This is a genomic window from Vreelandella profundi, from assembly GCF_019722725.1.
In the GTDB taxonomy this organism is placed as follows: domain Bacteria; phylum Pseudomonadota; class Gammaproteobacteria; order Pseudomonadales; family Halomonadaceae; genus Vreelandella; species Vreelandella profundi.
Map to the genome: position 1 here is coordinate 859,682 of NZ_CP077941.1, position 56,745 is coordinate 916,426.

The 56,745-nt window shown below is 52.7% G+C and carries 56 protein-coding genes, 1 pseudogene and 1 riboswitch (2 of these 58 only partly in view); of the genes and pseudogenes, 35 read left to right on the plus strand and 22 right to left on the minus strand.

Annotation, left to right across the window (positions count from 1 at the left end; all coding sequences use genetic code 11):
* The 5 genes from KUO20_RS03975 to KUO20_RS03995 all read right to left on the minus strand — a co-directional run.
* Positions 1-618, minus strand: partial view of a phosphopentomutase gene (locus KUO20_RS03975; RefSeq protein ID WP_235041616.1) — the 5' portion only. Its footprint begins 633 nt before the window's first position; the window shows 618 of its 1,251 coding nt (coding positions 1-618); it begins with the start codon at positions 616-618; the stop codon falls past the left edge of the window.
* On the minus strand, positions 615-1,970 hold the full coding sequence (gene deoA / locus KUO20_RS03980; protein ID WP_235041617.1) for a thymidine phosphorylase: 1,356 nt from the start codon (positions 1,968-1,970) through the stop codon (positions 615-617). Before deoA ends, KUO20_RS03975 begins: the two co-directional genes overlap by 4 nt.
* Positions 1,970-2,764, minus strand: coding sequence for a deoxyribose-phosphate aldolase (deoC, locus tag KUO20_RS03985; protein WP_235041618.1), 795 nt, complete (start codon positions 2,762-2,764; stop codon positions 1,970-1,972). Before deoC ends, deoA begins: the two co-directional genes overlap by 1 nt.
* Positions 2,765-2,850: 86 nt before the next feature.
* On the minus strand, positions 2,851-4,134 hold the full coding sequence (locus tag KUO20_RS03990) for a NupC/NupG family nucleoside CNT transporter (protein ID WP_235041619.1): 1,284 nt from the start codon (positions 4,132-4,134) through the stop codon (positions 2,851-2,853).
* Positions 4,135-4,182: 48 nt separating this feature from the next.
* Positions 4,183-5,043: an outer membrane protein OmpK gene (locus tag KUO20_RS03995; RefSeq protein WP_235041620.1), complete on the minus strand. Its 861-nt coding sequence runs from the start codon at positions 5,041-5,043 to the stop codon at positions 4,183-4,185.
* Between the two features lie 321 nt (positions 5,044-5,364).
* Between KUO20_RS03995 and KUO20_RS04000 the strand changes: the two genes are divergently transcribed.
* The 11 genes from KUO20_RS04000 to KUO20_RS04050 all read left to right on the plus strand — a co-directional run bounded on the left by KUO20_RS04000 (position 5,365) and on the right by KUO20_RS04050 (position 15,720).
* On the plus strand, positions 5,365-6,132 hold the full coding sequence (locus tag KUO20_RS04000) for a DeoR/GlpR family DNA-binding transcription regulator (protein WP_235042413.1): 768 nt from the start codon (positions 5,365-5,367) through the stop codon (positions 6,130-6,132).
* A 388-nt stretch (positions 6,133-6,520) separates the two neighbouring features.
* A complete protein-coding gene (gene cyoA / locus KUO20_RS04005) occupies positions 6,521-7,462 on the plus strand; it encodes a ubiquinol oxidase subunit II (protein ID WP_235041621.1) in 942 nt (313 codons plus the stop codon).
* A 3-nt stretch (positions 7,463-7,465) separates the two neighbouring features.
* Entirely contained in the window at positions 7,466-9,442 is a 1,977-nt protein-coding gene (cyoB, locus tag KUO20_RS04010; protein ID WP_096281681.1) for a cytochrome o ubiquinol oxidase subunit I, read from the plus strand.
* Positions 9,442-10,053 carry a cytochrome o ubiquinol oxidase subunit III gene (gene cyoC, locus KUO20_RS04015; RefSeq protein ID WP_235041622.1) on the plus strand — a complete coding sequence of 204 codons (612 nt, stop codon included), beginning with the start codon at positions 9,442-9,444 and terminating at the stop codon, positions 10,051-10,053. Before cyoB ends, cyoC begins: the two co-directional genes overlap by 1 nt.
* A 1-nt stretch (position 10,054) precedes the next feature.
* On the plus strand, positions 10,055-10,378 hold the full coding sequence (gene cyoD / locus KUO20_RS04020; RefSeq protein ID WP_235041623.1) for a cytochrome o ubiquinol oxidase subunit IV: 324 nt from the start codon (positions 10,055-10,057) through the stop codon (positions 10,376-10,378).
* Positions 10,336-11,259, plus strand: coding sequence for a heme o synthase (gene cyoE / locus KUO20_RS04025; protein ID WP_096281675.1), 924 nt, complete (start codon positions 10,336-10,338; stop codon positions 11,257-11,259). Before cyoD ends, cyoE begins: the two co-directional genes overlap by 43 nt.
* 287 nt (positions 11,260-11,546) lie before the next feature.
* On the plus strand, positions 11,547-12,467 hold the full coding sequence (locus KUO20_RS04030) for an EamA family transporter (protein WP_235041624.1): 921 nt from the start codon (positions 11,547-11,549) through the stop codon (positions 12,465-12,467).
* A gap of 77 nt (positions 12,468-12,544) precedes the next feature.
* The gene (locus KUO20_RS04035) at positions 12,545-13,054 is read left to right on the plus strand and encodes a porin family protein (protein WP_235041625.1); all 510 of its coding nucleotides are present in this window, start codon (positions 12,545-12,547) and stop codon (positions 13,052-13,054) included.
* A 213-nt stretch (positions 13,055-13,267) separates the two neighbouring features.
* Complete coding sequence (locus KUO20_RS04040; RefSeq protein ID WP_235041626.1) at positions 13,268-14,329, plus strand: HlyD family secretion protein; 1,062 nt, start codon at positions 13,268-13,270, stop codon at positions 14,327-14,329.
* Complete coding sequence (locus tag KUO20_RS04045; RefSeq protein WP_235041627.1) at positions 14,319-15,413, plus strand: DUF2955 domain-containing protein; 1,095 nt, start codon at positions 14,319-14,321, stop codon at positions 15,411-15,413. The genes KUO20_RS04040 and KUO20_RS04045 overlap by 11 nt, the downstream gene beginning before the upstream one ends.
* Positions 15,414-15,534: 121 nt before the next feature.
* Positions 15,535-15,720, plus strand: coding sequence for a CsbD family protein (locus KUO20_RS04050; RefSeq protein WP_235041628.1), 186 nt, complete (start codon positions 15,535-15,537; stop codon positions 15,718-15,720).
* A 97-nt stretch (positions 15,721-15,817) separates the two neighbouring features.
* Here KUO20_RS04050 and aztD read toward each other — a convergent pair whose 3' ends face one another.
* The 5 genes from aztD to KUO20_RS04075 all read right to left on the minus strand — a co-directional run bounded on the left by aztD (position 15,818) and on the right by KUO20_RS04075 (position 21,420).
* The gene (aztD, locus tag KUO20_RS04055) at positions 15,818-17,032 is read right to left on the minus strand and encodes a zinc metallochaperone AztD (RefSeq protein WP_235041629.1); all 1,215 of its coding nucleotides are present in this window, start codon (positions 17,030-17,032) and stop codon (positions 15,818-15,820) included.
* Positions 17,033-17,160: 128 nt separating this feature from the next.
* Entirely contained in the window at positions 17,161-18,099 is a 939-nt protein-coding gene (locus KUO20_RS04060) for a metal ABC transporter solute-binding protein, Zn/Mn family (protein WP_235041630.1), read from the minus strand.
* Between the two features lie 169 nt (positions 18,100-18,268).
* Complete coding sequence (gene thiC, locus KUO20_RS04065; RefSeq protein WP_235041631.1) at positions 18,269-20,203, minus strand: phosphomethylpyrimidine synthase ThiC; 1,935 nt, start codon at positions 20,201-20,203, stop codon at positions 18,269-18,271.
* A gap of 30 nt (positions 20,204-20,233) precedes the next feature.
* On the minus strand, positions 20,234-20,917 hold the full coding sequence (tenA, locus tag KUO20_RS04070; RefSeq protein ID WP_235041632.1) for a thiaminase II: 684 nt from the start codon (positions 20,915-20,917) through the stop codon (positions 20,234-20,236).
* Between the two features lie 88 nt (positions 20,918-21,005).
* A riboswitch (TPP riboswitch) is annotated at positions 21,006-21,168 on the minus strand.
* The gene (locus KUO20_RS04075) at positions 21,145-21,420 is read right to left on the minus strand and encodes a site-specific integrase (RefSeq protein WP_337926481.1); all 276 of its coding nucleotides are present in this window, start codon (positions 21,418-21,420) and stop codon (positions 21,145-21,147) included. Its footprint overlaps the riboswitch before it by 24 nt.
* A 235-nt stretch (positions 21,421-21,655) precedes the next feature.
* Between KUO20_RS04075 and KUO20_RS04080 the strand changes: the two genes are divergently transcribed.
* From KUO20_RS04080 to KUO20_RS04090, 3 genes are all read left to right on the plus strand, one after another.
* Positions 21,656-22,549 carry a hypothetical protein gene (locus KUO20_RS04080; RefSeq protein WP_235041634.1) on the plus strand — a complete coding sequence of 298 codons (894 nt, stop codon included), beginning with the start codon at positions 21,656-21,658 and terminating at the stop codon, positions 22,547-22,549.
* A 112-nt stretch (positions 22,550-22,661) separates the two neighbouring features.
* On the plus strand, positions 22,662-23,858 hold the full coding sequence (locus KUO20_RS04085) for a hypothetical protein (RefSeq protein WP_235041635.1): 1,197 nt from the start codon (positions 22,662-22,664) through the stop codon (positions 23,856-23,858).
* Positions 23,859-23,946: 88 nt separating this feature from the next.
* The gene (locus tag KUO20_RS04090; protein ID WP_235041636.1) at positions 23,947-24,423 is read left to right on the plus strand and encodes a hypothetical protein; all 477 of its coding nucleotides are present in this window, start codon (positions 23,947-23,949) and stop codon (positions 24,421-24,423) included.
* A gap of 544 nt (positions 24,424-24,967) precedes the next feature.
* Here KUO20_RS04090 and KUO20_RS04095 read toward each other — a convergent pair.
* A protein-coding gene (locus KUO20_RS04095) for an IS3 family transposase (protein ID WP_235040485.1) occupies positions 24,968-26,535 on the minus strand; the annotation gives its coding sequence in 2 pieces (ribosomal slippage) (positions 24,968-26,070 and positions 26,070-26,535; 1,569 coding nt in all).
* Between the two features lie 309 nt (positions 26,536-26,844).
* Between KUO20_RS04095 and KUO20_RS04100 the strand changes: the two genes are divergently transcribed.
* The 6 genes from KUO20_RS04100 to KUO20_RS04125 all read left to right on the plus strand — a co-directional run bounded on the left by KUO20_RS04100 (position 26,845) and on the right by KUO20_RS04125 (position 30,438).
* The gene (locus KUO20_RS04100; protein WP_235042414.1) at positions 26,845-27,186 is read left to right on the plus strand and encodes a GFA family protein; all 342 of its coding nucleotides are present in this window, start codon (positions 26,845-26,847) and stop codon (positions 27,184-27,186) included.
* A 160-nt stretch (positions 27,187-27,346) separates the two neighbouring features.
* Positions 27,347-27,946: a pentapeptide repeat-containing protein gene (locus tag KUO20_RS04105; RefSeq protein ID WP_235041637.1), complete on the plus strand. Its 600-nt coding sequence runs from the start codon at positions 27,347-27,349 to the stop codon at positions 27,944-27,946.
* Positions 27,947-28,093: 147 nt separating this feature from the next.
* Positions 28,094-28,546, plus strand: coding sequence for a GNAT family N-acetyltransferase (locus tag KUO20_RS04110; protein ID WP_235041638.1), 453 nt, complete (start codon positions 28,094-28,096; stop codon positions 28,544-28,546).
* A 25-nt stretch (positions 28,547-28,571) separates the two neighbouring features.
* Positions 28,572-28,937, plus strand: coding sequence for a hypothetical protein (locus KUO20_RS04115; RefSeq protein ID WP_235041639.1), 366 nt, complete (start codon positions 28,572-28,574; stop codon positions 28,935-28,937).
* Between the two features lie 163 nt (positions 28,938-29,100).
* Positions 29,101-30,129, plus strand: coding sequence for an alpha/beta fold hydrolase (locus KUO20_RS04120; protein ID WP_235041640.1), 1,029 nt, complete (start codon positions 29,101-29,103; stop codon positions 30,127-30,129).
* A gap of 135 nt (positions 30,130-30,264) precedes the next feature.
* Positions 30,265-30,438 (plus strand): hypothetical protein, encoded by a 174-nt coding sequence (locus tag KUO20_RS04125; protein WP_235041641.1) that lies wholly within the window; start codon positions 30,265-30,267, stop codon positions 30,436-30,438.
* Between the two features lie 44 nt (positions 30,439-30,482).
* Here the strand turns inward: KUO20_RS04125 and modF are convergent, their stop codons facing one another.
* Positions 30,483-31,967, minus strand: a complete 1,485-nt coding sequence (gene modF / locus KUO20_RS04130; protein ID WP_235041642.1) for a molybdate ABC transporter ATP-binding protein ModF — start codon at positions 31,965-31,967, stop codon at positions 30,483-30,485.
* A 140-nt stretch (positions 31,968-32,107) separates the two neighbouring features.
* Complete coding sequence (ilvC, locus tag KUO20_RS04135) at positions 32,108-33,580, minus strand: ketol-acid reductoisomerase (RefSeq protein ID WP_235041643.1); 1,473 nt, start codon at positions 33,578-33,580, stop codon at positions 32,108-32,110.
* A 225-nt stretch (positions 33,581-33,805) separates the two neighbouring features.
* On the opposite strand from ilvC, the gene ilvY reads away from it, so the two are divergent.
* Positions 33,806-34,684, plus strand: coding sequence for an HTH-type transcriptional activator IlvY (ilvY, locus tag KUO20_RS04140; protein WP_235041644.1), 879 nt, complete (start codon positions 33,806-33,808; stop codon positions 34,682-34,684).
* 143 nt (positions 34,685-34,827) lie between these two features.
* On the opposite strand, the gene KUO20_RS04145 is transcribed toward ilvY, so the two are convergent.
* The 3 genes from KUO20_RS04145 to KUO20_RS04155 form a co-directional block, all read right to left on the minus strand.
* Complete coding sequence (locus KUO20_RS04145) at positions 34,828-34,959, minus strand: putative transporter small subunit (protein ID WP_235041645.1); 132 nt, start codon at positions 34,957-34,959, stop codon at positions 34,828-34,830.
* A 73-nt stretch (positions 34,960-35,032) separates the two neighbouring features.
* Complete coding sequence (locus tag KUO20_RS04150) at positions 35,033-36,685, minus strand: sodium:solute symporter family protein (protein ID WP_235041646.1); 1,653 nt, start codon at positions 36,683-36,685, stop codon at positions 35,033-35,035.
* 431 nt (positions 36,686-37,116) lie between these two features.
* Positions 37,117-37,677: a manganese efflux pump MntP gene (locus tag KUO20_RS04155; RefSeq protein WP_235041647.1), complete on the minus strand. Its 561-nt coding sequence runs from the start codon at positions 37,675-37,677 to the stop codon at positions 37,117-37,119.
* 602 nt (positions 37,678-38,279) lie between these two features.
* Between KUO20_RS04155 and KUO20_RS04160 the strand changes: the two genes are divergently transcribed.
* The 8 genes from KUO20_RS04160 to KUO20_RS04195 all read left to right on the plus strand — a co-directional run bounded on the left by KUO20_RS04160 (position 38,280) and on the right by KUO20_RS04195 (position 45,844).
* On the plus strand, positions 38,280-38,747 hold the full coding sequence (locus tag KUO20_RS04160; RefSeq protein WP_235041648.1) for an Lrp/AsnC family transcriptional regulator: 468 nt from the start codon (positions 38,280-38,282) through the stop codon (positions 38,745-38,747).
* A complete protein-coding gene (locus KUO20_RS04165; protein WP_235041649.1) occupies positions 38,677-40,395 on the plus strand; it encodes an aminotransferase class V-fold PLP-dependent enzyme in 1,719 nt (572 codons plus the stop codon). Before KUO20_RS04160 ends, KUO20_RS04165 begins: the two co-directional genes overlap by 71 nt.
* Entirely contained in the window at positions 40,392-41,861 is a 1,470-nt protein-coding gene (locus KUO20_RS04170; RefSeq protein WP_235041650.1) for an NAD(P)-binding domain-containing protein, read from the plus strand. Before KUO20_RS04165 ends, KUO20_RS04170 begins: the two co-directional genes overlap by 4 nt.
* 10 nt (positions 41,862-41,871) lie before the next feature.
* Positions 41,872-42,366 carry a CMD domain-containing protein gene (locus tag KUO20_RS04175; RefSeq protein WP_235041651.1) on the plus strand — a complete coding sequence of 165 codons (495 nt, stop codon included), beginning with the start codon at positions 41,872-41,874 and terminating at the stop codon, positions 42,364-42,366.
* Positions 42,363-42,941, plus strand: a complete 579-nt coding sequence (locus KUO20_RS04180; protein ID WP_235041652.1) for a peroxidase-related enzyme — start codon at positions 42,363-42,365, stop codon at positions 42,939-42,941. The genes KUO20_RS04175 and KUO20_RS04180 overlap by 4 nt, the downstream gene beginning before the upstream one ends.
* Positions 42,942-42,988: 47 nt before the next feature.
* Positions 42,989-43,972 (plus strand): TRAP transporter substrate-binding protein, encoded by a 984-nt coding sequence (locus KUO20_RS04185; RefSeq protein WP_235041653.1) that lies wholly within the window; start codon positions 42,989-42,991, stop codon positions 43,970-43,972.
* Positions 43,973-44,051: 79 nt separating this feature from the next.
* Positions 44,052-44,558 carry a TRAP transporter small permease gene (locus KUO20_RS04190; RefSeq protein ID WP_235041654.1) on the plus strand — a complete coding sequence of 169 codons (507 nt, stop codon included), beginning with the start codon at positions 44,052-44,054 and terminating at the stop codon, positions 44,556-44,558.
* Positions 44,555-45,844, plus strand: coding sequence for a TRAP transporter large permease (locus KUO20_RS04195; RefSeq protein WP_235041655.1), 1,290 nt, complete (start codon positions 44,555-44,557; stop codon positions 45,842-45,844). The genes KUO20_RS04190 and KUO20_RS04195 overlap by 4 nt, the downstream gene beginning before the upstream one ends.
* 164 nt (positions 45,845-46,008) lie before the next feature.
* Here KUO20_RS04195 and modC read toward each other — a convergent pair whose 3' ends face one another.
* From modC to KUO20_RS04215, 4 genes are all read right to left on the minus strand, one after another.
* Entirely contained in the window at positions 46,009-47,136 is a 1,128-nt protein-coding gene (gene modC, locus KUO20_RS04200; protein WP_235041656.1) for a molybdenum ABC transporter ATP-binding protein, read from the minus strand.
* Entirely contained in the window at positions 47,126-47,824 is a 699-nt protein-coding gene (modB, locus tag KUO20_RS04205) for a molybdate ABC transporter permease subunit (protein WP_237673390.1), read from the minus strand. Before modB ends, modC begins: the two co-directional genes overlap by 11 nt.
* Complete coding sequence (gene modA, locus KUO20_RS04210) at positions 47,824-48,609, minus strand: molybdate ABC transporter substrate-binding protein (protein WP_235041658.1); 786 nt, start codon at positions 48,607-48,609, stop codon at positions 47,824-47,826. The genes modB and modA overlap by 1 nt, the downstream gene beginning before the upstream one ends.
* 82 nt (positions 48,610-48,691) lie before the next feature.
* Complete coding sequence (locus KUO20_RS04215) at positions 48,692-49,069, minus strand: winged helix-turn-helix domain-containing protein (RefSeq protein ID WP_235041659.1); 378 nt, start codon at positions 49,067-49,069, stop codon at positions 48,692-48,694.
* Between the two features lie 254 nt (positions 49,070-49,323).
* Here KUO20_RS04215 and KUO20_RS04220 point away from each other — a divergent pair, with 254 nt between their 5' ends.
* Positions 49,324-49,734, plus strand: coding sequence for a DUF1090 domain-containing protein (locus tag KUO20_RS04220; RefSeq protein ID WP_235041660.1), 411 nt, complete (start codon positions 49,324-49,326; stop codon positions 49,732-49,734).
* 6 nt (positions 49,735-49,740) lie between these two features.
* Here KUO20_RS04220 and KUO20_RS04225 read toward each other — a convergent pair whose 3' ends face one another.
* A complete protein-coding gene (locus KUO20_RS04225; RefSeq protein ID WP_235041661.1) occupies positions 49,741-50,466 on the minus strand; it encodes a CDP-alcohol phosphatidyltransferase family protein in 726 nt (241 codons plus the stop codon).
* Positions 50,467-50,811: 345 nt separating this feature from the next.
* On the opposite strand from KUO20_RS04225, the gene KUO20_RS04230 reads away from it, so the two are divergent.
* The 4 genes and pseudogenes from KUO20_RS04230 to KUO20_RS04245 form a co-directional block, all read left to right on the plus strand.
* A complete protein-coding gene (locus KUO20_RS04230) occupies positions 50,812-51,792 on the plus strand; it encodes a zinc-dependent alcohol dehydrogenase (RefSeq protein WP_235041662.1) in 981 nt (326 codons plus the stop codon).
* A gap of 26 nt (positions 51,793-51,818) precedes the next feature.
* The gene (locus KUO20_RS04235; protein WP_235041663.1) at positions 51,819-52,217 is read left to right on the plus strand and encodes a 6-pyruvoyl trahydropterin synthase family protein; all 399 of its coding nucleotides are present in this window, start codon (positions 51,819-51,821) and stop codon (positions 52,215-52,217) included.
* Entirely contained in the window at positions 52,214-54,151 is a 1,938-nt protein-coding gene (locus tag KUO20_RS04240) for a glycosyltransferase (RefSeq protein WP_235041664.1), read from the plus strand. The genes KUO20_RS04235 and KUO20_RS04240 overlap by 4 nt, the downstream gene beginning before the upstream one ends.
* A 43-nt stretch (positions 54,152-54,194) precedes the next feature.
* Positions 54,195-55,016 (plus strand): annotated as a pseudogene (locus KUO20_RS04245) (lysylphosphatidylglycerol synthase transmembrane domain-containing protein); the annotation flags it as partial.
* Between the two features lie 108 nt (positions 55,017-55,124).
* On the opposite strand, the gene KUO20_RS04250 reads toward KUO20_RS04245, so the two are convergent.
* Positions 55,125-55,991, minus strand: a complete 867-nt coding sequence (locus tag KUO20_RS04250) for a RibD family protein (protein ID WP_337926486.1) — start codon at positions 55,989-55,991, stop codon at positions 55,125-55,127.
* 140 nt (positions 55,992-56,131) lie between these two features.
* Here KUO20_RS04250 and ribA point away from each other — a divergent pair, with 140 nt between their 5' ends.
* A protein-coding gene (gene ribA / locus KUO20_RS04255; protein WP_235041665.1) for a GTP cyclohydrolase II RibA crosses the window boundary here: on the plus strand, positions 56,132-56,745 show its 5' portion. 490 nt of this gene lie beyond the right edge of the window; only the first 614 of its 1,104 coding nucleotides appear in the window; it begins with the start codon at positions 56,132-56,134; its stop codon lies beyond the right edge, outside the window.

A 56,745-nucleotide genomic window follows, 5' to 3' on the forward strand; every position in this document is an offset into this window, starting at 1 on the left:
GTTGTAGGGCTCAAGCAGTGCGCGCACGTTCTCACACAGCTTATAAAGCCGTTCCAGACCAAAATACTCTTCGTGAGCAGCAATCTGGAATACCGAATCTGCCGAGGTGTAAACGATCGGCTTGTCCGTGGCGACGTGCTCTTCACCCAGGCGTGCGATGATCTCGGTGCCTGACGCGTGGCAGTTGCCAATCACGCCGGTAAGATCCGCTTCTTGAACGATGGCGTCGAGCAGTTCCAGCGGGAAGCTGTCGGTTTTATCGAGGAAGTAACCCCAGTCAAATCGCACCGGCACGCCAGCAATTTCCCAGTGCCCGGAGGGCGTGTCTTTACCGCTGGAAATTTCTTTAGCGTGGGCGTAAGCACCCTCCAGGCTTTCCGGTAGCGTTACTCCTTCGGCCACGCTGCCGGTGGCATCGCGGTGGGCATGAAACAGGCCAAGCTTGGCCATGTTGGGCAACTTGAGTGGCCCTGAACGGTGGGCGTTATCGGCCTCATTACGGTCGCAGGCGGCGGCGATGTGGCCCAGGGTGTCAGCGCCTTCGTCGCCAAAGGTGGCGGCATCCGGGGCGGCGCCAATTCCAAAAGAATCAAGGACGATTACAATCGCGCGGCTCATGAGGCTTCTCCACGGAACGTGTCTTGCAGTAGGGTGTCGGCGCTGGCCGCACCTTCGTCAATCGTAAACGCTGCGCGCAGTTGTTCAGCGGCACGCTCGGCGGCGGCGTCATCACGGGCATGAACCATGGCGATGGGGCGCTGGCTATCCACGCTATCGCCAATTTCGACGATCCCCGTGAAGCCTACGCTGTGGTCAACGCTTGCGTCGTTACGCAGGCGACCACCGCCCAGTTCTACCACGCTCATACCCACTGCGCGGGTATCAATGCGTTGTACGATGCCTGCTTGCTCGGCGTACACCGGTTTAATCACCTCGGCCTTGGCCAAGTAGTGATCAGAGCGTTCCATAAAGTCGCTGGGGCCGCCAAGCTCACGCACCATGCGGGCAAATACTTCGGCGGCAGCGCCGGAGGTCAGCGCTTTTTCAAGCTGTTTAAGCGCGTCTTCACGCGAGCCTGCGAGTTTGCCAGCAATCAGCATTTCTACCGCCAACTCACGGGTTACCTGCATCACGCGGCTATTCGGGCGCTCGCCACGCAGCAGCGCCAGCGTCTCAACGATCTCGACGGCGTTACCGGCACAGGGTGCTAGCGGCTGGCTCATATCGGTAAGCAGGGCAGTCGTGGGCGTGCCCGCCTGTGTGGCTACGTTAGCGATACTTTTGGCAAGCTCGCGAGATTTTTCCGGCGTGGGCATAAAGGCGCCGCTGCCGACTTTGACATCCATCACCAGCGCATCCAGCCCTGAGGCCAGCTTTTTACCCAGGATAGAGGCGGTAATCAGTGGAATAGATTCCACTGTGGCGGTCACATCGCGCACGCCGTAAATACGTTTATCCGCGGGGGCCAGGTCGCCCGTTTGGCCGATAATAGCAACGCCGGTGGATTTCACCACCTCACGAAAACGCTCTGGCGCAGGATAAGGGTCGTATCCCGGGATTGATTCAAGCTTATCCAGCGTGCCGCCGGTATGGCCCAGGCCACGCCCGGAAATCATTGGCACAAAGGCACCACAGGCAGCAACCCAAGGTCCCAGTACTAGCGAGACTAAATCGCCTACGCCGCCGGTAGAGTGCTTATCAACAATCGGGCCGGGCAGGCTTAGGTCGCTCCACTGCATCACATGGCCGGAGTCGCGGGTAGCGGTGGTCAGTGCGACCACTTCTTTACGGCTCATGCCGTTGAGAAACACGGCCATGGTGAAGGCGCCAATTTGGGCATCGCTAATGCGGTCATCGGCAATGCCCTGCACAAAACCTTTAATCTCTTCAGCCGGTAGCGGCTGGCCGTCGCGCTTAAGGCGAATCAGCTCTTGAGGAAGTAGGGCATGTTCGATTGCGTTGGCTGACATTAATAACCTCCGTTAATGGGGGCGGCGTTGGTGTTGCCGGTCAATGTGTCTAATAAGTTGGCTAACAGGCTAGAGGCGCCAAAGCGAAAGTGCGCGGGCGTCACCCAGGCGGGGCCCATAATGTCGCTGGCGAGGGCCAGATATTCGGCCGCATCTTCAGCGGTTTTAACGCCACCCGCCGCTTTAAAGCCAACGTCTTTACCACTGGCCTTAATCGCGTTGAGCATAATCTCAGCGGCTTCGAGCGTGGCGTTAACGGCGACTTTGCCGGTCGAGGTTTTAATGAAGTCGGCGCCGCCTTCAATGGCGAGTTCGCTGGCGCGTTTGATCAACGCAGGCTCTTTGAGTTCGCCAGACTCAATAATCACTTTGAGTAGCGCCTGGCCAGCACAGGCGGCTTTGCACATTTCAACCAGTTCAAGTCCTGTTTCTTCGTCGCCTGCCATTAACGCGCGGTAGGGAAATACCACATCCACTTCGTGCGCACCTGAGGCAACGGCATCGCGGGTTTCACGGGCAGCGCCCATGATGTCGTCACCGCCATGGGGGAAGTTGGTAACAGTGGCAATCTTGACCTGATCATTGAGCGTGTGGGCAGTGAGCGCGCGCTGAGCCGTAACAATAAACTGCGGGTAAACGCATACCGCGGCCGGATGTCCGAAAGGCGTTTTCACCTGCTGGCACAGTGCTTCGATCGTGCTGTCGGTGTCATTGTCATTCAGGCTCGTCAAATCCATCATCGTCAGTGCTTGGCGGGCGGCTTGGGCGATTTGTGGGGAGGCAGTCGCGGTCATAGAATTCTCGCAAATTGGTAAAAGAAAAAACGGACACTGCAATCAAAAACAGCAGCGTCCGTTACAGAGTGTCGTGCTTGCTGCTGTTAGCTTGCGGCACTACTCAGCGCAATAAAGAAGCCGGCAATAGTGGCCGACATTAAGTTGGAAAGCGTACCGGCCAAAACGGCTTTGACACCAAAACGAGCAATTTCTTTGCGACGGGTGGGTGCAATGCTGCCCAGGCCGCCAAGCAGAATCGCAATGGAAGACAGGTTGGCAAAGCCACATAGCGCAAAGGAGAGAATCGCCATGGTGTGCGGCGTCATTAGTTGACCCGTGGCTGCAACGACCTGTTCCCCATCAATGTAAGGCGCTAAGTTGATGTAGGCGACAAACTCATTGACCACCAGCTTTTGGCCGATGAATGAGCCTGCCAGCGTTGCTTCTTCCCAAGGCACGCCGAGCAAAAAAGCCAGCGGGGCGAACAGCCAGCCTAAGATCATTTCTAGGCTAAGGGATTCAAAGCCAACCCAGCCGCCAATGCCGCCCAGGATGCCGTTGATTAAGGCAATTAGCGCAATAAAGGCTAATAGCATAGCACCCACGTTAGCAGCCAGCATAAGGCCCGAGGTAGCACCGGAGGCGGCGGCGTCTAGCACGTTGGCAGGCTTGTCTTCTTGAGCGTCAATTTCTTCTTCCACTTTGGAGACGCTGTCGCTATCCGTGACGTCTTGCGTTTCCGGCATGATCAGCTTGGCAAACAGCAGCCCGCCGGGGGCGGCCATGAACGATGCTGCTACCAGGTATTCCATGGGAATGCCCAGCGCGGCGTACCCCGCCAGTACTGAGCCAGCCACCGAGGCTAGGCCGCCACACATCACCGCAAACAGCTGTGAAGGCGTCATGCGGGCGATAAACGGGCGTACCACAAGCGGCGCTTCCGTTTGACCAACAAAAATATTCGCGGTGGCGGAAAGAGATTCGGTGCGTGAGGTGCCAAGCGCTTTTTGTAGCGCGCCACCCAAGATGCGGATGACCCACTGCATAATGCCGATGTGGTACAGCACGGCAATCAGTGACGAGAAGAAGATAATCACCGGCAGCACTTTAATGGCAAACACAAAGCCGACGTTATCAACGTCGGCTAAGCCACCAAACAGAAAGCCAATACCGTCGTTGGCATAGACCAATATTTGGCTAACGCCACTCGATATAGCTTGCAGCACTGTCTGGCCGAAGGGCACATACAGTACAAAGGCGCCAATGCCGGCTTGAATAGCGAACGCGCCCAGTACGGTGCGCAGGCGGATAGATTTACGGTCGTAAGAAAAGATCAGAGCAATGGCCACCAGCGTGACCATGCCTACCAAGCTCATAAGGAGTGTCATAAGGGGATCCTTCGAGTACGCGAGGTTAGGCGCGCGGGTTACAGAAGCTTAGAGTAAGTTGAGCTTGACGGAGTAAATCATCGCATTTTGATAATCGTTGGGAGTACCCAGCTTATTGTCTGAATAGCGATACTGAATGCCGGTAGTGATCAAGTCACTCGGGTGCCACCAGAGGCTTAAGGCGCCGTTGGTGCCTACGCTGCCTGCGGAAGCGCCCACATAGTTCTGTTCCAAATACTCGTCATCACGGCCAAACGTTTGCTCGTGCCAGTTGGTCACGCTGAAGTTCTGATTGAGTGCAGTGAAATCATAACCCGCCACCCAGCCTGCCATGTAACCGTTCATGCCGGTGTAACCGTCGCTTTGCACGCGAGCAGCACCAATAAACGGTTTAAACCATAGACCGTTAGCAAACGTAGTGCGGTAGCCTAAACCCAACACCTGGTCCTGCTCACGGCTTTCAAAACCGTAGTCGCGAAAGTCATACAGGTGGGCGTAAATTGACAGCGGGCTGTCGCCTAAATAAATATGCGAGGTTAGCTTGCCCGCGGTGCGAAAGTTGTCTTTGCCACCGCTGGACTCATCAAGCTGGTCGTTGGTCGGGTTCTCGAAATCAAAAAAACCGTAAAACTCGCCCCAGCTAAAGCCAGCGCCGCCTTCGATTTCGAGAAACATAAAGTCGCTTTTTGCCGCGTTAGAGGCCGTGCGGGCTTCGGTGCCATTCGACCAGTCCAGGTAGTTAACGGAGACGTTAGCAAAGGACCAGAGCGGATTAAGAGAGTTAGGTTGAGCAGTGTCTGCCAATAGCGGCGTGGCAAAAGTCGCGCCTAATATTCCAGCTACGCCAGCGCCCAGCGGAATAAGAGGCAAGGTGCGAGAGGGTGTACAAGAGCGTGTACGAGTAGTCATGAAAGCCTCAATAAAAGTTATTGCGGAGCCATAAAGGTTGGCTATCCGAGGTTAGGGTCGTGCGGGCTGGCGTTAATGTTAAAATTATAACATTTAGTGTTATTTTTATAACGCGGATTTGCAAGCGTTATACTACCTGCCGTTAGTATTTCTTTTGCTTAGGACGCCGAAGCATAAAAATTCGTCGTGTTCGTGAAAATAAGCCTGTGGCGATGACGCCGATGCTCGCTCAGCATAGAATCAAAAGCCGTCAGTAAATAAAAGTGCGATAAGGATGTCGCAGTTATCATAAGAAGAGGGGATTGTAAGAGGATGCCCACTATTAATGGCCGTAGCGCGTTGCGCATCAGCAAGCTTCAAGAGGTGCTTGCCTGTGGCGGTACCCTGCATTTGCGCGATGCCGCAGAGCTGTGCGATGTCTCGGAAATGACTATTCGCCGCGACCTCACTACCCAGCCCTCTGCTATTAGTTTGCTGGGTGGGCGCCTCTTTATGGCGAACTACGCTAGCGCAACCCCTAAATATGATTTAACCGAGCAGCAGGATAGCCATTACCAAGCCAAATATCGGCTTTGCCAGCACGCGCTTACGTTTATCGAGGAGGGCGATACGCTGTTCATTGACTGCGGCTCGACGCTTATCCCGCTATTAAGTCAGTTAAGCCATTTTCAAGAACTGACGGTGGTGACCTATGCGCTTAACGTGGCCAATGCGGTTGCTGCCTTGCCCAACGTGCGCTTAGTGCTATTGGGTGGGCTCTTCTATGCGGCCTCCCAGTCATTTGGCAGCGACACGATGGCGGTAGCTATTGAACGTTTGGGTATTAACAAGGCGCTCATTTCAGCCGCGGGGGTGGACCTTGCGCGCGGGGTGAGCTGCTTTCACTTTCATGAGGTGGCACCCAAGCAGGCGGCCATTTCGACGGCGATGCAGCGCTTATTAGTGGTGGATGCCAGCAAGTTCGGCGTGATTCGACCTGCCTACTTCGCCTCGCTGGAAGACTTTGATGTCATCGTTACCGACGAGAAGGGCGCGCCGCAGTTACTAATCAATCCCGGCGGTGATGTACCCACGGTTAGCATCGCATAAGCGCTTTGGCAATAGCATCAAACAGCAACTACTTGGGGTGCGTCAAAGCGCCACTTCTTGCATGACCCAGACCAGTAGAGAATGCTACAATCTTGATCGTTTGACGAAAGAGACCCGCCGCCATTCCCATTCGACGGCGCATATTTTTCCCGGAGCAATGCTACCGATGCCGCCTGCTACGCGCCTTAGTTGCAAACGTAGCGGTTAAAGCAGCAGTTAACGTACTAATTAGCGCGGATTGACATAGCGCTTATTGACATCGTACGGCCTTTTTAAATCGCAGCGGTAGGGCGTTTTTTGAGGATAATGCTTTGGGAAAAGTATGGGGTGATAGTTAGCCTACTTTGTAGTTGGCTAGTGTTTATTGAACCTCTGATGAGATCACACCATGCAACGACACTCACTGTGGCGTAGGCGAGGCACTTTGGTGCTACTTGCGCTGTGCCTTTTTCTAGCAGGCTGTAGCTCGGCGCTGTTAGACCCAAAAGGCCAAGTTGGCGCTGAGCAGCGCACGCTGATCCTCACATCGTTTGGTCTGATGTTGATTGTGGTCATTCCAGTTATTGCAATGACGATGCTGTTCGGTTGGCGTTATCGGCGCAGTAATAGCGTCGCAAAATATACGCCTGACTGGGCGCACTCCAATTTGATTGAGGCGGTGATTTGGATCGTGCCCTGCGCGATTATCGTTGTGCTTGCCCTATTAACTTGGAAAACGTCTCACAGTCTTGATCCTCATAAGCCGCTGGAAAGCGACGTTGAGCCCATGGAAATTCAGGCCATAGCGCTGGATTGGAAATGGCTGTTCGTCTATCCAGAACAGGGCATCGCCAGCGTTAATGAATTGGCTTTCCCGGTCGATACGCCCGTGCGTTTTCGGGTGAGCTCTGGGACAGTGATGAACGCGTTTTTCATTCCCCGCCTAGGCAGCCAGATCTACGCCATGGCCGGTATGGATAACGATGTCCACTTGGTCGCCAATGAAGTCGGTGTTTATCCAGGTCGTTCGACCAACTACAGCGGTGCTGGATTTTCGGGCATGGTCTTCGACGCACACGTTACGTCAAATGAAGATTTCGATGCCTGGGTTGCTGAAGTTGCGCAATCGCCCAATACGCTAAGTTATCCAGAAGGCTACGAAGCGTTAGCGGAGCAGTCTGAGTTTAATCCCGTCGAGTACTTCTCAAGCGTTACGCCAGAGTTTTACGAGCGTCTGGTGTCGAGCTTTCATTCAGGTACCGACCCAAACCCATCACATGATGAAAATCGTGCGCCAGCCATCGATAGCCACGAAGCTCGTCAATCTTTGAGCAACGAGGCGGGAGAGTAAACCGTGTTCGGTAAACTAACCTTAGAAGCAATTCCATATCACGAACCCATTTTGTTGATATCGGGAATTATCGCGATTTTAGGTGGCGCAGCGCTATTGGGCGCGCTGACCTATTTCCGTAAATGGGGCTGGCTATGGCACGAATGGTTCACCTCCATCGACCATAAAAAGCTAGGTATCATGTACTTCATCGTGGCGTTGATCATGCTGCTGCGTGGCTTTGCCGACGCGATCATGATGCGTACACAGCTCGCTATTGCGGCCGGCGGGTCGTCGGGCATTCTGCCGCCTGATCACTACGACCAGATCTTTACCGCGCATGGCGTCATCATGATCTTCTTCGTCGCGATGCCGATGGTGATTGGTCTGATGAACCTGGTGGTGCCGCTGCAAATTGGTGCGCGCGACGTAGCGTTCCCATTCCTGAACAACCTGAGTTTCTGGCTTTTTGCCGTGTCGGCGCTGCTGGTTAACATCTCGCTGTTCGTGGGGGAATTTGCCACAACGGGGTGGTTAGCTTACGCGCCGTTATCGGGGATAGAGTTTAGCCCCGGGGTCGGGGTAGATTATTGGATATGGGCGTTGCAGATATCCGGGGTGGGTACGACGCTCACCGGTATCAACTTCTTCGTCACTATTATTAAAATGCGCACTAAAGGCATGACCATGTTCCGCCTGCCGATCTTTACTTGGACATCGCTGTGCGCCAACGTATTGATCATTGCCTCTTTCCCGATCCTAACGGCAACGATTGCGATGCTGACGTTGGATCGCTATCTGGGCATGCACTTCTTTACCAATGATTTTGGCGGCAACATGATGATGTACGTCAACCTCATTTGGGCATGGGGCCACCCAGAAGTTTACATCTTGATTCTGCCTGCCTTTGGCGTGTTCTCTGAAGTTATAGCCACCTTCGCCCGTAAACGGTTGTTTGGCTACATGACGATGGTATGGGCAACGATCGCCATTACCTTGCTATCGTTCATTGTCTGGCTGCACCACTTCTTCACCATGGGGGCGGGTGCGAACGTCAATGCTTTCTTCGGCATAATGACGATGATTATCGCCATCCCCACCGGTGTGAAAGTGTTCAACTGGCTGTTTACTATGTTCCGTGGCAGCCTGGAGCTTACTTCACCGGTACTTTGGACGCTGGGCTTTATTATTACCTTCACCATCGGTGGTATGACCGGTGTGATGCTGGCGGTACCTGCGGCCAACTTCGTACTGCATAACAGCCTGTTCGTTATTGCTCACTTCCACAACGTTATCGTTGGTGGTGTGGTGTTCGGTATGATGGCGGGTCTGACCTATTGGTTCCCGAAAGCGTTCGGCTTCACGCTGGACGAGAAGTGGGGCAAACGCTCTTTTTGGTGCTGGTTTGTCGGCTTCTATGTTGCCTTTATGCCGCTTTACGTACTGAGCTTCTTCGGTGCTGTACGCCGCATGAACTCATACCCGAATGCCGAATGGCAGCCGTGGATGATTCTTGCATGGGTGGGTGCGGTTATCATTGCGCTAGGCATTCTATGCACCATTATCCAGTTCGTTGTCAGTATTCGTGACCGTAAGAAGAATGCTGATGTCACTGGTGATCCGTGGCATGGCCGTACGCTTGAGTGGTCTACTTCATCACCTGCGCCGTTTTATAACTTTGCACGGTTACCTGAAGTCGGCGATATCGATAGCTTCTGGTCGCAAAAGCAGCGTAGCAACGAGCAGCTAGAAGAAGCGCCTTACACCGATATTCATATGCCGAAAAACACTGCCGCTGGCCCGATTATCAGCTTGTTTGCGATGATCTTCGGTTTTGCGATGGTATGGCATATCTGGTGGCTGGCAGGATTTGGTGCCATCGGCATGTTGGTTAGCTTCTTGATGCGGGTATTCAACGACGATATCGATTACTACGTACCGGCAGCAGAGGTCGAGCGGATCGAGCGTGCCCATCAACAACGTGTGGAGGCCCAAGCGTAATGGCTACTGAAACACAACATCTCGATGCCCATGCTGAAGAGCATGAGCACCACGATGCCGCTGGTACCAAAGTGTTTGGTTTCTGGGTCTACCTAATGAGCGATCTAGTGATCTTCGGGTCACTGTTCGCAGCCTACGCCGTGCTCATGAGGGGCACGGCGGGTGGGCCGACCGGCGCAGATATTTTCGAACTGCCGTTGATTCTTGGCGGTACGTTTGCGCTGTTGATCAGTAGTTTCACCTTCGGCATGGGCGTGTTGGCAATGAATGCCAACCGCGTTGGTCAGGTGAAAATGTGGCTGGTCGTCACCTTTATCCTAGGCCTCGGCTTTTTAGGTATGGAGCTTTACGAATTCCATCACCTGATTAACGAAGGCTATGGGCCAGATCGCAGTGGCTTCCTTTCTGCCTTCTTCACGCTAGTGGGCACGCATGGGCTGCACGTTACTTTCGGTATGATCTGGATTTTGGTCATGCTGGTTCAACTGTCGACCAAAGGGCTGACTGACAAAACGCGTCCACGTATCCTATGCTTGAGCTTGTTCTGGCACTTCCTGGATATCGTTTGGATCTGTGTATTTTCCTTCGTCTACTTGATGGGAGTGCTGTGATATGAGCTCTTCTAGCCAACCGTCTGATCACGGCACTGTAAAGTCATATGTAACGGGGCTCGTGCTGTCATTAGTGCTGACTATTATTCCTTTTGGCGCCATTATGTTTGGCTCGTTCAGCATGCCAATTAACGTCGGCATTATCGCTGTAACGGCCATTCTGCAAGTATTGGTTCAGCTTGTTATGTTCATGCATTTGAACTTCAAGTCTGATGACGGCTGGAGCATGCTTTCCTTCGTCTTCACAATATCGATACTTGTCCTAGTGATAGGAGGCTCGTTGTGGATCATGCAGCATCTGCATCTCAACATGATGATCGGCTGATCACAACGCCTAGCCGCTGGAGCGATCTGCTCGAGCTGACCAAGCCGGGCATTATTGGCGGCAACTTGATTGCCACCCTAGGCGGCTATTTTCTAGCCGTAGAGGGGCAGTTTGAGTGGCTTAGCCTTATCTCAGTCATGGTGGGGATTGCATTAATCATTGCTTCAGGCTGTGCGTGTAACAACGTCATTGACCGCGATATTGATGCATTGATGGCGCGCACGCGCCATCGCCCCCTGGTGAGAGGAAGCATTTCAATTACCCAGGCATTGGGCGTTTCGGCGTTGCTAGGCGTGTTGGGTGTGGTATGTCTGGCGCTGGGTACCAACGGATTAACCGTTGCTTTAGCGGTGATTGGCTGGGGTGTGTATGTAGGGCTTTATAGTCTCTATATGAAGCGTCGCTCGGAATACGGCACCTTAGTTGGTAGCCTTTCCGGAGCCATGCCGCCGGTCGTAGGTTACTGTGCGGTCACGGGGCAGTTCGACAGCGGTGCGATGATGCTGCTGGTGATCTTCTGCCTTTGGCAGATGCCGCACTCCTATGCGATTGCGATTTTTCGCTATGCTGACTACCGTCGTGCATCTATTCCGGTATTGCCGGTAGTACGCGGTATCAAAATGGCGAAACACCATATCCTTGGCTACATCGTGGCTTTTATTCCTGCGTCGCTGGCATTAGGTTTAGCCAGTCAGGCAGGCGCTGGATATTTATGTGTGGCGCTCACCATGGGTGGTTACTGGCTCTACTTAGCACTGCGTGGCTATCGTTTAGACGACGATGTCCGCTGGGCCAAGCGTGTCTTTGGTGTTTCTATTCTGACCATTACGGCAATGAGCATTGTAATGGTACTAGAAGCAATGGTGCCCATGCTGGTGTAACTAAGTTTACTACTTAGGCCACTCGCCGTCACATCGCGCCCCGAGTAGATATCTGCTCGGGGCGTTTTATTGATATCCTCTGCTCAGCCTGACCTTGCAACTCTCCAAGGATTCATTGGGCGGATTAATCAGCGCACGGAGTTAGACTTTAGTTTAGTATGCTGCGGTGCGGAAAAAAGCCACTAGATTTCGTTAGCCTTGTCCACAAAAGCGAGGCATGCTTGATGTAGATGCCCATATCTCGCTATTTCTCTTCTTACTTTTCCACTGTGAGCCGTTTCGTTCTTATGCCTGCGTCCTCCTTGCCCAGTCTATTGCCGCGTCGTTTAGCCATTCTGTTGATGGTAACAGTGGCGACAATGTTTGCCGCCAATCATGTCTCTGCACGGCTGGCATTTGATAACGGTGCGGGGCTATTGCTCGCAGTATTAACGCGCTCGGGTGTGGCGTGTCTGATCCTATTGGCGCTGGTGATTGCGCAGAAAAAACGCCTGTGGCTGCCTGCGGGTAGTTGGCCGTGGCAGCTAACCGTAGGGCTGCTAATTGCGATTCAGAGCGTTAGCCTTTACTCGGCGGTAGCAAGGCTGCCCGTGGTGATTGCACTGTTACTAGTCAATACCTTTCCCATTCAGCTGGCGCTGTTAAGCTGGGCATTTGGCGGCCCGCGACCAACGCTGCGTAGCTGCTTGATTATGGGCACTATCTTAATTGGACTCCTGGTGGTGCTGGATATTCCTTCTTGGTTAGCCAATACCGATGACATGGGGCCAGGCTGGGTCGCCGGGATTTGTTTTGGTCTCGTGGCCGCTTTTGTCTTTGCCTGTGCGCTGTGGGTGACCGAGCACCGCTTAGCTGGCGTAGGCAGTACGCTGCGCAGCCTGCTGACCATGCAGACCGTGTTTACTGCGATGGTCATTGGCGGTATCGCGGGTGTGGTGCCAGGAGGCATGAGCCTGCCGGAAAACAGCACTGGTTGGTTAGGGCTTGTGCTACTTGCCCTACTGTATGGGTCGGCGTTTTCAGTCCTGTTTATTTTTGTACCGAGGCTCGATATGGCGCGTAACGCGCCGGTAATGAACATTGAACCAGTGGCGTCGCTGGTGCTCGGTTATTTTGTTTTAGGTCAAATGCTTAGCCCTGGGCAGCTAGTCGGTGGTGCGGTTGTTGTCGGGGGGATCGTGGTGCTTAGCTTATCTAAGGGAAGGTAAATATTTGCGTTATTGATAGGAATAGACCACAATGCAGTGGAGTAAGGAAACACTGTTTTTTAACTGAGGTACAACCTATGAAGATGTCCGTATTATCACTAGCATCCGCGGCACTCCTGGTTGGCGCAGGTACGTTCGCAGCATCTGCTCAAGCACAGCAATCCTTCAACTATCCACAAGGATACGTAGGCGGTGATGCGATGTTCTGGAGCCTTGATCCAGATAAAGGGTCTTCGCGTGATTCCGTAGGCCTACGCCTTCGCGGCGGTGCGCAGTTTAACGATTACTTCGCGCTAGAAGGGCACATAGGTACCGGCGGCTCCGACGGTGGTGCTGAGCTGGATTATTTAGCGGGTGCCTATGCTAAAGGTATTTTCCCTGTCTCTCCTGACGTTCGTATTTACGGCTTAGCGGGTGTTACAGACGTAGATTTTAATAGTGATCGTGAAAGTGGCTTCTCGTATGGCGGCGGCGCAGAATTTGACGTCGCACCGAATTTAGCCGTCGGTGCTGACTATATGCGCTACCTCGATAAGTCTGCCTACACGTTCGATGCAGCCAGCGTAGGTCTACGCTATCGTTTTTAATCGTTAGTGATCTGCGTTAATCGTCAAGCCCATGGCCTTTATGCCATGGGTTTTTTGGTTTTTACGACCCGCCATTATCAACGCATATGTGCTCACTTTGCTCGCTATATTGTTAGCCAGCTAATTAATTGCTAGACTAAAGTATCTTATACAATGTGCGCCCATCAGCGGCGCTGGCCAGGACTACCCTGGCGGCTAACAAGTGAGCCCTGCATGACCCCCGATCAAACGTTTGCCCGCTGGGTGAAGGTCGCTATTGTCGCCTTCATAGTGTTATTTATTTATTTTTTAGTGGCCGACAGTTTTATGCCAATGACGCCGGAAGCGCGGGTAATGCGGCCGGTTACTCGCATTGCGCCTGAGCTTAGTGGCCCGGTAGACGAACTCTTAGTGCGCGATCATCAGCGTGTCGCAAAGGGCGATGTGCTGTTTCAGATAAAGGCGGCGCCCTTTGCGTTAGCGGTCGACCAGGCGCGCCTTAATCGTGAGCAAGCCGAGCGGGAGAATGCCCGCTTAGAGGCAGACTTAGCCTCCGCACAGGCAGATTTGGCCTCGGCAGAGGCAACGGCCAGTGAAAGCCAGAGTGAGCGTCGGCGTGCTGAAACGCTGCTGTCTCGCCAAAGCGTATCGCGTCAGCAGTACGATCAGCAGGTGGCCGCTGAACGAACGGCGCAAGCTAGCGTCGCCGCCGCCAGGGCGAAAATCGTCAGTCTTGAAGTGCAGCTAGGCGATTCAGGTAATGCAAATCTTCGCGTTCGTCAGGCAGAAAACGCGCTGTCACAGGCTCAGTTGGACCTTGCTCATACGCAGGTGCGCGCCGCCCAGTCAGGCAATGTGACTAACCTGCAGCTAGGCGTTGGCGACTACGTTCAAGCTGGCCAGCCGGCCGTCGCAGTGGTGGCTGAAGAAGTAGATATCATTGCCGACTTTCGTGAAAAAAGTTTGCGTCATGTTGTGCTGGGCGACCCGGCGAAAGTCATTTTCGATGCATGGCCGGGCCAAGTGTTTGATGCGCGAGTGATTGCCGTGGACGCCGGTGTACGTGAAGGGCAGCTAGCGGCCGACGGGCAATTAGCCGATATTCCCACATCCGATCGCTGGATTCGCGACGCCCAGCGTATGCGCGTGCACATTGCTCTCCAGCAGCCGGTTATAAGCGCGTTGCCGAGCGGTGCGCGCGCCACCGTGCAGCTCCAGCCGAGCGACTTTGTATTGGCAAAACCCTTTGGCTGGCTGCAGGCGCACCTGATTAGTTTGCTGCACTATGTATATTAAGCCGCTAAGACGATGGTGGGGTAAGCGCGGTGGTTCTAATGTGCCGCGTGCTTCTCGCCCTGGGCTAACCCAAAATGGTCTTCGCCAGTGCTTGCGGGTGGCGGGGGGCGGTACGCTGGGGTTTGTGGTCAGTCAGCTAATGGGCTGGAACTACGGAGTATTTTTTACCGTTTTCCCGATGTTCTTGCTGGGAATGGTGCCTATTCTCAATGGCAGTATTATTCGCCAGTTTTTAACCAATGTTTCCCTCAACGTGCTGGAAGTTAGCCTGGTGGTTGGGCTGCTCAAACATATGCCGGTGATAATGACGCTGGTGGTGCTGGGTATATTTTTATTTCGATTTAACTTAATGGCAAAGGGGCCGCTGTTTTTATTCGGCGCCAATGGTGTGCTCACACTCAGCATCCTGCTTCATTTTGCCAGCTACCCCGGCACCGACTTAAACGATTTATTGGCCTGTAACTTAGCCGCGAGCGGCCTAGCGGTATTTATTGCCATGCTGATGCATACCTTGTTTCCTGACGTCGAGGCTCGCAAACCACCGCCGAAAGGCGTTAAGTCGCCGGCGCAAATTCGCCATGAAACGTTGATTGGGGGAATAACCGCGACGCTTTCTTTTGTTGTGTTTCAAACCTTTGACTTAAAAGACTCGCTTTCGGCACAGATGGCGACCATTTTGATTTTATTTGCCTTGGGTTACTCCGGCGCACGTCTTTCTGCCGCGAAGCGCGCGGTAGGCACGCTGCTGGGGTGCAACTTAGCGCTTCTAATGCAGCTGTTGCTGTATACCCAAAGCCATCATTTCCTGCTGGTGTTGATTATTTATTGGCTGGGATTAATGCTTTTTGGGCGTGAACATATTCACGAAGGGGGCGGCTCAGGGATCGGTTTTGGTGGGCTAACGACCTTGGGTATTCTCTTTGGTCAGTCACTTGGGCCTAATCAAGACCTTGTTTATAGTGCACTTTATCGGTTTTCTTCCATGAGCGTGGCGCTGATGTCAACGCTGCTTGTGATGTCGTGCCTGCACTATTTATTGAATTACTGGCAGCCCACGCGCTTGCCAGAAATAAAGCGATCATAAATAAATTAGCGCAACTTTTTTAATAAAGACTACTCTGATGATATGTCGATGTGTGATTCGCAGTGCAATTCACACTTTCACATACGGCGTTTTCCCTACTAACGGATTAGAGGTGCTCGTCATGTCAACAGGTAAAGAAGATAAAGCGAAAGGTACTGCCAACAAGGCTGCTGGTAAAGTGAAAGAAGCAGCGGGTAAAGTAACCGGCAGCGACAAAACCGAAGCCAAAGGCAAAGCCCAGCAAGCGAAAGGTGAGCTGCAAAAAGGCAAAGGTGAAGCAAAGGACGCGTTGAAGAAAAAGCACTAATTCTTATTGCTGATTGTCATTGCTGGATAATAGTAATGACAGATAATAACAGGGGGCCTTCGGCCCCCTGTTTGTGTTTACGGGGTTGGCCATCACATCAATCGTGGTGAGAAACGCCGCTGCCGCCTACCGCCACAATATTGAACGGTTTCCCTTCTAATGGCATTTCATCCACTTCTTCAAAGCTATTAGCATCGACAAAATGTAGCTTTTCCGCTGCGGGGTCGGTCACCACAATGTTGTCCCCAGCGACGGCAATACGTGGTCGAGGGTCGTTCCAATGGCCGTCCATGGAGTAGGGGCCTGTTAAGCGCAGCGATTGCGTCAGCTCTCCACTGAGCACATCTACCTTATGCAGCTGGCCATCTTCGGTAAACACATAGGCAAAGCGCGGACGAATAGGATCAGTGGCAAAGTGGACGCGGCGAGTAGGCAGCTGCACTAGCTGAAAGCCTTCTTCCCCTTGGGATGGGTCGATAATCACGAGACGATCAGGGCCAAAGTTGCCAATAAAGTATTGCAGCCCTTTACCGCCGAGTAGCGTTGAAGCACTGCCTTCTGGCAGCGAAGCAGGGTAGGCCAGGTGCTCAATCTCAGGTGTGCCGTCTTGAGTTGAAATAATCAGCAGGCCGGTTTGGCACGCCAAGGCATAAAGACTGCCCGAACCCGCCGAACCATGCAGCCCTGGGCAGGCGACGTCTTCTCCAACATGATTGCCTTCAAAGTCTACTACCCGGGCACCAATGGGGCGTTGGGAAGCATCGTCAGGGTTAGCAATCGATACAACGGCGTGATGTTGATAGGGCACTGCAACGCCGTGATGGGCAGCCTCGATGTTAGCTGTACGAATCTCTGGCTGACCCTCAAGCACACTGTTTTCGGTAAAGAAACGCGCCTCATCTTCGCCATCAAACCACTGGGCGATATAGCCCTGCTGTTCCACAAAGTGGGCTGGACGCTCACCCGTTAGCTCTATATCCAGGCGCTCAGGTGCATCGACATCAATATCGGCATGGTCGCCGTGGTCATGAAACGCGATACCGGTATTGATTGCCGAGACGCGGCCTTGGGAGCCTTGAACCGCAAACACCGTCTGGCCGCTGCTGGTACGATGCAGCGCCGCCGGGCCGCTAAGCTCATACGTATCGATCAGCGCTTTTTCAGTGGCATCAATAACACTCACCGTCGGGGACGCTTGGTCCGCGACGAAAAGCCGCCACTCGGTGGCACCCTCATCGTGGGCATAAGCGCTGGTGCTGCCAATAGCGACCGCTAACGCCGCGATTGAGCGGGCCAAAATACGTTTCTTCATAACATCTCCTGAAAACAGAACGTTTGTAGTGCCTTGCTGGGTATAAGCCAAAGCAAGTAAGTGAGAGAGCAAGTAAGCAAGAGCCCCTAAGCAAGAGCCAGCCAGAGGAATTAAGAGTGTCAAAAGGATTAAGGCGGCGTAAGCGCCGACATTAGCGTGGCAACGTTGTAGCGCATCATGGCTTCATACGTTGGCGCTGGCCCCGCTGCGCCAGAAAGCGCATCAGAGTAAAGGGTGCCGCCCATTGGCAGCTCCGCTTCCGTCGCAATCTGCTCTACCAAGCGCGAGCTAGAAATGTTCTCGGCAAACACCGCCGAGACCTGCTGCGCTTGAAGGTCATCGATTAAGCCTGCGACATTCGCAGCGCTGGCTTCAGACTCCGTTGACATGCCTTGAGGGGCGAGAAAGGTGAGGCCGTATGCGTTTTCAAAGTAGCGAAAGGCGTGATGAGCGACCACCGCTGTACGCCGCGACTCAGGAAGAGCGCTTAGCTGCTCGCGGATATCGTCATCAAGTGCTGCCAGTGTGGCCGAGTAGCGCTGTTGATTGGCTTCATATGCACTGCAGCCTGCCGTATCTGCTGCGCAGAATGCCTGGGCGATATTGCTGACATACACCTGTGCGTTGCTAACCGATTGCCAAGCGTGAGGGTCTTCCGGTGCCGCGTGGAACACAGCCTTATCGCCAATAAAATGGTAGTGACCGCCCTGGGGGTCTTGCAGAATCTCAGCGTTGTCCGTCAGCGTGATTATCTCGGCATCGCTGCCGCTGGCCTCAATTAGGCGTGCTAAAAATCCCTCGAACATCAAGCCATTGATCAGCACGATATCTGCCTGTGCCACGGCCTTTACGTCAGCAGGCGTTGGCTCGTACATATGCGTATCTGAATCTGGCCCGACAATGCTGGTCAGCGCGATCCGGTCACCGCCTATTTGGTTAGCAAAATCTTCAATGATGGAAAACGAAGCTACTACCTTTAGTGCGGGTTCGTTGGCCCTAGCAGCGCCTGCGCTGAGCGCAGCCATGCTCACCAGGAGTGGCGTGAATACGGCTCTTAATAATCCCATGATGCTTATCTCAAAAACGGCTTTAATTAAAATACGTTATATCATAACAATATAGGCGTGTGGAAGATTCATTTGTGTGTAATGTCCGTTTGTATTTCAGCAGTGATTTGAAAATAAAAAGCCCTCGCTTTTGTCGCGAGGGCTAATAAACACTCAGCATCGACTGTGCTTACACCTCTTGATACAGCGCGCTGCCTTTCTGGCGAAACTTCTCCGCCTGTTCTTCCATGCCTTTCATGATGGCTTCCTGGTCGCCGTTAAGGCCGTGCTCTTCAGCATACTCGCGCACTTCATGGCTGATTTTCATGGAGCAAAACTTCGGCCCGCACATAGAACAGAAATGTGCCACCTTAGCGGAATCTTTGGGCAGGGTTTCGTCGTGGTATTCGCGGGCGGTGTCCGGGTCGAGCCCCAGGTTGAACTGGTCTTCCCAACGGAATTCAAAGCGCGCCTTGGAAAGCGCGTTATCGCGCCGCTGTGCCGCCGGGTGACCTTTGGCTAAATCTGCCGCGTGGGCGGCAATTTTGTAGGTAATGATGCCGGTTTTTACATCGTCTTTATTGGGCAGGCCCAGGTGCTCTTTGGGCGTGACGTAGCAAAGCATCGCGCAGCCAAACCAGCCAATCATCGCCGCCCCAATACCAGAGGTAATGTGGTCATAGCCAGGGGCGATGTCCGTGACTAGCGGGCCAAGCGTGTAGAAGGGCGCCTCGTCGCAGTACTCTAGCTGTTTATCCATGTTCTCTTTCACAAGATGCATGGGCACGTGGCCGGGGCCTTCAATCATTACCTGCACATCGTGCTTCCAAGCGATATGGGTCAGCTCGCCTAGGGTTTTAAGCTCGGCCATTTGCGCTTCGTCGTTGGCATCGGCGATTGAGCCGGGGCGCAGGCCGTCACCGAGCGAGAACGCCACATCGTACTGCTTACAGATCTCGCAGATTTCCTCGAAGTGGGTGTACAAAAAGCTTTCCTGATGATGGAACAGGCACCACTTGGCCATAATCGAGCCGCCGCGACTGACAATGCCGGTGACCCGCTTGGCGGTCAGCGGCACATAGCGCAGCAGCACGCCCGCGTGAATGGTGAAGTAGTCCACTCCCTGCTCGGCCTGCTCAATCAGCGTATCGCGGAAGACTTCCCAGGTAAGATCTTCGGCAACGCCTTTGACCTTTTCCAGCGCCTGATAGATAGGCACCGTGCCAATGGGCACCGGCGAGTTACGAATAATCCATTCGCGGGTTTCGTGAATATTCTGGCCGGTGGAAAGATCCATAATGGTGTCCGCGCCCCAGCGAATACCCCAGGTCATCTTGTCCACTTCCTCCTCAATAGAAGACGTCACCGCCGAGTTGCCCAGATTGCCGTTAATCTTGACCAGGAAGTTACGCCCAATGATCATCGGCTCGCTTTCAGGATGATTAATATTGTTAGGGATAATCGCCCGGCCCCTGGCAACCTCATCGCGCACAAACTCCGGGGTGATTTCTTCTGGCAGGCTGGCGCCAAAGCTCTGACCTCGGTGCTGATGGCCCAAGATGCGCTCCACCTCTGCGGTGCCCGAGTACTTTGCAGAAAGGGTTTGGCGGCGCTGGTTTTCGCGGATGGCAATGAACTCCATTTCCGGAGTGACAATGCCCTGGCGCGCATAGTAAAGCTGGGTAACGTTTTTTCCTGCTTTTGCGCGGCGCGGCGTGCGGGTTAAATCAAAACGCAGCTGGGCAAGCGTAGGGTCATTAGCGCGGCGCTTGCCGTAATCAGAGGTATGGCCTGACAGGAATTCGGTATCGTCACGCTTTTCAATCCAGGTGCGGCGAAGGGCGGGCAGGCCTTTACGTAAATCGTTATTGGCGGCAGAGTCGGTGTAAGGGCCTGAAGTGTCGTACACCAGCAGCGGCGGGTTTTCTTCATCAATGCCGCTGGTTTTGGTCGGCGAGAGGGAGATTTCCCGAAACGGCACGCGAATATCCGGCCGCGAGCCTTCAATATACACTTTGCGCGAGCCGGGCAGCGGCGCAATGGCAGCGGCATCAACCTGGGCGGTTTCAGCTAAAAAGTGGCTGGTTTTACTGGTGACGGTCTTAGCCGTTAAAGTATTAGTCATTGCGGTCTCTTCGATTGTTGTTGGGAAGAATTAGCGGGACAGGTCTTCGTCTGTTAGCGACAGGCCCATCTGCCAGAAGTCGATTTCCAGGCGGGTAGCATCGCGGAAGATTTTGCTCAGCTCTTTAAAGCGGGCGGGCGACACATCGGCCAGGCGGACGTTGAGCCATTCAAGCTCCGACTGCATAGCTGCCTGGAACTCTTCGCCTTCGTACATGGCAATCCATGCATCAAACGGGTTTTGCGCGCCGCGCAGGGTGGAAGGCTGGGCGTTCAGCCAATTGGCGATTTCGCCATAGCCCACTAAGCAGGGGGTCAGCGCTACGTGCAGATCAAGCAGGTCGCCGCGATTACCGGTATCCAATACGTATCGGGTGTAGGCCAGCGTGGCTCTGGCTTCGGGAAGCTCCGCCAGTTCTTGCTCAGAAATGCCCCATTCCTGGCAAAAGCCCACGTGCAGGCCCAGCTCCACATCGACAATGGCTTTTAAGCCTTCGTGGGCTTGGCGCAAATCCGCAAGTGTTTGGCTTTTATAAGCGGCCAGCGCATAGGCGCGGGCGAAGTGAATCAGAAACAGGTAATCCTGCTTTAGATAGTGGCGAAACGACGCCTCAGGCAGCGTGGCATTACCCAGCTGGCGCACAAAATCGTGCTCAATATAGGCGCGCCAGTCTTGCTGACAGGAGTTGGTAAGATCAGTAAAGCGGTAGCCCATGATGCCTCCGGTGGTAATGATCCGGAGGGTGGGCGAAAAAGATCGAGGGAATGGCGCTGAAGGTGGCGTGCGATCGTGAGAGAGCTAGCCATGGCCATCGCTTGATCCCTACGCCGGTACCCGCGTCGCATCTCATATGAAATACAGCGCATTAGCCGGATCAGGTTCAGCGGGACCAACGCTCGGCATCCTTAAAAGGACAGACCCTGCGCCATCTCAGCCGGATTTCACCGGCACCCCGTCAAGCTGTTCGTTAGCGGAGTGTATGAGGTAGGTGGGAGTGATGCAAGGGAGGAAAGAGCGTTATCCTGTTCAGTCAGGTGGCGCGGCTCAATCGCGAGGTGCTCCAAGAATTGCCTTACCTCTTCACCCGCCATCGTGACAGGGTGGCGTATTCCATGAGAACGAATGAAAAAGCGAATCCAATAGCAATACGTCTTCTCAGTACGAAGGCTATAGCGTTTTACCCGCAAGGTAGCTCGGACCCTATCCATTAGCTTCATGGGGTATCCTTTTGCATTAATTTTAATATGTATTTATATACAGTATTATTGAGAGTAGCAAATCGTGCCAGCACGCGAATTTTGGATAGGTAGCCAAAATTTTCTTTGCTAGCAATAGAATCAATGAGGTAAATTTGATTAGAGCGGCTAGATAACCTCAATGAACGTGCTGGCGCGTTCATTGAGGTTATGCAGTCGGGTTTATAATCACTGTTAGATTTCACTAGGAGGCAACGTGCCACACGACACGGAGAAATACTGGGAAATATTCGAAAGAATGTCCTCCGACGAAATCGCAGAAATAAATCGCCTCAACGATGAAGAGCACCAGAAGCAGGCGAAAGCATTTAAAGAGGGATATCACAAAGGCATTTGTTATCTTTGCAGCAAGCCATTTAAAACCATTAGCAGTGAAAACCCATGTTTGCACTGGCTTTTACGTCAATGCAAATTTAAGAAGAAAGACTTCCCAAAAATATATGCGAAATATGGCTATGGAAATATAGCGGCTTATATTAGGTGGTGCGCAAACCAAGAGCGCCTCTTGTCAAACATAAACGATCTAAAAGACGAAAAACCAGATCGTAAAGTCATATCTTATACAGTTAAGTGGAAAAATATTGACTGGACATTTGATTGCTCAAAGAACGATTTAGAGGGGCATTCTGGCACTGCAATAGACTACCCCCACTACCACTTTCAAATGAGAATAGACGGAAAACAATTTATTAATTTCAATGATTTTCATGTTCCATTTACCGACCATGATATTTTCATACTAAAAACAAGCATAGAACGAGGCGACTGGTTTAAGCAGGACTTCGGCGCAATAGGCTCTGGTATGCAGGATGCTGTAAGCATTGATCTAGACGATATCTTGGAGCATACAACCCCATCAAAAGATGAGGAAAATGCAACATACCATTTCTCCACTATGATAGACGCAAGAGATAATCCTATATCTGGTGAAGAAATTTATGAAATACAAATGGAAGCACAACGAACAGGAAAATCTTTTGCCTTGATCGCTCAGCAACGTTTAACGGGTCGCGCTCAAGTTCAAACCATAGTCAGTCCAGCCGATTCAACCCCTGATATTGCATCCAGAACAGAGCACAAGCGCAGGTAAAATTTAACAACTGATTCAAACCGTTCGCTGCGCTCACTGGGACGGGCTAAAGCCCGCCCCTTAACCAAACGTTAGAACTGCATCTCGCGAAAACCACTTATAGGGAGTTAACATGACAGACGAGAAAGAAAAATCTGAAACAAAGCAGCCAGGTCCGAGGGCGGGGAGAAAACAGATTTCGACAAATGATCTCCCTAAGAAAACGCTGGAGGAATGTCTTGTTGTTATCAAGCCAATTCACGAAATATATGCAGGAGGGTCGGCTACTTGGGATGAGATTGCAGGAGCAATGAATGTTGGTGCAAAGTCTCCTAATACCAAATATCTAATTTGGGGAGCACAAGCTTATGAATTGATTCTTAAAGATGGTGAAAAATTTCAGTTAACTGAAACGGGCCGAAAGCTACTGGCTCCTAATTACCCTGAAGAAAAGTCGGAAGCGGCTATCAAGGCAGTTCGTATACCTACGATACCAAGTAAGTTTTATTCTGATTATGATGGGAAGTTAATTCCAGATGATGAGTTTCTGAATAATGTTTTAGAGAACAGATATACGATTCCTCGTGATCGTGTTGAAGAAGCCAAAAGTATAATTATTTCTAATGCAGAATATGCAGGAATTATACTAGAACATACAGGCGGAAAAAAAACCATTCGGCTGGACGGCGTCGTTCAAAATATCACCAAAAAAGCCCCACAGAATGAAGATAAACAAGGAGTCAAGGAAGAGGCGGAGCTCGATGAAGATGCTGCCTTATCTGAAGACCTGAATGAAAGTCAGGCTAATATTTCTGATGTAGAAAAACTGTGTTTTTATATTACTCCAATTGGTGAGGATTCATCCGCTGAGCGAAAGCATGCGGACATGCTTCTTAAACATCTTGTCGAACCTGCTTTCTCAAAGTTTGGAATCAAGGTTGTACGAGCAGATAAAATAGGAAGGTCTGGGCTAATATCTCAACAAATTTTCGAGCATATAGTTTCTAGTAAATTCTGTGTGGCTGACCTTTCTTTTGGCAATCCAAATGCTTTCTACGAATTGGGTGTAAGGCACATGACAAAACTCCCAACCATTCAAATTATCCGGAAAGGAGACAAAATTCCATTCGACGTAGCTCAGGGAAGAACCATAGTCATCGACGTGTCCGACATTTATACGTTAATGGATAGAATGGAGTCGGCCAAGAATGAGCTAATTGAGCATATAAAAAACTATTTGAGTCCATCAGACAGTAATAGGGGCGAAGATAATCCAATCAGTATCTATCTCCCTGGTCTGCAAGTAAAACTCCCTAAAATTGGTGGATAGTTCTTCTAACAATCGCATGTTGTCGGACTGGTTTTCCGCTGCGCTCCAAACCAGCCGCAAGTGCGGGCGTTAGTTTTAAAGGATGTATATGTTCAGAAAATTAATAAAAACTAAGTCTTTCAGATGTAATGTTGGAATGATTGTACTTGTCTCTTTACTTGCTTCTATCATAGGTATTTCTGCCTACTGTATTCAAGGGAAGACAGCTACGTTAGATTGGTTCAATTTAGCTAACTCTATTTTAAAATTTTCGGCTTGGTTTATGTTTGGTTACGGAACACTTCAAGCTTTTGGTAGAAAAATAGAACATGACAATATTGAGCGTAAAATAATAAAAATTGATCACGAATCTTTAAAGCAGAAAAACAATAATGATAGTGAGGATGGGAATAGTAAAAGAAAAGAAAAAAAGATAAATGAACAAGTTTTGCCAGTATATAAAAAGCAAGTTGATGAATTGGATAAGATTGAAAAAGATAATAACACTACTGTTAAATTATATGTCATCGGTGTCATTATATTTTTCTTTACCAGTTTAGCTGATATTGTTCTCCCTGTATTTTAAAACTAACAAGTTACTCAAACGGACGCTAAATTGTTGGCTAACGCTCGTTCCTCGCAATTTTAGCCAACAATTTAGCGCCGCTTAGTAAAGCGTTATACCTAAATCAAGAACGGAGACCCTATGAGAAAAATAATCATTTTTGGAAACTCTGGTTCTGGGAAATCTACGTTAGCCTAAAAATTTAAAAACCAAGGACTAACCCATCTCGATTTAGATGCTTTAGCGTGGCTGCCTTCGGACCCGCCAGAACGACGGCCGATAGGTCAGGTGTGTGAGCAGATTCAGTCTTTCATTGGTGAAAATAGAGAGTGGGTCGTAGAAGGCTGTTACGCTGACTTGCTTGCGCTGGTCAAGCCGTTTGCAAGCGAATCAATATTTATGAATTTGCCCGTTCATCTTTGCCAGGAAAATGCGAGAAATAGGCCGTGGGAGCCTCATAAATACGCATCAAAAAAAGCACAAGATGATAATCTTCCCATGCTCCTTGGTTGGATTGCGGGATATAGGCGGTAATCGTCAAGTAAGTTGTCGTCTCTGACTATATTTATGCAGCCTTCTTTTCTGGTTCGTTTACCGTCACACTCAGCTCTCTTTCTGGGTTAAGTGATACTGTCTTTACGGGTGTCCAGTTACGTGTGTTGCCGCTCCATCGCGCTGGGTTGGCGTTGCGCGCTGCTCGATTGATTTGATCGCGCTTAATCAGTATTTCCGTGTCCTGACCCGCGTGCCGTTGGGCGGGGGTGACGAGACGGATTCCGCTGTGGCGGTGCTCGTGGTTGTACCACTGAACGAAGCCAGCTACCCATTCCCGTGCAGCATCAACATGGGCGAAGCCCTTCGTTGGATAACAGGGACGATACTTGCACGTACGGAACAGCGACTCTGAGTAAGGGTTATCGTTGCTGACCCGGGGTCGACTGAACGAGGGGGTGATGCCTAGCTCATGCAGTTTCTCTAATAGCGTGGCCCCCTTAAACGGGCTGCCATTATCGGCATGAAGTACCAAGGGCTGATCGACGACCTGCTCGGCCAGCACTGCACGTTCCAGCACCGTGCGGGAGTTATGGGCTGATTCCGCGAGGAAGACTTCCCAGCCGATGATTTTGCGGCTGTAAATATCAAGCATCATGACCAGATAGTAATACTCACCTTTGATGGGGCCACCCAGCCAGGTCGCGTCCCACGTCCAAACGCAGTTAGGCGCCGTCGCCTGATACGTCGTCGGTCGGGCGTGACGCTTCGGCAACTTGGCGCGGCCCCGATGGATCGCTTCTTTGTGTTTATGCAACACGCGATAGAAGGTGGAAGCTGAGGCGAGGTAGCGCGCTTCCTCATCGAACAGTCTTACCACGATCTGTTCCGGCGGCAAGTGGGCATAGTCTGGCCGGTGGCAAATGTCGAGGATTTCCTGCTGCTCTATCGGCGTGAGCGCATTCGCCGGTGTGGGCCGCTCAACTAAAGGCCGCAGGTCTTCGCGAAGTTCACCATCGCGTGTCCAGCGTTGATACGTCCGAGCACTCATGCCCAGTTCACGGCAGGCGGCTGCTAAACGTGCACCGTGAGCACGGGCGTTATCGATCAGCGCAATGGCATGTCGGCGATCAGGGGTGCTAATCATTCGTCCTCGTCCCCCCAGATCGCCGCTGCTTTTTTTCGCAGCGTTAACAAGGCCGCTGTTTCGGCTAACGCACTGTTCTTGCGAGCCAGTTCTTTCTCCAGTGCTTTAATATGTTTGCGCTGCTGTTTGAGCTCATCTGCCTCACGCTGGCGTTCTGACTGTGACAAGCAGGCCGCCTGTTCACAGTCAGAACGCCATTGCTCCAATTGTTCTGGATAGAGGCCGCGACGGCGGCAATACTCAGCCACGTCGTGAGCATTCATTGAGGCCGTCTCAACAACAGCGCTAAATTTATCACGGGAAGACCATCCATCAGCGCCTTTGCCCAAGGCATCTGGTAAACATTTTCCATTAATACGTGCTTCTTTACGCCATTTATAAACCGTGGCTAATGAGATGCCTTCCTGTGCTGCAATCTCATGGGGTGAAAGGGCATGAGGCGGCAGTAATTTGGCCACCACCGCTTGCCGACGTTCATCTGAATAGCGAGGCATGAGTGTCTCCTTTGACCCCCTGATCAATGTTTAAGAAAGAATATCAGAGGGTGCGACACTTATCCTGACACTGGGGGTAGGGAAAGAGATGACGCTCTTTCATACAGTGCGCATAACGCTCTTTTTAAAGGCTTTGAAGGTAGTAAGACAGAGCTAACCTACAATAAAAATGTATAATAATAGGCTCAAAAAGACGCTGAAAAGTGCACTTTTTAAAGCGGCGTTAAATACCAAAAGGGAGATCATTCAGTGGGGTTGAAAGGAAGCTGTTTGTGCAGCGAGATTGGTTATGAAATAGATTCCTTGGATATGCCGATCGTGCACTGCCATTGTCAGACGTGTCGTAAGGCGCACGCGGCCCCATTTGCCTCAACGGCGGGTGTAAAACGCGAACATTTCCGCTGGCTCAAAGGTCTTGAATCTCTTTCAACCTATGAATCATCACCTGGGAAGCTCCGTCATTTCTGTAGGCACTGTGGCTCTCACTTGGTGGCGGAAAGGGTCGCGCAGCCACATGTCATTGTTCGAGTGGCCACGTTGGATGATGATCCTGATTTGAAACCTGAAACGCATATTTGGGTTTCACACGATGTACCATGGCTTGAATACGACAATGTTTGTAAGTACTTAGAATGGAAGAATAATGTGTAACAAGTTGCGGTCTATGGCAGCCGGACGCAGCTGACGTGTCGCCACTATGCTCAGCGTCATGGTTCATGAAATAGCCAGGAGCGGCAGTCGGTCGATTTCTCTCTGCCGCTCCAACCGGTGACTAAGCCCAAGCGCAAGCGCAAGCTATTCAGAGGATACGATGACAGCATTAAAAAATAGCGAGCATTATTTCGACGTTTCGTTTGAGAATCTTTCTTTACCTGATAAGCACTATATCGGCATCGAATTCGAAGATTGCCGGTTCTCCGATTGTGATTTCTCAGCGTCTAAATTTCAGAACTGTAAGTTCACAAGCTGCACATTTGATCGTTGTAATCTCAGCTTGGTTGATTTTTCCAATACAAAGCTATTTGAGCTTGATTTTCAAGATAGTAAGCTGGTTGGAGTTGATTGGACGAAAGCGACGTGGTCAGCTTTCCACTTAGATTTTGAGCTGAGTTTTAAGCGCTGTATTTTAAATGACTCGTCTTTCTTTGGTCTTACCTTGAGTGAGTTGGTTTTTGATGAATGTAAGTTACATGATATTGACTTTCGTGAAGGTAGTTTTGTTAGTTCGAAAATGATAGATAGTGATTTCAGCCGTAGCCTTTTCATGAGAACAAACTTGCAAGAAGTCGATTTTAGCGAGTCAACTGGGTATACCATTGACATACTAGAAAACAATGTCAAAAAGGCTAAGTTTTCACGATATGAAGCGTTAAGCTTGTTAGAAGTCTTAGGTGTTGAGTTGGTTGATTAATTAATAGCCTAAAGCTGTTTCAGTAGGAGTAGTCTGAATTTCTCCAGCTTTGTTAAATTTGGCGTTATGCCCTAAGGCTATGCGATGGATGAATTCGAGATCAGCGTATTAAATCCAGAAGATTGGGTTTTATACAAAATAGTCAGATTGAAATCTTTAAGGGATTCGCCGGATTCGTTTGGGTCCACTTATGAACAGGAAGCCGTATTATCAGATGCTGAGTGGCAGTTACGCCTAGATCTTAAATCACGAGCTCTGGATGCGCTTCCACTCATCGTACAAATTGGCGACCTGCCCGTCGGCCTTGCTTGGGGCGTGGTACATAAGCCTGATGTGGCAACGGCGCATATCTATCAAATGTGGGTTTCGCCAGCGCTAAGAGGAAAGGGCATAGCAATATCTCTTCTTCGGGCAATTAAAGCCTGGGCAATTGGCCAAGGGTGTCATCTATTAGCGCTTGCCGTGACGACAGGCAACGAAGACGCCGTTAACTTATATACATCGTCTGGTTTTATCGCAACAGGGCAGCTTGAAGCGCTGAGAGTCGGTTCGACGCTTTGCGTACAGCCAATGGTGATGAAGCTGGGTAGCGCGCTATAGCCTAACGCTTGGGACTATAAACAACATGATAAGACCGCTGCTATCGATATGCCTGATACTGGTCGCACCCGCCGTTTTATCACAGGAAACTGACCTTTTCCCCAAAACAAAGCCAGTGCCGGCCATTGCGCAGGCTGATTGGGTAGCGTATCGGGATGACTATCAGCAAAGCCCTTTGTGCGATCAGGAAGAGGCCACGCTGAGGAGCTGTGAAGCGGATAATCGTGTGTTTTCGCTCTGCTCGTCGCCTGTGTTAAACCGTACTTCCATAGCGGTAACGGGCCCTGCCCCAGCGGGGCGAAGCAGCGAGATTGAATGCGACGGTAACCAAAAGCTTCAGCTCAACTACACCATGCGCCTCATGCATGATTCAGGCCTCTGGGAACGCTAAATATTAAGGGGATTGCAAGCTAATGCAGGCCAAAACGGTGGCCGCTAGTCAATCAGAGGATGATGTCGGCGTTGTTTTTATCGACAGCGTGTTTTCCGTTTTAACGCTAGCTTCTGTTAGCCTGTCCGGGTTCCTTGGCCCATTGAAGACAGGAGAAAACCAAATGAAACGCCCGTTTATTTCCCCCGTACTATTAGCCGGTTGCACTATTGCAGCAGGCGGTTATGCCAGCAGCGCAGTGGCCAATGACACGCCTGAATATGATGCCGAGCTGTCCGGTTTTGAATACGCTTACCCGGTTGAACGCTTTGCCTTTAGCTCTCAGGGCCAGGAGCTGCAAATGGCCTACCTGGATGTACAGCCTGAAGAGGGCAACGCCAACGGTAGAACCGTGGTGCTGATGCATGGCAAAAATTTCTGCGCGGGCACTTGGGAAGGCACTATTAGCGAATTGCACGAGGCGGGTTATCGCGTCATTGCGCCGGACCAAATAGGTTTTTGCAAGTCGACCAAGCCCGAGCATTATCAGTTCAGCTTCCATCAGTTGGCGTCCAATACTCAGGCGCTGCTGGAAGAGCTGGGCGTTGATAATGCCACCATTATGGGCCACTCCATGGGCGGCATGCTGGCGACACGTTACGCCTTGATGTATCCCGAGCAGACCGAGCAATTGGTGATGGTCAACCCGATTGGCTTGGAAGACTGGAAAGCCCTCGGCGTGCCTTATCAGAGCATTGACGATGGCTATCAGGCCGAGCTTGGCAAAAATGCTGAAGGCATTCGTGCTTATCAGGAGGCCACTTACTATGTGAATACCTGGGAGCCTGAATACGATCGTTGGGTTGAGATGCAGGCAGGCATGTACGCCGGGGAAGATAAAGAACTGGTGGCGTGGAATCAGGCACTGACCTCGGATATGGTTTTCACTCAGCCGGTAGTCTATGAGTTTGACGAGCTTGCGATGCCAACGCTGTTACTGATTGGCGAGAAGGACAATACCGCGATCGGCAAGGCGAATGCGCCTACAGACATTCAAGAGACGCTAGGCCGCTACGATGTGCTTGGCGAACAGGCCGCAGAGGCTATTCCACAAGCGACGCTGGTCGAGTTCCCCGATCTAGGCCACTCACCTCAGATCCAGGAGCCGGAGCGTTTTCATGAGGAGCTGCTCAAGGGATTATCGGACCTTTAACAAGCCCGTTACTCAAAAGCCCGTCATAAAGTAGACGAATCTTGATATGCCGCCACATTGACTCAGCTTGTGTGGCGGTACGTAGAAGCACTGTTAGCCGCCCAGTGGTAAGGCGTTATTGTTGAGGAACATTTTATGACGAAGAAAGTAGTGATGTTTGAATACGAAAAAGAAACTAAAAATAGCGTGCGCTACAAAGAAGTGCCTGATGAAGGAACGGCGCCTATCGTAGGTACGCTGTACGTTCAGAAATGGTTTGCTGGCGACAGTAAATCTCTTGAGATAACGATAGACAAAAAAGACGAATAGCCAGCCATTTTCAATCTTGTGCCTGTTTCTAACTATTTGAAAGACTAGTTGTTCTTCTCTAACGCTAAATAATTGTCTATGCCTGCTATCTGGTCTTCCGCGTGGTGGTTGACGTAGAGCACCGTGGTTTCGAAGCCTTGGCAGATTTTTTCGATCAGAGCCAGGACGAGTTGGCGGTTCATTTCGTCTAGGCCTAGGCAGGGTTCGTCTAGAATCAGCAGAGGCGGGTGCTTGACCATCGCGCGGGCGATGAGTAGCAGGCGCTGGTCGCCGTAAGAAAGCTTGTTAAACGGCTGGTCGGCGCGCTCGGTCATGCCCAGTAGCGCAAGCCACTGATCGGCAATTTTTTTCTGGCTGTCGGTGGACTTGGTGTACATGCCGATGCTGTCGTAGAAGCCAGAAATAATCACGTTTTTGCAGCTGGTGCTAACGCGGTATTCCCATTGCAGGTTAGTCGATACATAGCCGATAAACTGTTTAATCTGCCAGATGCTTTCGCCGTTACCGCGCTGGAATCCAAACACAAAAATATCGTTGGTGTAGCACTGCGGATGATCGCCGGTGATCAACGACAACACGCAGGTTTTGCCGCTACCGTTAGGCCCGCTCAGCTGCCAATGCTGGCCCTGCTCTATGGTCCAATCGAGCTTATCAACAATCACGGTGTCGCCGTATTGAATCGTTGCCTGCGTTAGTTTTACCAATGGCTGGCTTGGATCGAGAGCGGGTAGCTTATGAGTAGGGTCGGCCTCCGGTACGCTTAGATCGGTGGTTTTCAAATGCAGCAACTGATATAGCTCATTGAAGGCGGCCTGGTCCTGACGATCTACCGTGAGCGCTAGGCGCCCCTGGTCGCCCGTCTTTTTACCTTTTCTATTGTCCGCGCTTTTTTTGTCTAGATAGGCCACGTGCGTGATGAAATCCGGCATTTCATCAAAGCGATTCAGCACCATGACCATAGGGACGATGTCGATAACAGAGGCGAGATGTGCTTGCAGCATGGCCAGCGTGGCTACATCCAGGCCATCGAACGGCTCGTCTAAAATAAGTAAATCAGGCTTGTTGGCCAGTGCGCGAATCAGCATGACTTTACGCGATTCGCCGGTGGATAGTTTGCGAAACGCGCGGTCGAGTAGCGTTGTCAGCCCGAACTTTTCTACCAGTTCGCTGGCGAGTTGATGATCTTGGCAATAATCAAAAATCATTTCACTAACGGGCGTGCCGAGTGAAATGACGTCCATAATATCGGCGTCGTCTTTTTTGAGCTCCTGGGCGATAAGCTCCGCCTGGGCTTCAAAAGAGACGATGCCCACGTTGCTGGGCAGCCCCTGAATGCTTCCCCCCGTGATATCGCCAATGCCCGCTAGCGCAGCCGCCAGGGCCGATTTTCCCGCGCCATTGGTGCCCGTAATCACCCAGTGTTGTTCTGGCGTAATGGTCCAATCAATCTCGCTTAGCGTGAAGCGATCATCAAAGCTAACCGTCGCTTTTGTTAAGCGGATAGTGCCTGGGCGGATTAATGGATCCATTACTGTCTTCCTTACGCTGTTCGGTAGAGATTGTTTGAGCACAGAAGGGGCAAAAAAGCCGAGCATATCGTGATGATATCTCGGCTTTTTTTGACGGCTTAGAGTGTGATGACCTGAGCGTCTATCGGTTAATCAGGCGATTAAACGATTTTTTTCATGTCAGCCATATAGCCACGCAGAACCGAGCCAACGGCTTCTACGGGGTGCGCACGAAGGGCGGCATTTACTTCGATCAAGCGTGCGTTATCAACGCCGTTGTCGTCTACAGAAAGCCCTTTACCGATCACGTCGGATTTAATGCCTTTCATAAAGTCTGCCAACAGCGGTACGCAGGCGTGGTTGTAGAGGTAGCAGCCGTATTCTGCGGTATCAGAGATCGTCGCGTTCATTTCATACAACTTCTTACGCGCGATGGTGTTGGCGATGAGCGGCGTTTCGTGCAGCGACTCGTAGTAAGCCGATTCAGCAACGATGCCCGCCGCCGTCATGGTTTCGAACGCAAGCTCAACGCCAGCTTTAACCATGGCGACCATCAAAATGCCGTTGTCGAAGAACTCTTGTTCAGAGATTTCTACATCGCCAGCCGGGGTTTTCTCGAAGTTCGTTTCAGCGGTATCGGCGCGCCACTGGAGCAGATTTTTGTCATCATTGCCCCAGTCTTCCATCATTGTATGAGAGAAGTGGCCACTGATGATGTCGTCTTGATGCTTGTTGTACAGCGGGCGCATGATGTCTTTTAACTCTTCAGAAAGATCAAACGCTTTGATCTTCGCTGGGTTAGAAAGACGGTCTAGCATGTTCGTTACGCCGCCGTACTTCAGCGCTTCGGTAACGGTTTCCCAGCCGAATTGGATCAAGCGAGACGCGTAGCCTGCATCGATACCTTCTTCGATCATTTTGTCGAAGCAAAGCAGAGAGCCCGTTTGCAGCATGCCGCAAAGGATCGTTTGCTCGCCCATCAGGTCGGATTTAACTTCCGCGATGAAAGACGACATCAACACGCCCGCTTTGTGGCCGCCAGTACCTACCGCGTAGGCTTTTGCCAGCGCTAGGCCTTCACCTTTAGGGTCGTTGGCTTCGTGAACGGCGATCAGGGTAGGAACACCGAATCCGCGCACGTATTCAGCGCGAACTTCAGAGCCTGGGCACTTCGGTGCCACCATGATGACGGTTAAGTCTTCGCGAACTTTCATGCCTTCTTCTACGATGTTGAAACCGTGAGAGTAAGACAGGCAGGCGTCTTTCTTCATCATCGGCATAACAGCTGTCACAACCGACGTGTGCTGCTTGTCGGGTGTCAGGTTTAAAACAACGTCTGCAGTGGGGATCAACTCTTCGTAAGTACCCACCACAAAACCGTTTTCAGATGCGTTTTTCCAAGACTGACGCTTTTGCGCAATGGCTTCAGGGCGCAGTGCGTAAGAAACGTCTAGGCCGCTGTCGCGCAGGTTCAAACCTTGGTTAAGGCCCTGTGCGCCACAGCCGATCACTACCATTTTTTTGCCTTTTAGCGCTTCGACGCCATCAGCAAACTCAGCGCTGTGCATGAAGCGGCATTGCGCTAACTGAGCCAATTGCTCGCGCAGCGGTAAGGTATTGAAATAGTTAGCCATCGTTAACATCCTAATGTTTGGTGAGCATAATATTGATATAAAAAAATCGGTGTATGACACGCCGATACTAAGAATTCGGTATTCAAAATGCGTGGCATGGCCGCTCAATATGTAATTCAGCGCCATGTGAGTAAGGCTAATCTATACAAAAGTGACTATTTCTTAAATTGATATATTTGCAATAACACGTCCCGTTTTATGCAACGATAAGATAAGATGCCGCTTATGAATTTTAAAATCTTAAAACAATTTCTCGCGCTGGCGGAAACGCTGCATTTCGGGCGTGCCAGCGATGAGTGCTATATCAGCATTTCTGCGCTGTCGCGTAATATTCGTCATTTAGAAGATGAGCTGGGGGTGCCGCTGTTTAATCGCGACAATAGAACCGTAGCGCTGACCCAGGAAGGCCAGAAGTTTCTTAACTACGCGCGCGATACCAGCAGCCAGTGGAATCTTATCCGCCATGAGTTAACCGACAACTCTGATCAGTTAAGCGGTGAAGTCAGCCTGTACGGTTCCGTCACCGCTAGCTACAGCTTTCTTTATGAGCTGCTGCGCCGCTTTCGAATTGCCTATCCTGCGATTGAAATCAAGCTGCGCACGGGGGATCCAGAGCACGCGATTGCGCATGTTTTAGATGGTAAGGAAGACCTCAGCATCGCCGCACGACCCGCGAACTTACCTCGTGGGCTGGCCTTTAAGCCCATTGCTACATCGCCGTTGCTGTTTATTGCGCCGCTTGAGCAGCAGGTTCCGAATGTTCCCACCAACTCGCCAACGGCACCGGAAGAGTGGGCGAGCATCCCGATGATTTTATCTGAAAGCGGGGTCTCAAGAACGCGCGTAGATGAATGGTTTCGCCAACGGGATATCGCCCCGCGCATTTATGCACAGGTCACGGGTAATGAGGCGATTGTGAGTATGGTGAGCTTGGGCTTTGGGATTGGCGTGGTGCCAAAAATTGTGCTTGATAACAGCCCGCTGATGGACCGTATCCGGGTGCTCGACGTGACGCCTAAGCTGGAACCCTACGATATTGGCTTGTTTACGTTAAAGAAGAACTTAAAAAATCCACTGGTGGATGCATTTTGGAGCTTGATGTAGATCTAGCTATAGCCCTGGAATAGATATGAATCTGACAAAGATAGGAATTTGAAATAGAGACAAATCTATAAGACGCGGCAGTCCCTTGCCGTGTCTTGTTCCCTTACCGCTTTAACGGTGCTAACCGTCTTTTAATCGTTATTTCACACCAGCTCGCGTTTGTCGCGTCGTGCAATGCGGATGTCTTTAACGGTGGCGATGCCGATAACCGCGAAAATGGCGAGGGTGATTAACGGCCAGATCAGTACATATAGCGCCAATATTAAGGTTTGCATATTCACTCCTATTGTCTAGCGGGTGCGCTAGTGCACACCCCATAATTAACATGGCTCTCGCGATGCGAAGGCCTTAAGCCTGAACAGCAGGCTTGGCCGGGTCATAGTTGATGACCTTCTGATCGATCTTCGTAAAGTCGAACTTGCTAGAACTCAGCAGGCTGATGCCGATGCACACAAGCGTACTGACGCCGTAGGCCATTAAGGAGGCCAGCAGCACCGTGTAGTCGCGCAGGAAACCCACACAGAAGTAGGCCAGTACGACGGCGCTGAGTGCGCCAACGACCAAGCCGACTCGTCTGCCGCAGAAGCCAAAGGCCATTAGGCCCAGCACCACGCCACCGCCAATGGCCGCAAGCAACTCGAACAGCCCCGCGGTGAGGCCGACCATCGGCACTAGCTCAAAGCGGGCGACGCAGAACATCACCAGGCCCGCGATGACCGCTGCGGTGAATGCCGTATTGGTAACTCGGCTCCAAAAGCAGCTGGCGATAACCGGGAACACAATGGCACCCCAGAGTGCGCCGACAAACACCAGCAGAATCAGAATATCCATCGAGAAGCTGGCCAGAATCACGCCGATCAGCGTGGCAACGATCATTGTCAGCCTGCCAATAAACAGCATCTTGGTGGGATCAGGTTTGTTTTTGGCGATGTTCTTGCCGTACACATCGGCCATCACAATGGCTGACATGGCGGAAAGATCCGAGTCGGCGGTAGAGGAGAGCGAACCGATGACGAGAATAAAGAACAGCCCAATAAATACCGGTGACAGATACATCGACACCATTTGCGGTATCAGGTTGTTCATATCGCCATCGATAGGCTCCATGCCGGTCATCAGCGCCATCAAACCAATCATGCCTAAACCAATAACAATCGCACCGTAGCCAATCGTCGCGGTGATAAAGGTCGGTTTGATATGATCTTCACGCACGGCGAATAGCCGCTGGGAAATAGTCTGGTTGCCAATGGCGTAGGCCAGCACGGCGACGAAGAAGGGCGCACCCTGATTGAGAATCGCGTCCATCGAGAACAGGTTTGCCTGCTCTGGCGTCAGTAAGCTCATGCCATCGGCTAGCGTTTGCGGGCCACCGAGCGCAAACATGACCGCTGGGATGATTAGGATAGCCACGGCCATCATCGCCATCAGCTGGGCAAAGTCGGTGAGCACCGACGCGCGAAAGCCCGACCACAGCGTATAAGAAAGCACGCCGACACCGGCAATCACAACGCCCGCTTGGAACGACAGCGGCGAGAGCACCGAAACCAGTGCGCCTGATGCCGTGAAGTTGACCATCAGACTAATGATGCTGCCCAGAATGTTTGAAGAAGCGAGAATTAGCTGGCTGGAAGAACCGTGCCGCGCATGAATCAGCTCACCTAAGGTGTGCGCATTGGGAGCCAACTTGCGAAAGCGCCGCCCGAAGGGGTAGATGAACAGAATCATCAGCGCGCCCCATAGCCCATAATGCAAGGGGCCTGAAATGCCGTAGGTATAGCCCGAGGTGGCGGCACCGTAGAAGGACGCAGCCCATATCCAAGTGGCGGTCATACTGGCGGCACCTAGGCCAAAACCGATTTGATGGTTAGATACCATAAAGGCGTCGGTATTTTCCTTTTTCTTTTTGATGAGCAAGGTCAGCAGGTAAGTGCCGCCATAAAAGGCCGCCAATAAGGCGAGCACGGTCAGCGTAGAGAACTGATAGAAACTTTCTTCGTTCATTGAATACCCATAGGCTTTGCAGCCTTAGCATCCTTATATAGCAACCCACACTCCATTCTCGGAGCGGCCGCCACAGGAAGTAAGCAAAAAACAGAACATCTTTCTAGTTATGTCTGTAGCGAGATGAGACTGCGGTTAGCCGTCTGGTAAAGCAATATCCGGCGTTGGAGACGCCGTCGTAAGGGAGCCAGATCAATACCATCAGTGAGCTGTTATAAGCCACTTTAGGGATCGAGCCGGTGGCGCATTCTACTCTTTTAAGCCCGAACAGTACAGGTTGGCACCCTAGCGGGGCCAGTGTTCAAGGGGCTTGAGTGATGGGAGGAACTTGCGCGCAGGTATGTATCGAAAGGCTGGTTAGACCGGCTATCGCTGGCGGTGGCCGGCTTTTAAGTGACGTGCAATGGGCGGCCTTGGCGTGCTGAAGTGATTTAAAAAATAGCAGTATGCTGAGCCAATACCGCCAGCCCAATGCCAACTAATACAACGCCGCCGATTAACTCTGCCCAGTGGCCTACAAACTTGCCGAGCCTGTGGCCCAGTAGCGTACCCATTGACGCCATGACCGTTGTGGCAAGGCCAATGGCAAAACTAGTGGCGATAATATTGGCATCGATAAAGGCAAGGCTTGCGCCGACCGCCATCGCATCAATGCTGGTCGCGGTGGCGGTGATGATTAATAGCCAGAGCGTTTGTTTGCGATGCTCTACTTTGCCGTCTTTTTTGAGCCCGGCGACAATCATATGTAGACCAATCACCGAAAGCAGGGTGAACGCCACCCAGTGATCCCAGGCCTGCACATACTGCTGCGATGCCTTGCCCGCCGCCCAGCCGAGCACCGGCGTGATGGCTTCAATAATGCCAAAGACCAGGCCAATACCGATCGCATGGCGAAAGGTTGGTTTCTTAAGCGCTGTGCCTTTGCTGATGGAGGCAGCGAAGGCATCCGCTGACATTGAGACGGCCAGGAAGAGCAGGGTGATTGGTGTCATGACTTAACAACTCTTTTTGAGTAGGCGCTTTAGCAATAGAAACTCAAGCAATAAAAGCGCTAGCTGAAACAACTACTGCGTACTGCGTATGTGTCTACTGACGAGAATGGCGATAGGGCCATACCTGAGTACAAAAGTCGGGTATTCAATAGCGGTGAATCCTAGCACGCTTTAATGATTAAAAAACTGTAATGATTAAAAAATAAAGTTCGTAATGGTGAACTAACATAGCCTTTGCTAACAATGTGTGTGCTGGCTGATTATGTTGGTTTTTTTTAAATTTTAGTGATGGATTTGTCTATTCGATAGGCCGTTATTTTTAGTTTATGGCCCTTTTTTTACGCTGAAGTTGTTCTCTTTTTGGACATTTTTTTACCATTTTTTTTGGCGCTTATATCGACGCTTCGAGAGGTTTAAAAATACGCTCCCTGCAATGTGTTTATAGAGTTTATGAATAGATTGGTTGTCCCGTCAGGCTCTGTTTAATGCCATCGTTTTCCTTTTTATCGACGGCTTGAGCGAAGAAATTTATTTCCCTTGACGGAGCAATATTTTGAATATATAAAAAATTATTCTAATAATTTGGCCTGAAGGAAAATAAATTGCTTATTGATCGCTTTGACTTAAAAATTCTTGAACAGCTTCAGCATGATGATAGTCTTTCTATTGCGCAGCTAGCAGAAGGGATTGGGTTGTCGATAACGCCGTGCTGGCGAAGAATTCAGCGTTTAGAAAAAGACGGATTTATAGAAAAAAGAATTGCCGTTCTCAACCCTGAGAAACTAAATCTTCGTCTTGTTGTGTTTGTCATGATTAAAACAGATAAACATAACCAAGCCTGGCTAGATACATTTCAGGAAGCTGTTCAGTCTTTTCCTGAAATTATGGAAGTTAATCGTTTGGCCGGTGAGTATGATTATTTGCTTAAGGTCATTACGCGCGACAATCAGTCTTTCGATGCCTTTTATAAAAGGCTAATTTCGACAGTAGAGTTAAGCAATGTCACATCATGTTTTTCAATGGAACAAGTCAAAAAAACCACCGAGTTGCCTCTCGGACAATTCTCCTGAGTGGGTAGCATTTCTTCGCGATGACGTGATAGGCGAAGGCACGTCTATTCCTACCGCGTTTGGCATGCGCCCGCTGCTTTATGCTGATTACACGGCTTCAGGGCGTGCGTTAGGTTTTGTTGAAAACGCCGTTTACCAGCAGCTGCTACCGTTTTATGCCAATACGCACACCGAAACTTCTTATACCGGCAAAGTGACCACTCGCTATCGCGAGTCAGCCCGCCAAGTGGTGGCCCACGCTGTTGGGGCTAATGACGACTATGCGGTGCTGTTTGCAGGTGCCGGGGCAACGGCAGCGATTGACCGCTGCTGTAAGATTTTAGAGCTACAGCCGCGGGAGGATACGTCGAGTGACGTTAGGCCGGTGATTTTTATCGGGCCTTACGAGCATCATTCCAACGATCTTATCTGGCGAGAATGCGATGCCGACTTGGTACGTATTTCGCTAGGCTCAGATGGCCTTATATGCCTTGAAGAGCTAGAGACGCAGCTAAAGCGCTACGTTGACCGGCCGCTAAAAATTGCCGCGTTTTCGGCAGCCTCTAACGTAACCGGCATCAAAACTGACGTTTCGGCTATCGCCATGCTGGTGCATCGTTACGATGGGCTGGCGCTTTTTGACTATGCCGCCAGCGGCCCTTACGTCGAGATTAATGTGGCGGGCACCGGAAAAAATGATCACCTGGACGCGGTGTTTGTCTCGCCGCATAAATTCATAGGTGGGCCGGGTAGTTCAGGCGTATTGGTGATTAGAAAAGCGCTGTGCCGTAACGCCATACCCTCGGTTGCAGGCGGCGGCACGGTGTCTTATGTCACCGCGACCGAGCACCGCTATGTGAGCGATATTCAGCGACGGGAGGAGGGCGGCACTCCGGATATCTTGGGCAACATCCGAGCGGGCCTTGCCTTTCGCGTTAAATCGCTGGTCGGGGTGGATTACATTGAAGCGCAGGAAAAAGCCATGATAACGATGGCCATGGCGCGCTGGTCAACGCTTGATAACTTAACGCTTTTGGGGCCGGTGGATGCGCCGCGGCTGTCTATTTTCTCTTTTAACATTCGCGCCGGGCAGCGTGATATCCACCATAATCTCATCGTTGCCATGCTCAATGACCTGTTTGGCATTCAGGCAAGAGGAGGTTGTTCGTGTGCAGGCCCTTATGGTCATGAGCTGCTTTCAATTGATGCGGACACGGCGTTAGAGCACGAACGCTTAGTCCAAAAAGGTCGAAGCTTATATCGTCCAGGCTGGGTAAGACTCGGATTTCATTTCTTTTTTAGCAATGAGTCGGCTAACTATGTAATATCTGCCGTCGAGTTTATTACACGTTACGCAGCGGTATTGATGAAGCTCTACACCGCCGATGAAAAATCCGGTGTGTGGACCGTTCGCCAACACCTGGTGGAAAATCAGCCCAGCATGCCGGCAATCTCTCTGGACGCGCTTTTCACCCAGGCGAGCTCTGCATCAGAGGCCACGTTCGAAGAAGGCGAGGATTACTTCGCTAAGGCGCGGGATATAGTTGCGTTGGCAGAACAGGCCGACCTGCCCGCAAGCACCGCTAGCTCAGATGAACCTATCCGTTGGTTTTGGTGGCCTCATGAAGCAGACAAGGCCATGCAGTCCCAGATTGAGATGACGCAATGACAGTAAATTCTTCCTCCCCCTCGCTGGCTGGCGCTGGTCTTGAAGCGCTGAATGAACGCGTCCGCTATGACTTGGCGTGTTTAAATCTGCCCCGTGAAAACTGGGTGCCTAGCCGAGCCGCTCACGATGGCCGACATGTTTATGATGTCGTCATCATTGGCGGCGGGCAGTGCGGTATGGTCGCAGCGTTTGCACTATTATCTGCGGGTATTCGGAATATTCGTATCTTCGATCGCAATGACGCGGGTCTTGAAGGGCCATGGATGAACTATGCGCGAATGGAAACGCTACGTTCGCCTAAAACGCTACCTGGCCCTAGCTATGGATTCGCGTCGCTGACATTTCGCGCCTGGCATGAAGCTCAGTTCGGTAACGAGGCATGGGAAGCATTGGATAAAATTCCCCGCCCCATGTGGATGGACTATTTATGCTGGTATCGTCAGGTGCTGGCACTGCCGGTCGATAATAACGTTAACGTTGAGCATGTTAAGCCAGAAGGCGATTTATTGAGCCTTGAGCTTTCCGGTACCGGTGCCAGCGGCGGGTCGGTGCTGACCCGTAAGCTCATCATGGCGACCGGGCGTGAAGGCACCGGTGCACCCAAAATTCCGGGTTTTGTGGCCACCTTGCCTGAGCGGGTTTGGGCGCATACCGCAGATGATATCGACTTTACTGCGTTAAAAGGCAAGCGGGTTATTGTCGTAGGCGTGGGCGCATCGGCCATTGATAATGCCGCCGAAGCGCTTGAGAACAGCGCGCAATCGGTGCGCTTTCTGATTCGCCGTCCGCAAATGCCCACCGTCAATAAAATGATGGGTATCGGCTCGTTTGGCTTCACTCAAGGCTATGCCGGTTTGAGCGACGACTGGCGTTGGCGCTTTATGCATTACTCCTTTATTACCCAAACGCCGCCACCGCGTGGCTCGACCTTGCGCGTTAGCCGTCATGAAAACGCCTATTTTCATTTTGACTGCGGTGTCCGTTCAACACGAATGGATGGCGATGAAGTTGTGCTCGAAACGCAGCAGGGCGAGGTTCGCGGCGACTTTCTGATTATGGGGACCGGGTTTGAAGTCGACCCCTTGGCCCGCACGGAATTAGCGGGTTACGCCGACCGTATTCTGCTGTGGCGCGACTGCTATCAGCCGCCGCGTGAGCTTGAGGACGACGAGCTGGGAAAATTCCCGTATGTCGGGCGCGACTTCGCCTTTCAAGAGCGTGAGCCCGGTTCAGCGCCATGGTTACGCCACATACACTGCTTCAACTACGGTGCGTCCGTCAGTCTTGGCAAGGTAAGTGGCGATATTCCGGGCATTAGTGAGGGAGCCAGCTGGCTGGTTAACGCCATCGCTGCGTGTTTTTACCAGCAAGACGTTGAGCGCCACTGGCAGCAGTTTCAGGACTATGACACCCCGGAACTCCAGGGCGACGAGTGGCAGGCATCGCCGCTGCCGTCACCGTTTTAAGGACATAAAGATGACAAACGTAATAGAAGCAGCGGCCAATGTGCCGAGTACCGGCCCACTCGCTGACGCGTTAGCGATGCGTAGCAAGCTGATGGACTTGACGCAGGCCTCTTATGAAGCGGCCCTGTTGCCCAGCGACCCAGGTGGGCTGACGCGCGAAACAAGGGCAGCGTTTGCCTGCCGGATGGCGAAAATTTGCCAGCAAGAGGGGCTAAGGCGCCACTACGGCGAACTACTGTCCAGCTACGGTAGCGAAGCCGACCCGCTGAATCTAGCAACGACGGACAGTTGCCCACCGGCTAGTGAGCCGCGCCTAGCCGCCATGGTGAGCTATGTGGATTTAGTCACTCGTTCACCCAAAGATGCCAGCGAAAGCGATATTGAAAGCCTGCGTAAAGCGGATATCAATGAATCTGACATCGTGCGCTTAGCTGGGCTGGTCGCTTTCGTTAATTATCAGCTGCGGGTTGCCGCTGTGTTAAGTGTGATGGGAGAAGCGCAATGAGCCGCGTTATTCATAAATTTACGACGCGTGTGCCTACGTGGCGCCCCCATGTCACGCCGATTGACTATGAGCAGGCGACGCCCGCCCAGCGCGAAGCGCTGCAGGAGACGCCCTCTAATACCAAGATATCCGATTACGTGCTGGTGTTGGCCCACGACCCGGAGTCGCTGCGCATTCGCACCTCGCTGTTTAACGGAATTATGTACGACAAGGGCGGCCTTGCCCGCGAAGAGCGTGAGCTGGGCGCGGTGGCTGCTTCTGTGGTCAATCGCTGCATATACTGTGCTGCTGTTCATGCCCAGCGTTACAACAATATTGTCGGCGATGATCGGGTCATGGGGGATATCTTTCTGCGGGGGAAAGAGGCCGATCTTGATCCGCGCACGCGCGCCATTCTGAAATTCGGCATGCGCCTTTCCGAATGTCCTCCTAACGTTACTCCAGAAGATATTGGGAGCCTGAAAGAGGTGGGGCTAAACGATCAAGAAATCTTGGATTTAACGCTTTCAACGACGCTATTTGGATGGGCCAATCGCCTAATGCACACACTCGGCGAGCCGGTATCGGGCAAGTAGCCATACGGTCCTTTTGCTAACAATATATCGACAAAGGAATCTCCACGATGACCCGCACTCTCTCAAGCATTGCCCTATTAAGCGCGGCGGCTCTGTTGACCGCAACGCCAGCGTTGGCAGAAACGCTGCGCCTGGGTACCGTCGTCACCGCTCCCCACCCCTGGGTTGACGCGGCGGAAGCTTTTAAAACAGAAGTCGAAGAAGCTACCGACGGTCGTGTGAAAGTACAAATTTTTCAAGGCGGACAGCTGGGCAACGACCAAACCATGGTCGACGAAATACGCATTGGTACGACCGACATGATTATTGGCGGGGTTATGAATATTTCCCCCTATATTCCTGACTTTGAGATCTTCAGCCTCAACTATTTGTTTGATGATATGGATGACTTTCGCGCAGCCACATCGTCTGATTCTCCTGTCTATGCGTATTTCGACAATGCCATGAGCGAGTCTGGTGTTGGTTTAAAACTGCTTAGCTTAACCGGCGGTGGTACACGCAACTTAAGCAGCAATGTGGGGCCGATTGTTGAGCCTGCCGACCTTGAAGGCGTCAAAATGCGCGTTACCGGCTCGCGCCTGGATGCAGAAATGTGGCAAGCAGCGGGTGCGCTGACAACGTCGCTCCCCTGGACAGAAATCTACACCGGTATGCAAACCGGCGTCGTCGGCGCCTTTGAAAGCACTATCAGCGGCTATTTCTCAAGCCGACTCTACGAAGTTGCCCCGTATCATGCCAAAACCGAGCATCAGATAATGATGAGCCACATCTCGATTAGTGAGAACCGCTTCAATCGCTTCTCCGAAGAAGATCAGGCCATTATTCTCGAAGCGGCACAGCACGCGGGTGAGTACGGCACGGAAAAAGGCGTTGAGTATGATGCCGAAGTCATTCAGCAGTTTGCAGACCTGGGCGTAACGGTAACGGAGGTCGACAAACAGGCCTTTATTGATCAAATCGTTCCTCTTCATGACCAGTTTGCGCAAGAGCGTAACTTGACCGAACTGCTTGAAACGATTCGTAATCTTTAAGCCGTCATCGATAAGTCACTTGGTTAGCTGACCACTCCCCGTTAACGGGGAGCGGTACCGCGAAGGAAAGGGCGCACGCATGCGACGAATAAACAATGTAATAGAGAAGGCGCTGACGTTTGTGGCGAGCAGTTTGTTTGCGGGCTTTATTCTTACGGTTCTCTATCAGGTTGTGGCGCGCAACTACTTGAAAATTTCGGTTTCCTGGACGGATGAAGTGGCCATGGCGTTCTTCGTGTGGTCGGTCTTCCTGGGGGCCGCTATTGCGGTGCGCAGGCGCAGTCACTATGTGGTTGATGTCTTTCCATCACGCTTTGTGATCACCCAGCGGGCACTGCGTCTGTTTGGCAACGTAGCCTGTTTGCCGGTGATCTATGTCTTAATTGTCCACGGCAATGTGCTGGTTGATATGGGCTGGAGTCGCCGTTCAGTCGCGCTAGGAACACCCATGGCCTATATGTTTGCCGCGATTCCTGTAGCGGGATTAGCGATGTTGCTATTTTCCTTTGAAATCATAATGGATGATATTGCGATGCTCAAAAAAGCTAACAGCGTGGATAGCACGCGCGAGGCAACCAAAATATGAACCCTTTGTTGGTCTTGATTGGCAGCTTCTTGCTTCTTATTGCGCTTAGCGTACCCATTGCGTTTGCCATTGGCTTAGCATCTATTATTACGATCACCCAACTAGGGCTACCGTTGACCTCTGTCGTCAACCAGATGTTTGCCAGCATTAATTCATTTCCGCTGCTGGCCGTGCCGTTCTTTCTATTGTTAGGCCGGCTGATGAACGACGGCGGCATTACTGATCGCCTGCTGAACTTTGCTGACAGTACGGTCGGACATGTTCGTGGGGGTCTTGGCCACATCAACGTCATGGTGTCGATGATGTTCGCCAGCCTGTCGGGCTCCGCCGCTGCTGATACGGCCAGCGTCGGCGCCGTACTTATTCCCGCGATGAAGAAGTCCGGATATCCCGCGCCTTTTGCTGTTGCCTTAACGGCGGCGTCTTCGGTACTTGGCGGTATTATTCCACCCTCGATTTTGATGGTGATTTACGGTGCTTTCGGCAATGTGTCTGTCGGCGCGTTGTTCATGGGCGGCGTACTGCCTGGTGTGCTGGTGGGCTTGATGCAGATGGGCTACGTCTATTACGTTGCTAAGCGTCATGGTATCAAGGCAACGGGCAAGTTTTCGTTCTCAAAAGTGGGCCGCACCGCCCTGACGGCCGCACCACCCATGATGTTACCGCTGGTCGTGCTAGGCGGTATTACCGCCGGTGTCTTTACCGCGACAGAAGCAGCTTCGGTAGCCGTTCTGGTCGGTGGGCTTTTAGCCTTTGTGTTTTATCGTGCGATTCATATTAAGCAATTGCCGGGGATTTTAGCCGATTCCGTGGTGGGCTTTTCGCTGCCGATGTTTGCCGTTGCGTCAGCTGGCATCATGGGATGGCTTATCTCGTACCTGGGGATTGCGCAGGAGGTTGCCGACTTTATCTTGTCTGTTACCCAGGCCCGAGTCGGTATCATGCTGATGGTGATGTTCTTCATGCTCGTCATCGGCACAGTGCTTAGCCCGGTAACGGCGGTGATCATCTTCCTGCCTATCATTCAAGGGCTTTGCGTGTCGGCAGATATCAACCAGATCCATATGGGCCTGGTGGTGATTTTATCGCTGACGCTGGGACTGATCACGCCGCCATACGGTATTTGCCTGCTGATAGCCACGCAGATAGGTGAGGTATCGATGGGGCGTGCTTTCGTGGCAGTCATGCCGCTGATAGTGCTTATTATGCTAGTGATTATCGCCATGATAATGCTGCCTAGCGTGTTTCTATACCTGCCACAAATGATGTTCCCCAAAACGTTTTAACGATGCTTTTCTATCGCTTACGCAGCGTTTAACGTTGGCCCGACACGATGATTGTCGGGCCAACTGTTTTAGGGCGGCTGTGCGCAGCAGCTGAGTGCACCATCTGAGCATTCCGCAAGATGTTCCTTTTTGGGATACAGCGAACTGCTTTTATCCTGACCTGATTAATAGTGGGCAACCGATACGCTGCGAATGAGCGCTGTGATCTGGTGGCCTATATGCAGCCCCATTTCATCCCGGGACTTTCGCGTTAGCCTTGCCCTTAGGCGGATATCACCAACGTTCAAAAGTAGCTCAACCGAGTGCGGGCTTGTCGATAGCGAGGTCATGTCTTCAATGGTGGCACTTAGCTGGTTGCGGTAGCTGGTTGACTGTAATGGCGTCAGCGCTAAGGCAATATCTCGTGCGAGGATACGCACGCGCAATGGGCTGCCAATAGGAGCCGACGTGCCCGGTATCACTAATCGATGGGTGTCATTAAGGGCGAGGTGAGTCAGATTGTAAGCCGCGTCGTGCTCAGCTACTCGGCCTTCAAGAATCGATGCAGCGTCAAACCCACCGAGTTCCTGAGTCAAATCAAAGCGCTGTAGCAAATGATTCAATCGGTCGCTTGCCACGACTCGGCCCGCCTTCATCAGTACCAAATGATCGGCGATGGCTGAAATCTCCTCCGCATCATGGCTGACGTAAATCACCGGAATGTCTACCTGCTTGGTCAGTCGAGCAATAAAGCGAAGTAGCTCGTCTTTGCGCGCGCCATCTAGCCCGGTCAGTGGTTCATCCATCAGCAGCAGCTGAGGATCGCTGAGCAGCGCTCGGCCAATGGCAACCCGCCTAGCTTCCCCGCCCGATAGCGTGCCGGGCATGCGTTCGAGCAACGCTTTAATACCCAGGAGCTCGACGATTTCATCAAATCGGGCTGCTGCATGGGCTGGCATGCCATAAGTGAGATTGCCGCGTACTCGGTAGTGGGGGAACAGCCGGGCTTCCTGAAACACGACCCCGATTCTGCGTTTATGGGCAGCAACGCTAATACGGCGCCGGGTATCCAGCAGAACTTGGTCACCCAGCGTAATAATCCCGCTATCAGGGTATTCAAGACCCGCAATAAGGCGCAGCAGGCTGGTTTTGCCACTGCCTGACGTGCCAAAAATGCCGGTCACGCCGTGGGCGGGGAGTACCAGTTCGGTTTGAAGGTGAAAACTACCGAGCCGCTGGTCGATAGACAATGACAGCGACGAGGTATCCGCAGGCAATCCAGGATTAATCGGGTTAGTAGGATTAGTAGGCATCGCGTTCCTGCAGCCGTTGTTTGGTACGTCGGGCCAGCCATTCAGAGGCGATCAATGAGAATAGGGCGATGATAATAGCGATAATACACAGCCGCGCTGCCGCTGATTCCTGGCCGGGCGTCTGGATCAGCGTATAGAGGGCTAGCGGCAAGGTACGTGTTTCACTGGGGATATTGGAGGCAAACGTGATGGTGGCGCCAAACTCGGAAAGAGCGCGGGCAAAGGCCAAGACGGTGCCCGTCAGCAGGCCTGGAATGGCCAATGGCAGCGTAATGGTGGTAAACACTCGCCAGCGATTGGCGCCTAGCGTCCGCGCTGCGGCTTCAAGTTTGGGGTCCACCGCTTCCAATGATAGGCGTAATGCTCGTACCAATAATGGAAATGCCATCACGCCGCTGGCAACGGCGGCGCCTTGCCATGTGAAGGGTAGCGATACGCCGAGAGTGGCGTATAACCACTGACCGACCATCCCTTGTCGACCGAGCGACACTAAGAGTAAATAGCCGACTACCACAGGCGGCAGCACCAGCGGCAGATGAATAAGGCCATCGACGATGGATTTGCCTCTGAAGTCGTGTCGGGCTAACCACCAGGCGACCGCAATGCCCGGCGGTAAAATCCAGGCCACGGCCGCTAGGCCAATGAGTAGACTAAGGCGGATAGCTTCCCATTCGGCCGGCGACAGTATCACGGGCTGCTAATGTCGGTGTCGAAACCATAGTCAGCAAAAATAGTCAGCGCTTCTTCGCTCGCTAACCACTCGCGCAGCGCCACGGCCGCGTTGTTTTGCTCTGCCCCTATCAGTGCAATGGGGTAGGTGATGGGGTCATGGCTTGAGTTGGGAAATAACCCGAGTACCCGCACGCGGTCACTCGCAAAGGCATCTGTTTGATACACAATGCCAAGCGGTGTTTCCTGTCGTTCTACCAGCGTTAACGCCGCGCGTACGTCGTTGCCGCGTGCAAGCCTTGGCTCAAGCTCCCCCCACTCACCGAGGAATTCCAGCGCCTGCTGGGTGTAGATGCCGGCCGGCACGTGATCCGGGTCGCCGACGGAAAGACGGTCACGATCTTCTAGCAGCGAAGCAATGCGTGCCTCGTCGCCCGGGACGAACTGCTCCGGCAGGTCAGGGCTTGCTGAGACCAGCGCTAAACGATTCTGGAGCAAGTCGCTGCGCTGTTGGATGTTGACGCCTTGCTCTTCGAGCCAGTCCATCCACTGCACGTTGGCAGATAAGAATAGATCCGTTGGGCTACCATTGGCGATTTGTCGAGCAAGCGTCGAGGACGATGCATAAATGGGCGTCACGTCAACGTCATGCTGAGCTTCATAGACGGCAATGGCGTCATTGAGTGCATCGGTGAGCGAGGCGGCAGCGGCGACCTGAATATGGTCTGTGGCAAAGGCTGAGGTGGGAAGCGCCAGCGCTAGCACAGTGGTTAATAAACGGCGATTCATAGCATGGATAAGCATTGTACTGATTCCGTTATTACCATTTGGATATAGCGGAGATTACACAAAACGGCTCATCAGCTCAATACGTTAATGGGCACGCTCATGGATGGGCAGGGCTGACCGGCGCCAATAGCGACAGCAGCGCCTGGGCATCAGCCGAGCCCTCCAGCGAGAGCTGGCGTTCCAACGCGCGGTAGTGAGTCAGCACCTGCTTGCCAAGCTCCGTAAGATGGGCGCCGCCACGCTCGTTACCGCCAGAGCTGGTTGACACGAGAGGGGATGAAAAGTGGTTGTTCATGGTGTCGATGAGCTGCCAAGCTTTTTTGTAGCTCATCTTGAGTGTGCGTCCAGCGGCAGAAATGGAGCCTGTCTGGCTAATCATTTCTAGCAGCTCCGCCTTGCCCGGCCCAATAATCACGTCACGGTGTAGCACCAAACGTAATTGATACGTTGGCTTTAAATGGTGGGTCCGTGTCATGTAAAGCCCCTTGCACATGGAAGTTTTCATATGGCTTTCATATGGTTTTTGTATAGTTTAGCAGCGTCCTGGTACATAAGGCCTACCTATCAAGCCGGAAATATCGCGAGGCCAATATGTGTTCTTCATCGCATATATTAAAGAAATGGCTGTCATAGATGAAATGCGCACGGCTGGTGGTGACATGTTCACGAACGTCAGTATTCAGTTCAGTTTTTAAGATCGGCAGTAACGATGGAGATTAGGAATCAGAGATGAAAAAACGCTTAGTAGAAACAATGGGTTTGGTCATGCTCGTGGGTGCTGTATCCATCCCTATGGCGCATGCTGCAGATGTCCTGTGCGAAGAAAAAGCGGAAGACGTTCGAGAACAGCTTGAGTATGCCCGAGAGCATGATAACCAGCATCGTGTTGAAGGTTTGCAGCGTGCTCTTGCATCCATTGAGAAAGACTGTACCAACGAAACGGTGTTCGAGGATGCGGTAGAGGACGTGCGTGAGAGCCAAAGCGATGTACAGGAACAACAGGCAGAACTTGAAGAAGCCCTCAGAGACGGTGATGAAGGCGATATCCAAGAAAGTCGTGCCGATTTAGAAGAAGCCACACGTGAACTGGAAGCTGATACAGAAGCCTTGAAGACACTTCAGCATCGGCTGGCTGAGTAGCTCTGCTTAGGGTGTAGATCTTACGTAGAGCCACCGTACATCGACCCCGAATGAATAAACTAATGACACTAGCGCGCTGAGCGCTAGTAGATTAGCCATTAGCGGTGAGCTGAGCGGCGTTAGCGCTAGCAGTAGCGCCGCCACTTGCCAAACGCATACTACTTTGCGACGAAAGCTGGCAAACAGGGGGGCGGTTAGCCACTTGAGTCGCCAGCCCGCCATCACAAACAGATAGCGCATGCCGCCAATGAGCAACACCCAGGCGCCCAGCGATTCAAACTCCCACAGCCCGACGCACAGCAGCATAATCAGCAGGGCATCTAGCTCCATGTCAAAGCGCGCGCCAAAGCTTGAGTGGCTGCGCGTGTATCTCGCAACCCAGCCATCCACGCCGTCAAGCAGCAGCGCTATTACCGCAATCAGCAGCCACTGCCAAATAGCGCCCTTAAAGGCACCCGCGAGCAGGCCAGCAGCGACTATGGCCACCAGTATCCCGCGTATCAGCGTGACGCGATTTGCCCATCCCAGCGCCCCATGGGGCCAGAAAATTAGAATCAGTATAGAAATGAACGCGTAGAAACCACCGGCCACCCACCAGTTGCTGGAAGCCAGCATGAGTAACGGCAGGGCATTGCCAATGATAATTAGTGCTAGGCTGCCTAAAAGCAGTTCAAAGGCGGTATAAAGCGACTTGTGCAAAGTGCAGGGAGACGCGTTTGAGAAAAGCGGCATGGTGGCTCACGAAGCGGCGTCGCTGTCCGCAGTTAAAGTAAGTGATGCAACTATTTTTATATGTACCATTCTTGTAGAAGAAGGTAGGGTTGTCCATAGAGCAACTTAAAGGCAGTCCTAGTATCAAGTGTTTAAAATTGTTAATCGAATATTTTCTTTCCAAGCGCTACGCTAAGCTAGGTGAGCCATTGAAAACTATTCTACAGGTGGCCACCCGCTATATGACAACGCTAACGGATTTATCGTGCAAGACGTTGTTAATTAGCGGTCTAGTGATAAAACGTAGCATTCAATGGAATGAGCATGGGCTCGGGTTAGTTGAGCTCGCAACGAAAAGGAATGGCCATGCTGGCGCCTGACTACGCCACTGCCTTTTGGGTGACCAACCCCCAGCAAGGCGAGATGCGGCGTGAAATACTCAAGCCCCCAGGGCAAGATGAAGTGCATGTACGCACCTTATACAGCGGGGTTAGCCGGGGTACCGAGTCGTTGGTATTCACTGGCCGTGTCCCCGAGAGCGAGTTTGCACGCATGCAGGCCCCTTTTCAAAAAGGGGAATTTCCTGGCCCGGTGAAATACGGGTACTGCAGCGTTGGGCTTGTCGAGCAAGGTCCCAGTGAACTACTGAATAAATCCATTTTTTGTCTGTTTCCCCACCAAGATCACTATGTGGTGCCTGCCTCGGCGGTCATTCCCATTCCCGCTAATGTGCCTGCTCAGCGCGCGGTGCTGGCTGCTAATATGGAAACGGCAGTTAACGGCGTGTGGGATGCAGAGCCCATGCTGGGCGAACAGGTTTGTGTCATTGGTGCGGGCGTAATAGGCGCTTTAGTCGCCTATTTGTGCAACCAAATTCCCGGTGTCAACGTACACCTAATCGATATTAACCCTGAGCGCGAAGCGATTGCCGCTCATTTAGGGGTGGCGTTTAGTACGCCCGACCAGGCCCCTCATAACCAGGACTGCGCTATTCACGCCAGCGGGCATCCTGACGGGCTGCGTCAGGGGCTTGACCTATTGGGTAACGAGGGGCGGCTCATTGAGATGAGCTGGTTCGGCGAAGGTGACGTGACGCTGCCTTTAGGCGGCGCCTTTCATTCCCAGCGTTTGACGCTGCGCGCCAGCCAGGTCGGCCAGCTTCCCGCGAAACTGCTTTCCCGCTGGGACTATCGTCGCCGCTTAACGCTAGCGCTAAGTTTGTTGGCCGACGAACGGCTGGACGTTTTAGTGAGTGGTGAAAGCGATTTTTACGATTTTTCCGCGCTTGCACCGCATTTGTTGGGGCCGGGAGGCACCGCGCTGTGCCACCGATTACGCTATTCGTAACTATTTTTTGATAACAAGGAGTCTCTATGTATCGTTTATGCGTTCGTGACCATTTTATGATTGCGCATAGCTTTAAAGGCGAGATTTTTGGTCCTGCCCAGCGTACCCACGGCGCCACCTATGTTGTGGATGTGGTTTTTCAACGCCCTGAGCTGGATGAAGATGGCTTAGTGATCGATATCGGCCTGGCGAGTGAGACGGTAAAAGAAGTGCTTGCGGGCTATAACTTTCGCAATTTGGACGAAGAATCCGAGTTTTCAGGCAAAAATACCACCACGGAATTTATGGCCAAGGCGATTTTCGACCGGCTCGCCGGCGCGATTGGCGAGGGTAAAATGGGCCAAACGGCCCGTGGTATTACCCATATGGAAATCAAACTCCACGAGTCTCATGTGGCCTGGGCAAGTTTCGAAGGCGCGCTATGAATCGACATTTCACGTTAATCGTTGCTGGCGACCCGGCTCAGCGCACCGGTGGCTATCTGTACGATGCGCACATCGTCGCAGCCCTGCGTGAGCAGGGCTGGGAGATTGACGTGATGGGCCTTTCTGGCGTGTTTCCTGACCCCGATAGTGAAGCGAAACAGCAGCTCACCAAAGCGCTTGAGTCGTTGCCGCAAGGGGCGTCGGTGGTGATTGATGGGCTGGCCATGGGGGCATTGCCAGAGGTGATTGCCCTGCACGGCCAGCGCTTGGATATTACCTCGCTGCTGCATCATCCATTAGGTGATGAGCTGGGCCTGAACGCGGCCGACCAGAAGCACTTTCATCGCAGCGAGCTTGCGGCCCTGGCGGGCGTTGCGCGCATTATCGTCACTAGCCATTTTACCGCTCGGCGTGTGCTGGAACTGGCAACGAACTATGCCATGCCGCTCAATGCCGACATTTCGGTCGTTGAGCCGGGTGTGGCTCAAGCGCCGGTAAGTCCCGCCGACGAGCCAGGCGAACCGCTGCGGCTATTGTGTGTAGCGACACTAACGCCCCGCAAAGGGCAGGATGTTTTAGTTCAGGCGTTGGCAGGCGTAGCGGGGGATAACTGGCAGTGCGACTGCTATGGCGGTGTGCGTGACGCTGCGTTTACCCAGCGCGTTCAGCAGCTTATCGAGCAACATCAGCTTGCCGGTCGAGTGATCTTGCACGGTGAATGCGACGATAAAACCCTTGAAGCAGCGTATCAGCGTGCCCACGCCCTCGTGCTGCCGTCATGGTATGAAGGGTACGGCATGGTGATTACTGAGGCGCTGGCCCACGGCCTGCCGGTGATTACCACTACCGGCGGTGCGCTGCGCGATACGCTGCCGCCGGGTGCGGGCTTGAGCGTTCCGCCGGGTGATAGCGAGGCGCTGCAAGATGCCCTTAGCCAGTTTTGCGGTGACCCTGTTTTACGCCATCAGCTGCGTCAAGGCGCTGCGCAAGCACGCCATAACCTTAATGACTGGCAGGCAGCGGGCGCTGACTTTGCTGCTGCGTTAACCACGCCAAGGGCTCAGCTGGGCTTTAGTGCCGGCAGCCAGTTTGCTGCAGACTGGCTGACGCTGCGCGAAGAGGCAGACATTGCCGCGCGCAGCCAACCGCTGGCCATGCAGGCGTCTGAGTGGCTGAGCGCGCGCGCAGCATCACCCCGGATAGCGGATCTTGGCTGCGGTCGGGGCAGCAATATGCGTTTTCTTGCCCCGCACCTGGGCAGCTACCAGCGTTGGAAATTAATTGATCACGACGCTGGGTTGTTGGAGCAGGCCCAGCAGCGAGCGGTTGAATTTAGCGATTGCCAGGGGCTACCCGTGGCAGTTGAAACACACTGCGTATCGCTTGAGCCGCTGAGCGATGTGCCGATGAATGATTCACATTTAGTGACCGCGTCAGCGCTGCTGGATTTGGTTTCACAGCAGTGGATTGATGAACTGGTCGCTCGCTGTGCTCATCAGCATCAGGCGCTATTGATTGCCTTAAGCGTGACCGGCGAGTGGCACTTTACGGATGCCAGCGGCACCCCGGTATTAGACGATGAAGATCACTGGATGCTGGCGATGTTTATGGCTCACCAGCAGCGTGATAAAGGGCTAGGCGCCGCGCTGGGTGGCCAGGCCCATGATGCCTTGATCGCCGCCTTAGAAAAGGCGCAGTTCCGCGTTGAACAAGCTGAAACGCCTTGGCATCTAAGCGCTGGCAATCGCGAGCAGCTGTCGTTGATGTCGGCGCTGCTTGAAGGCTGGGCGCTGGCCGTAACAGAACAAGTACCTGAGTCATCGGCACGTATTGCCGCCTGGTTGCAGCATCGTCAGCAGGCGGTTGCTGGCGGTGAATTAGGTGTCTGGGTGGGGCATCGTGATGTGTTCGCCATGCCCCAGGCAGAGGCGTAAGCCGATGGCCCAGGCGCCAAGACCCCACACGCGGCTACGCGCGATGATAGGCAGCCCATGGCTTCGCCGTGGCGTTGTCAGCGTCGTCTTGCTGGGGGCCGTTGCACTGTGGGTTGATCCTAGGGCGATTGTTGATGAGATACAGCGTTTTTCTGCCGGCTGGGTAGTCCTGGCGTTTGTTATCAGTACGCTACAGATCATGCTTAGCGCTTGGCGTTGGCAGTTCACTGCGGGGCTCATTAACGTGCCGCTGAGATTCGGCTATGCGCTGCGCGAGTATTACCTCGCGCTGTTAGTCAATCAGCTGTTGCCGGGGGGAGTGCTGGGCGATGCAGGCCGCGCTCACCGCCATGCCCGCCAAGCGCAGTCCCGGGGCAAGGCCTGGCGAGCGGTGATTATTGAGCGTGCGTCGGGCCAGCTAGCGTTAGTGCTATTAACGCTAACGGCGCTGCTGTTTTCGCCGCTTTGGCATACCGCTTTGGGCATGTCCGTGATCGCGGCGGTTGGCCTCAGCATAGTGGCGGGGCTAGGTGTAGCGATTGCCGGCGGGCTGCTGCTGCGCCATCGCTTTAACGCCTGGTCTCGGCGACTGCCAGACTGGAGCCAAGCTTTAGCGCGCGATATTAAGCGTGGTTTATTGCAGCGCGGCGTCTGGCCTCTGCAGCTGCTGTCGTCGCTGATGATTGTCTTGAGCTATGGTTTAGTGATGGTCTGCGCAGCCCGTGCGATTGGCGTTGAGCTGCCCGTATTTCAGCTGCTTGCGCTCACGCCGGTATTGCTCTTAGCAATGGTGATCCCTTTGTCGGTCGCGGGCTGGGGGCTGCGTGAAGGTGCCGCGGCCGGTGTTTGGGCGCTGGTGGGGTTGCCGGCAGCCCAGGGCGTGGCGGTATCGCTGGCTTACGGTGTGTTAGTGTTGCTGGCCAGTTTGCCGGGTATCTGGGTTGCGCTGAGCCGTCGTGAAAAGGCGTCGCCCTCAGGGAGCAGCCTTCCTCAGCAGCATATCGAACAAGGTGTCCTCACCGCAGCGGAAGGTTCGCGTGGGCGGACGCAGCGCTTTATCAAGCGTGTCGATGGGCGTCATTTTGAGTCCCGGCCTGCCGGAGCCAATCAGCAGGGGGGCGATGAGCAGATGCAAACGGTCAACGGCGTGCGCTTCGATGAACTGAGAAACCGTAATGCCGCCACCTTCCACCAGCACGCGATGCAAGCCTCTCTCGGCCAACAGCGCAATGATATCTTGAGGGTTGAACTGGCTGTTAGCGTTCAGCGGCAGCACGCAGCGTTCAAGGTGGGAATGGGACGTTGGCACCGACACCTCCGGCCCCACAATATGCAGCGTCGGTGCGGCATCGGTGCACATCAGGGCCAAGCTGCTTGGTGCCCGCCCGCGAGGGTCCAGCAAGACGCGGGCAGGGTGCTCGCCGCTAACGTGGCGCACCGTCAACTGCGGGTTGTCGGCACAGGCGGTTCCCGCGCCGATCACCACGGCATCAACCATGGCGCGCAGCCGGTGCAGATGCACCAAGCTTTCGTCGCCGTTGATATAGTGCGAATGACCGCTTTCTGTCGCGATGCGCCCATCAAGGCTTTGCCCCAGCTGAGCAACAACCCATGCCGATTGGCTAGCCAGCGGCGTCAGGCAGTCCAACAGCTCACGGGCTTGCGCGCTAAGGGTCAGAGACGTTGCCCACTCACCGGTAGGCATCAGTTTGATCGACACGGAGCTGGCGCGCCGGTGGCGCAGCGCCAGCAGCCACTCCCAGGCATCTGCCGCCTCAATACGGCCATCTTGCGGGGTGACAGACGAGGTAGCGCCCGTGTTGACGTTGGGATTGGGCATGACGCCTCCGTGTTAAAAGTTACGTTTCATCATGCGGGCGCTGCTTGGTTAAGAGCAAGCACTTCGAGTCAGCACTTCGCAGCAAGTAGCGCACAGCGCAAGACCTAAAATCTCCCACGCCAGGAAGCCAGGAGGCACACATGTATCAGATTGAACGCGCTATTTTCGATATTCGTCGTGGTTTGCCCGTGGTGATTAATGCCGGCAACCAGCGTTTATTAGTGCAGGCGCTGGAAGGCAGTGAGTCGGTAGATGCCCTCGCGCAGTTGGCCGGTAGCCCGCCTTCACTAGTGCTTACCCGCCATCGCTTAGCGGCTATTGGTGTGGCGGTCACCGCTGAGGCGGCAAGCTTACCGTTAGCGGCGAACATTGGCGCCGGCGAGCTGCATCGCTTAGCCACCTCAGAAGATCAGCAGTCAGCGGGCAGTGAGCAATTAAAGGGCTTAAAGCCCGCGGCGCTAGCGGAAGTGGGGGCAGTGACGCTGATGCGTCGCGCTCTGCTAATACCGGCAGCGCTCTGCGCTTTTGTGAGCGAAAAAGCCGCCGCGGATATTGAGCAGCAGCTTGCCGAAGGGCGGCTGCTAGCCGTTAATGCCGAAGATGCTCAGCAGTGCTTGGCCGGTGCGCCGGGCATGCTTAAGCGGGTGAGCGAAGCGCAAATTCCGTTGGAAGAAGCGGCCGACAGCCGCTTTGTGCTCTTTCGTGAGCCGGACGGCCTGCGCGAGCATGTGGCCGTGGTCATCGGTAAGCCTGA

Bases quoted from the DNA above. Each gene is read 5' to 3' on its own strand.
- deoA (WP_235041617.1), bottom strand. From the start codon at position 1,970: ATGTCAGCCAACGCAATCGAACATGCCCTACTTCCTCAAGAGCTGATT.
- deoC (WP_235041618.1), bottom strand. From the start codon at position 2,764: ATGACCGCGACTGCCTCCCCACAAATCGCCCAAGCCGCCCGCCAAGCA.
- KUO20_RS03990 (WP_235041619.1), bottom strand. From the start codon at position 4,134: ATGACACTCCTTATGAGCTTGGTAGGCATGGTCACGCTGGTGGCCATT.
- KUO20_RS03995 (WP_235041620.1), bottom strand. From the start codon at position 5,043: ATGACTACTCGTACACGCTCTTGTACACCCTCTCGCACCTTGCCTCTT.
- cyoA (WP_235041621.1), top strand. From the start codon at position 6,521: ATGCAACGACACTCACTGTGGCGTAGGCGAGGCACTTTGGTGCTACTT.
- cyoC (WP_235041622.1), top strand. From the start codon at position 9,442: ATGGCTACTGAAACACAACATCTCGATGCCCATGCTGAAGAGCATGAG.
- cyoD (WP_235041623.1), top strand. From the start codon at position 10,055: ATGAGCTCTTCTAGCCAACCGTCTGATCACGGCACTGTAAAGTCATAT.
- KUO20_RS04030 (WP_235041624.1), top strand. From the start codon at position 11,547: ATGCCTGCGTCCTCCTTGCCCAGTCTATTGCCGCGTCGTTTAGCCATT.
- KUO20_RS04035 (WP_235041625.1), top strand. From the start codon at position 12,545: ATGAAGATGTCCGTATTATCACTAGCATCCGCGGCACTCCTGGTTGGC.
- KUO20_RS04040 (WP_235041626.1), top strand. From the start codon at position 13,268: ATGACCCCCGATCAAACGTTTGCCCGCTGGGTGAAGGTCGCTATTGTC.
- KUO20_RS04045 (WP_235041627.1), top strand. From the start codon at position 14,319: ATGTATATTAAGCCGCTAAGACGATGGTGGGGTAAGCGCGGTGGTTCT.
- KUO20_RS04050 (WP_235041628.1), top strand. From the start codon at position 15,535: ATGTCAACAGGTAAAGAAGATAAAGCGAAAGGTACTGCCAACAAGGCT.
- aztD (WP_235041629.1), bottom strand. From the start codon at position 17,032: ATGAAGAAACGTATTTTGGCCCGCTCAATCGCGGCGTTAGCGGTCGCT.
- KUO20_RS04060 (WP_235041630.1), bottom strand. From the start codon at position 18,099: ATGGGATTATTAAGAGCCGTATTCACGCCACTCCTGGTGAGCATGGCT.
- thiC (WP_235041631.1), bottom strand. From the start codon at position 20,203: ATGACTAATACTTTAACGGCTAAGACCGTCACCAGTAAAACCAGCCAC.
- tenA (WP_235041632.1), bottom strand. From the start codon at position 20,917: ATGGGCTACCGCTTTACTGATCTTACCAACTCCTGTCAGCAAGACTGG.
- KUO20_RS04075 (WP_337926481.1), bottom strand. From the start codon at position 21,420: ATGAAGCTAATGGATAGGGTCCGAGCTACCTTGCGGGTAAAACGCTAT.
- KUO20_RS04085 (WP_235041635.1), top strand. From the start codon at position 22,662: ATGACAGACGAGAAAGAAAAATCTGAAACAAAGCAGCCAGGTCCGAGG.
- KUO20_RS04090 (WP_235041636.1), top strand. From the start codon at position 23,947: ATGTTCAGAAAATTAATAAAAACTAAGTCTTTCAGATGTAATGTTGGA.
- KUO20_RS04100 (WP_235042414.1), top strand. From the start codon at position 26,845: ATGCCGATCGTGCACTGCCATTGTCAGACGTGTCGTAAGGCGCACGCG.
- KUO20_RS04105 (WP_235041637.1), top strand. From the start codon at position 27,347: ATGACAGCATTAAAAAATAGCGAGCATTATTTCGACGTTTCGTTTGAG.
- KUO20_RS04115 (WP_235041639.1), top strand. From the start codon at position 28,572: ATGATAAGACCGCTGCTATCGATATGCCTGATACTGGTCGCACCCGCC.
- KUO20_RS04120 (WP_235041640.1), top strand. From the start codon at position 29,101: ATGAAACGCCCGTTTATTTCCCCCGTACTATTAGCCGGTTGCACTATT.
- KUO20_RS04125 (WP_235041641.1), top strand. From the start codon at position 30,265: ATGACGAAGAAAGTAGTGATGTTTGAATACGAAAAAGAAACTAAAAAT.
- modF (WP_235041642.1), bottom strand. From the start codon at position 31,967: ATGGATCCATTAATCCGCCCAGGCACTATCCGCTTAACAAAAGCGACG.
- ilvC (WP_235041643.1), bottom strand. From the start codon at position 33,580: ATGGCTAACTATTTCAATACCTTACCGCTGCGCGAGCAATTGGCTCAG.
- ilvY (WP_235041644.1), top strand. From the start codon at position 33,806: ATGAATTTTAAAATCTTAAAACAATTTCTCGCGCTGGCGGAAACGCTG.
- KUO20_RS04145 (WP_235041645.1), bottom strand. From the start codon at position 34,959: ATGCAAACCTTAATATTGGCGCTATATGTACTGATCTGGCCGTTAATC.
- KUO20_RS04150 (WP_235041646.1), bottom strand. From the start codon at position 36,685: ATGAACGAAGAAAGTTTCTATCAGTTCTCTACGCTGACCGTGCTCGCC.
- KUO20_RS04155 (WP_235041647.1), bottom strand. From the start codon at position 37,677: ATGACACCAATCACCCTGCTCTTCCTGGCCGTCTCAATGTCAGCGGAT.
- KUO20_RS04165 (WP_235041649.1), top strand. From the start codon at position 38,677: ATGTCACATCATGTTTTTCAATGGAACAAGTCAAAAAAACCACCGAGT.
- KUO20_RS04170 (WP_235041650.1), top strand. From the start codon at position 40,392: ATGACAGTAAATTCTTCCTCCCCCTCGCTGGCTGGCGCTGGTCTTGAA.
- KUO20_RS04175 (WP_235041651.1), top strand. From the start codon at position 41,872: ATGACAAACGTAATAGAAGCAGCGGCCAATGTGCCGAGTACCGGCCCA.
- KUO20_RS04180 (WP_235041652.1), top strand. From the start codon at position 42,363: ATGAGCCGCGTTATTCATAAATTTACGACGCGTGTGCCTACGTGGCGC.
- KUO20_RS04185 (WP_235041653.1), top strand. From the start codon at position 42,989: ATGACCCGCACTCTCTCAAGCATTGCCCTATTAAGCGCGGCGGCTCTG.
- KUO20_RS04190 (WP_235041654.1), top strand. From the start codon at position 44,052: ATGCGACGAATAAACAATGTAATAGAGAAGGCGCTGACGTTTGTGGCG.
- KUO20_RS04195 (WP_235041655.1), top strand. From the start codon at position 44,555: ATGAACCCTTTGTTGGTCTTGATTGGCAGCTTCTTGCTTCTTATTGCG.
- modC (WP_235041656.1), bottom strand. From the start codon at position 47,136: ATGCCTACTAATCCTACTAACCCGATTAATCCTGGATTGCCTGCGGAT.
- modA (WP_235041658.1), bottom strand. From the start codon at position 48,609: ATGCTTATCCATGCTATGAATCGCCGTTTATTAACCACTGTGCTAGCG.
- KUO20_RS04215 (WP_235041659.1), bottom strand. From the start codon at position 49,069: ATGACACGGACCCACCATTTAAAGCCAACGTATCAATTACGTTTGGTG.
- KUO20_RS04220 (WP_235041660.1), top strand. From the start codon at position 49,324: ATGAAAAAACGCTTAGTAGAAACAATGGGTTTGGTCATGCTCGTGGGT.
- KUO20_RS04225 (WP_235041661.1), bottom strand. From the start codon at position 50,466: ATGCCGCTTTTCTCAAACGCGTCTCCCTGCACTTTGCACAAGTCGCTT.
- KUO20_RS04230 (WP_235041662.1), top strand. From the start codon at position 50,812: ATGCTGGCGCCTGACTACGCCACTGCCTTTTGGGTGACCAACCCCCAG.
- KUO20_RS04235 (WP_235041663.1), top strand. From the start codon at position 51,819: ATGTATCGTTTATGCGTTCGTGACCATTTTATGATTGCGCATAGCTTT.
- KUO20_RS04240 (WP_235041664.1), top strand. From the start codon at position 52,214: ATGAATCGACATTTCACGTTAATCGTTGCTGGCGACCCGGCTCAGCGC.
- KUO20_RS04250 (WP_337926486.1), bottom strand. From the start codon at position 55,991: ATGCCCAATCCCAACGTCAACACGGGCGCTACCTCGTCTGTCACCCCG.